Origin of the sequence: Nocardioides szechwanensis (assembly GCF_900103935.1) — a bacterium.
In the GTDB taxonomy this organism is placed as follows: domain Bacteria; phylum Actinomycetota; class Actinomycetes; order Propionibacteriales; family Nocardioidaceae; genus Nocardioides; species Nocardioides szechwanensis.
On the sequence record NZ_FNIC01000012.1, the window covers coordinates 1 to 55,988 of the forward strand.

A 55,988-nucleotide genomic window follows, 5' to 3' on the forward strand; every position below is an offset into this window, starting at 1 on the left:
GCCAGCAGCGTCGGCTTCAGCGACCAGACGAGCGTGGATCTTGTCCCAGGTTCCGTCCGTGCTGAACCGCTTGTGACGCTTCCAGATCGTCTGCCACGGCCCGAAGGACTCCGGCAGGTCCCGCCACGCCACCCCGGTCCGGAGCCGGTAGACGATGCCTTCGATCACCTGCCGGTGATCGCGGAACGGCCGTCCCCGCTGCCCGTCAGAGGAGGGCATCAGAGGCTCGACCCGAGCCCATTGAGCGTCAGTCAGCACAGCAGAACGCGACATGAGTCAACAATCCCGGACCGACCCCGCTGTCTTTAGGAGACACGCCCTAGTCGGGGCTGATGCACGGATAGGTGACATCTGATCTGTGGTGCCGAGAGGTGCCGCTGGAAGGATGTACACCGTGCCGAAGCCTACCCCAGAGAGTTCCGCGACGACGTCGTCCGTGTCACGAGAAACCGTGAGCCTGGCGTCCACCTGAAGCAGATCGCGGCCGACTTCGGCATCAGCGAGTCGTGCCTGAACGGGTGGCTTAAGTCCGCCGACGTCGAGGACGGCGCCAAGCCCGGCGCCACCGCCGAGCAGAACGCCGAGAACTGCGAACTTCGCAAGCGAGTGCGCCTCTTGGAGCAAGAGAACGAAGTCCTGCGCCGGGCAGCCGCCTATCTATCTCAGGCCAACCTGCCGGGAAAATGATGTACCCGCTCGTCCGCGAACTGGCCGCCAAGGATGCCCCACTGCGGGTGCCCGTGACGGTGACGTGCCGGGTCCTCAAGATCGCCCGCCAGCCCTACTACCGCTGGCTTGAGCTGCCGGTCACCGACGCCGACTATGAGGAGGCGTATCGCGCGCACGCGCTGTTCCTCGCGCACCAGGAGGATCCCGGGTTCGGCTACCGGCTTCTGGCCGACGAGGCCGCGCGCGAGCACGGGGAGCAGATGGCGGACCGGACCGCGTGGCGGATCTGTGCGGACAACGGCTGGTGGTGCGCCTTCGGCAAGCCCAGGCGCCGCAACGGGAAGCGGCCCGGCCCGGCGGTCCACGACGACCTCGTCGAGCGGATCGTCACCGCAGACGCCCCGAACCGGCTGTGGCTCACCGATATCTCGGAGCACTGGACGCGGGAGGGCAAGCTGTACATCTGCGCGGTCAAGGACGTGTACTCCAACCGGATCGTCGGCTACTCCATCGACTCCCGGATGAAGTCCCGCCTTGCCGTCACCGCGGTGAACAACGCCGTCGCAATGCGTCATGCCGCAGGCGACACCGTGGCCGGCTGCATCGTGCATTCGGACCGAGGATCGCAATTTGTCTCGCGGAAGCTCCGGCGCGCATTGGCCACTCACGGCCTGGTCGGATCGATGGGCCGCGTTGCCGCGGCCGGGGACAACGCCGCCATGGAGAGCTTCTTCAGCCTGCTTCAGAACAACGTCCTCGACCGCCAGACCTGGGCCACCCGCGAGGACCTCCGAATCGCAATGGTGACCTGGATCGAGCGGACCTATCACCGCCGCCGCAGGCAAGCCCGCCTCGGCCGATTGACCCCCATCGAGTTCGAGACCATCATGACCACGCCAGCGGCTCAGGCTGCGTGACCCAACCTGTCACCTGAGCGTGCATCAGCCCCATGAGTTACGCGGTGTGTGCCCTGCACATTTTGCCGCTGCAAGGCACCATCGAACGGCTACACACTGACCCGGATCCATTGTGACTTCGCCCGCTTCGTGTCAGGGTGATCCCTCACAGACAGCACCGATTCATTCCGGGACGGATCGACATCTGATGAAGTTCGCCACTAGGCACCCCTTGCGAGACCTCCACGACTCGCCCGCGTCGGGCGCCCCCTCAGGTATGCCGAAGACGGAGTCCCGGCCGGGACTCGGCGAAGGCGCATGAGTTGAACGGCAATGATGAGGCGCGGGACACGAGACTTCTACTCTTCGTTGTTGGCCTCGTTCTAGGCGTGCCGGCATTAGGCATGTCCTATTGGACCAGAAACGATTTCAACGAGCAGTTGGAGCATAGCGCGCTGTTCTGGACGTGTGTCCTTGTGGCGTCTGGTTCATTCCTCCTTGTTCTCGTGTCCGCCATTTCGTTCGCTGTGGCCCTAGGTAAACAGGATCGACCCGAGTCACGAGCAAAACCTCATTAGAACCTTCCACCAATTCAAGGGAACCAATATGCAACGGCGCATGTTACTCGGGGGACTGGCAAAGGTATTGATTTCTGGGGTGGCGTTCGCGTCGCTTGCCGTACTCGGCCAGCCGCCAGGTGGAGAGACTCTGAGAGAGTCGGCCGAGTCCGTGCCGGAAGAGCCAGCACCCGATCAGAGTGAGGCGGAGTCTGGACCACTGACGGAGGCCGAGCAGGTACTCGCAGAGGAGAAGCGGGCCGTGCTGGCGCAAGCACTCGTAGAGGATCGCTCAGATGAATGGCTGGAGGAGCAGGACCTCTATCTCGTGTCCGAGACCCCGCAATATGACCTCGTGGCAACGAACTCATCCAATATTGCGATCTATCGTCCCGACGTCTTCTATGACAGTGATTTACGGCGCTATTTCGTAATTGCTGAATACAGGTGGGACAGCATGGTCGGCGAAGACCTGTACAACTACTTCGATTCCAGTAGCAGCTGCGATGTGGACACGCCGTGCAACGTCGGAGGCAAGGACGGGTTCGCTTTGCGGTTCAGCCGCAACCTCGTGAATCGCCAAGCAGATGTCAATTTCTGTGGGCGTTCCGACATCACGCGGGACTGGGCGAACTTTGCTGGGTGCGCATCCCCTCCCCCAGACGCAAACAGTTCGGCGGGGGCCTCGTTCCTCCAGCAGGACAAGGTCTACAAGACTGTGGTAAAGCCGGACTATAACGTCTATAACGGGCAGATCATCATCGTCGTGGACCCGATCGCCTGCAATTCGACCGTGCAGATGTTCTCGAGGTATGGGCACACCTGGTCGTCGACGGGCATCAGCGCTATTGAAGTTGGCACCGCAGCCATCAACATCGTTTTCACAAAGACAGAGGACCGCTGGTCCGTGGCAAGTCAGAGTGGGACTTGGACGCGGAGCTGCTAGGGCGGCGTACACGCGTGGTCGTTCTTCGAGACAGTGCCAATGGGGAGCAGCAAGAGCAACGGCCGCTCAGCGAGACCCTCGGGCTCGCCTCCGCTTTGCGAGCAGTCGGGCACGTGTGGACGGCGCGGCGGAAAACGCTGCGCTTGTCTTCAGGATCTCGTTAGCTCGTCGAAGCTCACGGACCTCCCGCTCGAGCTCAGCCAGCCGCGTTGCGTCGTGAGTCGTGGTGCCCGGCCGGACGCCGCCATCGACCTCGGCTTGTCGGACCCAGTTGCGCAGGGTCTCTGGATGCATGCCGAGCTGGCCCGCCACTCGCGGGATCGCCCCGGACCTCGTTGCCGGGTCCTGTCTCAACTCGACCGCCATCCGGGTCGCGCGCTCACGCAACTCGTCGCCGTACTTCCTGGGTGCTGCCATGACTCGCATCCTCCATGGATTGAGAGCCTCCATCAGACCCGGGGCGATTCAGAGCCTGCCCGACTGGCTGCTTGATCGCGTTCAGCGTCGGGCGGTGGACGGGCGCATCGGGTTTGTCTTCGCGTCGCCCGCACACCTGGATGGTTCGCAAAAGTGGGATCAGTCCAACTCGTCCGCGGCAGTTCGGGGGGTGCTCGATGGTGTTGGAGTCGGATGGGCCATACCGCACACCTTCCGGCGTACGGTCGCGACGCTTCTGCACGAGGCTGGCGCACCTCTGGTCCGCATCGCTGACCAGCTCGGGCACGCAGACCCCGCCATGACCGCGAGGGTCTACCTCGGTCGTGACTTCTCGGGAGACAAGTCGGACCTCGCCCAACACCTCTGATCCATGGTGGGGACGTACGTGGGGAGTGGTAGAAGTATGCCGCTCCCGCAATGTTCGTTATTGCAGGTCAGGCTAGGTGTCACGCGCCCCCGGCAGGATTCGAACCTGCGACCGGCGGATTAGAAGGCCGCTGCTCTGTCCAGCTGAGCTACGGGGGCGGGACCGGAGCGCTGAACGCCGATCGCGGCAAGTATGCCCGAGGTGCCGCCCGGTCGAGGCGCTGGCTGACCAAGTCAGGATCCCTGACCTGGACCAGTCACAACGCCTCGACCTGGCCCGACGCGTCCGCTGAGCGCGTCGGGCGTCTTGATGCGCGCGTCAGTGGCGCGAAGCCACGCGCGCGCCGGTCGATCGCCTGCCGGTGACCGCGGACGCGACCATCACGAGGACCGCGGCGCAGGCGATCGAGACGAGCCACAGAGTCCAGTCGATCCCCGGGCTGCCGTCACCGCCGGCGGCGTTGTAGATGCCCAGGCCGATGAGTACGCCGCCGATGCCGCACAGGACCGTCAGCCAGATCGGGATGTTGTCCTTGTCGCCGGGGGCGACGAGCTTGCCGAGCAGGCCGATGATGATGCCCGCGATGACGATGCCGATGATCTCCATGGCGTCCTACCTCTTCTGCCCCAGTGACACTGTCGTGTGTCAGCGGCGAGCCGGTACCCGCTACCTCTGGTAACAAACCAGCGGCGGCCGGACTGTGTGGCGCAGTCAGCCGATCGCGTCGTTGAGCCGCTCGATGGCGGTCCCGGTGAGCGCGCCGATGACCGCCTCGCCCGGGGCGCCGAGGTCGATGACTCCGACCACGCTGAGGTTGTTGTCGATCCGGGACGCGACGAAGGCGAGGTCGTAGGAGTAGGTCTCGGTCGGGCCGGTCGAGACCTGGCCGGTGCCGGTGAGGCGCACCTGGTCGTCGACGTCGCCGATCTCGTCGCCGTCGTCGACGGTGACGGTGAGCGCCAGGTTGAAGCCGGTGGGGTCGGTGACGTTCACCTCGTCGCAGCTCTCGACGGCCGTACGGAACGCCTTCAGCGCGTCGGTGACCGTCGCGGTGTCGTCGAAGGACTTCACCCCGCTGAGGACGCTGCGCAGGACCCCGCCGGTCTCGGCGTTCCCCTCGGCGTCGAAGCTCACCTCTGCCTTGGTCCCGGCGTCGAGGTCGTCGATGCCGGACAGGCAGCCGAGGTCGGAGTCCTCGTCGTCCTCGGGCTGCGTGCTGTCCACGAAACCCTCGCCGACGTCGTCGAGCGTCAGCAGTGCGCCGTCGGCGAGCTCCTGGGTGAGCACCTGGGACGCAGGGTCCGGCTCGTTCTCGTCGTCCTCACTGTTTCCGCCACAGGCGGTCAGCGCGAGGCCGAGGGTCAAGGCGGCGGTCAGCAGGCGGGTACGACGGGTCAGGTACGGCGACATGGGAGGCAGTGTGGCAGTCACCGGAGGGGTCCGGGCTCAGCGGCCCTTGCCCTTGCCTTTGCCCTTTCCCTTCCCCTTGTCGGGCTTGCCGGTGTCGGTCGGGGCGACGTCCTCGTCGGTCGGTTCGTCGGAGGGTGACGCGGCCTCCTCGGCGGGGAGCGCGGCCAGCAGCGTCTCGGCGGCGGTGACGATCCGTTCGGCCAGGTCGGTCTCGATCGTCCCGGCCTCCTCGGCCGAGGTGGTGCTGGAGATGACGTTGTCGAGCGCGGTCCGCGCGGCGGGGTAGCGCTGCGCGGCGAGGGTCGAGTCGACCACGTCGAGGGCGCCGTCCGGTGCGTCCTCGACCGCGTCGACGGCGTCGTGCAGCTCCTGCAGCGGGGCCTGAAGGTCGGCCGCGACGCCCGCGGGGATGGTGGAGGTGGTGTCGGCGCCCTCGGTGCGGTCGCCGCTGTCGCCACCCGACGACACGATCGCCGCCACGATCAGCAGCACCAGGATCGCCCCGATGGCCGCTGCCGCGGCCCGCACGTGGGGCGGGACCTGCCGGACCCGGTCGACCAGCGAGTCGATCACCGACGGCCCACCGGTGGGTGTCACCGGCAGCCGTGGGGAGGTGAGGGAGTCGAGGTCGAGCACGGCCGTCGTACCGCCGCCGTCCAAGGTCCGCAGCTCACGGGCCACCGCCTCCGCGGTCGGACGCGCGGCGGGGTCGCGGGCGGTCATCGCGCCGACCAGCCGGCGCCAGGGCTCGGGCAGCGACTCGGGCAGGTCGGGGTCGCGGTTGAGGCGCGCCAGCGCCGACTCGGTGGGGCTGCCGGGGAAGGCGCGTTCGCCGCTGAGGATCTCGAGCAGTACCAGGCCGAGGGAGTAGACGTCGGCTGCCGGGGTGACCTCGTCGCCGCGGACCTGCTCGGGCGAGAGGTACGCCGCCGTGCCGATCGCGGTCCCGGTCCTGGTGTGGCGCACGGTGTCGCCGATGAGTCGCGCGATCCCGAAGTCGGCGAGCTTGACCCGACCGTTGTGGCCCAGCAGCACGTTGCCCGGCTTGACGTCGCGGTGAACGATGCCCTGGCCGTGGGCGTAGGCGAGCGCGTCGGCGAGCTGTGCCGCGATCTCGGCGACCTCGTCCGGGGCGAGCGGGCCGGCCTGGACGCGCTCGGAGAGCGTGGTTCCCTCCACCAGCTCCATCACGAGGAACGGCTGGTCGGTGGTCATGCCGGCGTCGAGCACCATCACCAGGTTGACGTGGCTCAGCCGGGCGAGGGTGCGCGCCTCGGAGGTGAAGCGGGCGCGGTCGGTCTCGGTGTCCGCGGTCTCGCGCAGCACCTTCACGGCGACCTCGCGATGCAGGACGCGGTCGGTGGCGCGGTAGACGTCGGCCATCCCACCGGTTCCGAGCCGGTCTCCGAGGTCGTAGCGGTCGGCGAGCACCCCAGACGATCTCACGTCAGGATCGCAGCGACCCCATCCACTCCTCGATATCGGTCGCCGAGCGGGGGAGTGACGCGGACAGGTTCCGCGAACCGTCGCTGGTGACCAGGATGTCGTCCTCGATCCGGATCCCGATACCGCGCAGCTCCTCGGGCACGAGCAGGTCGTCCTCCTGGAAGTAGAGGCCCGGCTCGACGGTCAGCACCATCCCGGCGGCGAGCGTGCCCTTCGCGTAGGACTCGGGGGAGGCCTGGCCGCAGTCGTGGACGTCCATGCCGAGCATGTGGCTGGTGCCGTGGAGCGTCCAGCGGGAGTAGACCTTCGACTCGGGGTCGAGCGCCTCCGCGGCCGACACGGGCAGGAGTCCCAGGCCCTCGAGCCCGTGGGCGAGGACCGTCATCGACGTGAGGTGGATGTCGGCGAACTCCACCCCGGGACGTACGGCGTCGATCCCGGCCTGCTGGGAGGCGTGCACGAGGTCGTAGAGGTCACGCTGGAGCGTGGTGAACGTGCCGTCAACGGGCAGCGTGCGGGTGACGTCGGCGGTGTAGAGGTTGTGGCCCTCGACCCCCATGTCGAGCAGCACCAGCTCGCCGGGCGTGATCGGCCCGGAGTTCTCGATCCAGTGCAACGTGGTGGCGTGCTTGCCGCCGCCGACGATGGAGTCGTAGCCGATGTCGTTGCCCATCGTGCGCGCCCGGCGGAAGAACGTGCCCTCGAGCCACCGCTCGCCGTACTTCAGTACGTTGTCCCACTCGCGCACAGAGTCTTCGAAGCCGAGCGTGGTGATGTCACACGCCTCCTGGAGCTCACCGACCTCCCACTCGTCCTTGACCAGCCGCATCTCGGAGATGACGCGGGCGAAGTCGGCGTCGAGGGAGGTGTCGGGGGCCACGAGGCCGTCGACGTGCGCGGAGACACCGCGGTGGACGCGGGTCTTCTGAGAGACCGACAGGGCGTCGGCGAGGGAGTCGATGTGGCGTACGTCGATGCCCAGCGACGTGGAGATCTCGCGCGCCGAGGGGCGCCGGCCGGCCCAGAGCTCGCCGTAGACCCGGTCGCGGAAGAACTCGTCGGTCTCGCGCGAGGAACGTGGCCGGGCGTAGAGCACGGCCTCGCCGTCCTGGAGCACGAGAACGGCGTCGCTGGTCTGGTTGCCGCAGAAGTAGGTGTGGGCGGTGTCGGACCGGAAGCGGTAGTCGGTGTCGTTGGCGCGCACCTTGTAGGTGCCCGACGGGAGCACCAGGCGCTCGCCCGGGAAGACCTCGGCCAGGCGCGCGCGGCGGGCGGCCGCGACCTGGGTGATCGGGTGCGGCGGGAGGTCGAGCTCCCGGTCGCCCCAGCCCTGACGCATGAAGGCTGAGTAGGCGGCGGGCACTGCCGGGTCGTGGGACTCGGTCTTGGGCTCGACGGATTCCGGGGTCGTCTGCTCGCTCACCCGGTTACTGTACGCCGCGAAGTCGGTCCGCCCGAGCCCTGACGTTAGGCTTCCACCTATGCCCGGTCCACGTCGCGACAGCGTTGCCTTCACAGTCGTGGTGACCGTGTTGGTGGGCCTTGGCGCGCTGTTGATGCTGGCGATTCTGACGCTGTCCGGGGCGCCCGCGATCACGCTCCTGGCCGCCGTCCTGGCGGCCGTCCCGGTCGGCCCGCTGGTGGCGTCTTACCTCTGGCTCGACCGTTACGAACCCGAGCCCAAGCGCCTGCTCGCCTTCGCCCTGCTGTGGGGTGCCTTCGTGGCTACCATCGCGGCGATCGTGGTGGGCGGCCTGGGCGGACTCGTCGTCGGCTTCACCGACAACCAGTCGCTGGCGATCGTCGCGCCCGTCACCGAGGAGGCGAGCAAGGGTGTCTTCCTCCTACTCCTGCTGTGGTGGCGCCGGGCCGAGCTCGACGGGATCCTCGACGGCATCGTCTACGCCGGGATGGTCGGCATCGGGTTCGCCTTCACCGAGAACATCCTCTACCTCGCCGCGGCCTACAACGGCACCGACGGCACCGGCCCCGGCGGCATCGCCGGGGTCACGACTCTGTTCGTCATCCGCTGCCTGCTCAGCCCCTTCGCGCACCCCCTCTTCACGACGTTCACCGGCATCGGGATCGGGATCGCGGTGACCACCCGCGTCCCCGCGTTGCGCTGGCTGGCGCCGATCGGCGGCTACTGCCTCGCCGTGATCGCCCATGGGCTGTGGAACGGCTCCACCATCTTCGGGCTGGGCAGCTTCGCCGCCGTCTACCTCGTCCTGATGCTCCCGGCCCTGATCGGCCTGGTGTGGCTGGGGGTCTGGACCCGCAGCTCCGAGCGCCGGATGCTCGCGGCCGCCCTCGACGACGCATCCCGCCGTGGGCTCATCCCGGCGACCGACATCGGCTGGGTGGTCGACCTGCGCGCTCGCCGCGCGGCCCGCGCCCACGCCAAGCTGTACGGCGGTCCCGCCGCCCACGAGGCGATGAAGGACTACCAGCAGGCGGCCGTCGAGCTGGGCTTCCTGCACCACCGCCTGCTGCGCGGGACGGCTCCCGCTGACTACCAGGCCCGCGGACAGGACTACCTTGCCCGAATCAACGCCGTGCGCCCGAGCATCGCGTTCCCCGGACAGGTGGTGCCGACGCGATGAGCGACACCAACAGCTCGATGCTGACCGCGCTGGTGCGCCTGCGCGGAGCGTTGCAGGACGCCGAGCTGCCACTGGACGCCCCCGGCATCGCCGAGCTGCGCATCGCCCGCAACGAGATGGTCGACCAGCTCGAGGACTACGTCATCCCGCGCCTGATGACCATCGACGCCCCGCTCCTCGCGGTCGTGGGCGGCTCGACCGGCGCCGGCAAGTCGACGCTGGTCAACTCCCTGGTCGGGCGCCGGGTGACCACTCCCGGCGTACTCCGCCCGACCACGCGCTCACCCGTCCTGGTGCACCACCCGGACGACGCCGAGTGGTTCGGCCAGGACCGGCTGCTGCCCGACCTCGAGCGGGTCAACCACTCCACCAACGACCCCGACGCCCTCCAGCTCGTCGCCGCGGAGTCGATCCCGGCCGGCCTGGCCATCCTCGACGCGCCCGACGTCGACTCGGTCGAGATCCGCAACCGGCAGCTCGCCGCCCAGCTGCTGGCCGCCGGTGACCTCTGGCTCTTCGTCACATCCGCCGCGCGCTACGCCGACCAGGTGCCGTGGGACTTCCTCAAGCGCGCCGCCGAGCGCTCGACCTCGGTCGCGATCGTGCTCGACCGCACCCCCGACGAGGCGGTCGAGACGGTGTCGACCCACCTCGCCCGGATGCTCGCCGCCCGCGGGCTCAAGGACTCACCCCTCTTCACCGTCACCGAGGGCAAGGTCGACGACGAGGGCCTGCTCCCGCCCGACCACGTGGCCGAGATCCGGGCCTGGCTCCACTCGCTGGCCGCCGACTCGGGCGCCCGCGGCGCGGTCGTGAAGCAGACCCTCGACGGCGCGATCCGCACCATCGCCCGCGGCACCCACGCCGTGGCCGACGCCGTGGCCGAGCAGGTCACCACCGCCGACCGGCTGCGCACCGACGCCGACCGCGCCTACGACGAGTCGATCGCCGCGATCATGGCGGCCTCCGCCGACGGGACGCTGCTCCGCGGTGAGGTGCTCGCCCGCTGGCAGGAGTTCGTCGGCACCGGCGAGCTCCTCAAGTCGCTGGAGACCAAGGTCGGCTGGCTGCGCGACCGCGTCGTCAACGCGGTCAAGGGCAAGCCGCAGCAGGCCGAGCGCGTGACCGTCGCCGTCGAGTCCGGTCTGGAGACGCTGATCCTCGAGCACGCGGAGGCCGCCGCCGAGCGCGCCGAGGCCTCGTGGCAGCAGCTCGCCGCCGGCCAGGGCCTGCTGGCCTCCGCCGACCAGGACCTCGGCCGCGCCTCGCGAGAGCTGCGCCGCAAGGCCGAGCGCGCCGTACGCGACTGGCAGGCCGACGTGCTCGAGATGGTCCGCACCGAGGGCGCCGACAAGCGCACCACCGCGCGCTTCCTGGCGTTCGGCGTCAACGGGCTGTCGGTGGCGCTCATGGTCGTCGTCTTCGCCCACACCGCCGGGGTCACCGGGGCCGAGGCCGGCATCGCCGGCGGCTCCGCCGTACTCGGCCAGAAGCTGCTCGAGGCCGTCTTCGGCGACCAGGCCGTGCGCGACCTGGCCGAGCGCGCCCGCCGCTCCCTGGAGAAGCGGCTCACGACGCTGTTCCAGGACGAGCGCCTCCGGTACGTCTCGCTGGTCGACGCGCTGCAGCTCAAGCCCGCCGTGCCCGACCAGCTGCGCGACGCGTCGCGTCGCATCGATGACCTCAGGTATGCCGAGTCGAAGCGAGAAGCCGAGTGACCTCCCTGCTCGAAGGAGCCAAGAAGCTGGTCACGAAGGGCACGGACATCGGTGCCCGGATCAGCGCCATGGAAGCCGCTGCCGCCGCCGCGCGCGGCCGGCTCGACGACGCCCTGGTCGACGAGGCTGCGGCCGTCTCCGACCGTGCCGCCAGCCGGCTGAGGCTGTCGGCCCAGCACACCGTGGTCGGCATCGCCGGCGCCACCGGGTCCGGCAAGTCCTCGACGTTCAACGCGCTGACCGGTCTCGAGCTCTCCGCCGTCGGTGTACGCCGTCCCACGACGTCGTGGGCCAGTGCCTGCGTCTGGGGGACCGACGGGGCCGACGAGCTGCTCCAGTGGCTCGGCATCCCGCCGCGGCACCAGACCACCCGCGACTCGATGCTCGACACCCGGCGCGAGGACACCGCCCTCAACGGCGTCGTCCTGCTCGACCTGCCCGACCACGACTCCACCGAGCTCAGCCACCACCTCGAGGTCGACCGGCTGGTGCAGCTGGTCGACATGCTGGTGTGGGTGCTCGACCCGCAGAAGTACGCCGACGCGGCGATCCACGACCGCTACCTCGCACCGCTCAAGACCCACGACGAGGTCATGGTGGTGGTGCTCAACCACATCGACACCGTGGCGGAGGACCGGCGCGATGCGATGGTGGCCGACGTACGCCGGCTCCTCGACCAGGACGGCCTGCACAAGGTCCCGATCATCCCGATCAGCGCCCGGCACGGCATCGGCCTGCCCGAGCTGCGTGAGGAGATCGTGCGGCGGGTGCGCGCCAAGCAGGCCACCCGGCAGCGGCTCGAGGCCGACCTGCGCGGCGTGGCCGACCGGATGCAGGAGGCCTCCGGGTCCGGCAAGACTCGTGCGCTCTCCGACGCCCGGGTCTCCGACCTCGAGGACGCCTTCGCCGAGGCGGCGGGCGTCCCCACGGTCGTCGACGCTGTCGAGCGCTCGACCCGGCTGCGCGCGGGGCGCGCCACCGGCTGGCCGGTCGTCGCCTGGTTCTCACGGCTCAAGCCCGACCCGTTGAAGCGCCTCCACCTCGACCTCGGCGACGCTGCCGAGAAGTTCTCCGGCCGATCGCGCACCTCGCTGCCCGAGACGACGCCGATCCAGCGGGCCCGGGTCGACACCGAGGTGCGCGCGCTCGCCGACGACGCCTCGGCCGGCCTCGGTCGGCCCTGGGCGGACGCCGTACGTCGGGCGTCGACATCGCGGATCACCGATCTCAGTGACCGGCTCGACAGTGCTGTCGGCGGCACCGACCTGGGCGTCGCCAAGATGCCCTGGTGGGCCGGCGCCGTGCGCGCGATCCAGTGGGTGCTGATCATCACCGCGCTGCTGGGCGGTGCGTGGCTGGCCGCGCTCGCGGTCATGGGCTACCTCAAGGTGCCCGAGCCGGCCACGCCCGACATCGGACCCCTGCCGCTGCCGACGCTGCTGCTGCTCGGGGGCGTCGCCCTGGGAGTGCTGCTGGCCCTGGTCTGCCGCTGGCTGGTCTCGGCTACGGCGCACCGCAAGGCCGCCGCCGCCGACCGGCGGCTGCGCGCTGCCGTCCACGAGGTGGCCGACGAGCTGGTCGTGCAGCCGGTGGCGGCTGAGCTGGCCGCCTACTCCGCCGTACGCACCCACCTCGCCACGACGCTCAAGTAGCCACGAGTCGTCCCCAGGGCGGCCGCTGGCGCGCCCGTCCACAGGGCACACCCCGATCGTCCGGGGTTGTCGGCGCCCCCGCGAAGCCTCGGTCGCGACAACACCCGCGACCGAAGGAGATCGACATGCCCAACGAGACGATGGTGACCCTGCAGGGGTGGCTCGGCGGCGACGTCCAGGTGCGCCAGGCCGGCGACTCGGTGGTCGCCAGCTTCCGGCTGGCGTGCACCCCGCGCCGGTTCCGGCGCAGCACCCAGGAGTGGGCCGACGGCCCCACCCAGTGGTACACCGTCAACGCCTGGCGCGCGCTCGGCGACCACTGCGCCCGCTCCCTGCGGCGCGCCGACCCCGTGGTCGTGCACGGCCGGCTCAACGCCCACACCTACGTCAACAAGGCCGGCCACGAGGTGACGGTCTTCGAGGTCGAGGCCGACGTCGTCGGCCACGACCTGACCCGGGGCGTCAGCCAGTTCACCAAGGCCGCTCGGCCGGCCGCCGAGTCCGCGCCGGAGCCGGCGCCGGAGGCCAGCAACGCGGCCTGACCGGACGCCCGAGGGGCAGGGGCGACGAGCCCCCGATCAGGGCCCGGCGGCGTTCTCCATCTAGGCTCGGGGACATGGCTGAGTATGTGTTCACCCTGCGCAACGTGCGTAAGGCCCATGGCGACAAGGTCGTCCTCGACAACGTGACGCTGTCGTTCCTGCACGGAGCGAAGATCGGAGTCGTCGGCCCCAACGGCACCGGCAAGTCGACCCTGCTCAAGATCATGGCCGGGCTCGAGCACGCCAACAACGGCGACGCGATCCTCGACCCTGGCGCCACGGTCGGCATGCTCCAGCAGGAGCCGCCCCTCACCGAGGGCAAGACTGTCCTCGAGAACGTCGAGGAGGCGGTCAGCGAGATCAAGGGCAAGATGGCCCGCCTCGACGAGCTCTACATGATGATGGGCGACCCCGACGCCGACCAGGACAAGGTCGCCACCGAGGCCGGCGACCTCCAGACCGAGCTCGACGCCGCCAACGTGTGGGACCTCGACAGCCGCCTCGACCAGGCCATGGACGCGCTGCGCTGCCCGCCGCCCGACGCGATCGTGGACCACCTCTCCGGTGGTGAGCGACGCCGGGTCGCGCTGTGCAAGCTGCTGCTCCAGCAGCCGTCCCTGCTGCTGCTCGACGAGCCCACCAACCACCTCGACGCCGAGTCCGTGCAGTGGCTCGAGGGCCACCTCAAGACCTACCCCGGTGCCGTCCTGGCGATCACACACGACCGCTACTTCCTCGACAACGTGGCCGAGTGGATCCTCGAGCTCGACCGTGGCTCGACCCACCCATACGAGGGCAACTACTCGACCTACCTCGAGACCAAGAAGGACCGGCTCAAGATCGAGGGCCAGAAGGACGCCAAGCGGGCCAAGATGCTCGAGCGCGAGCTCGAGTGGGTGCGCTCCAACGCCAAGGCCCGTCAGACCAAGAGCAGGTCGCGCCTCGCGCGCTACGAGGAGATGGCCGCCGAGGCTGACCGGATGCGCAAGATCGACACCTCCGAGATCAACATCCCGGCCGGTCCGCGACTGGGCGACATCGTGCTCGAGGCGAAGAAGCTCACCAAGGGCTTCGACGACCGGATCCTGATCGACGACCTGTCGTTCTCGCTGCCCCGGGCCGGCATCGTCGGCGTCATCGGCCCCAACGGCGTCGGCAAGACGACCCTGTTCCGGATGATCACCGACCAGGAGGAGCCTGACGGGGGCGACCTCACCGTCGGCCAGACCGTCAAGCTCTCCTACGTCGACCAGAGCCGTGGCGGCCTCGACCCCCAGAAGAACGTCTGGGAGGTCGTCTCCGACGGGCTGGACTTCATCAAGGTCGCCAACTTCGAGATGAACTCCCGCGCCTACGTCGCGTCGTTCGGCTTCAAGGGCCCCGACCAGCAGAAGAAGGCGGGGGTGCTCTCCGGTGGTGAGCGCAACCGCCTCAACCTCGCGCTCACGCTCAAGATGGGCGGCAACCTGCTGCTCCTCGACGAGCCCACCAACGACCTGGACGTGGAGACGCTCTCATCCCTCGAGGACGCCCTGCTCGACTACCCCGGCTGCGCCGTGGTCACCTCGCACGACCGGTGGTTCCTCGACCGGGTGGCGACCCACATCCTGGCGTGGGAGGGCGACGACGAGAACCCCGCCAAGTGGTTCTGGTTCGAGGGCAACTTCGACGCCTACGAGGAGAACAAGGTCGAGCGTCTCGGCGTGGAGGCGGCCCGCCCGCACCGCGTCACGCACCGCCGCCTCACCCGCGACTGACCCGTCAGCGCATTTCCATTTCCGGGTGGCCGGCGATCAGGTGGTCGGCCACCGCGTTCATGACCCGGCCGAGGGCCTCGAAGTCCTCTGGGGTCGCGAGGTCGACGATGTAGTCGCGTACGCCGTTGACGTGCGTGGGCGCGACGTTCTCCAGGAGCAGCCGGCCGCGCTCGGTCATGATCGCGACCACCCCTCGTCCGTCGTCGGGGGAGTCGGCGCGCTCCACCAGCTCGGCCTTCTCCATGCGCCGGATGGTGTGGGTGACCCGGCTCCGGCTGTGCGCCAGGGAGTCGGCGAGCTGGGCCATCCGCAGGTGACCGCCGCGCTCGGAGAGCCGCACCAGGATCTCGAACTCGACCAGGGAGAGGCCGTGGTGCCGGCGGAGGTCGTCGTCGAGACGGTCGAAGAGCAGCTGCGAGCCGAGGACCAGGCCTCGCCAGGACCGCTGCTGGCCCTCGTCGAGCCAATGCGTCTCGCGTGCCTCGCCGCCGATGTCTCCCATACTCAGAGTCTAGGAGTCTCGGCGGCGAGGGCCCGCGAACCGCGGCGGGTGTGACGAAGCAGTCTCTCCTAGAGCCGCTCGAGGATGAGCGCCATGCCCTGGCCGCCACCGACGCACATGGTGATCAGGCCGGTGGACTTGTCGTGCCAGTCCAGCGAGTTGAGCATGGTGTTCTGGAGGCGCGCACCGGTCATGCCGAACGGGTGGCCCACGGCGATCGCGCCGCCGTTGACGTTGAGCCGGTCGAGGTCGATGCCGAGGTCCTGGTAGGACGGGACGACCTGCGCCGCGAACGCCTCGTTGATCTCGACCAGGTCGATGTCGCCGATGCTCATGCCGGCGTACTTAAGGGCGTTCTTGGTCGCCTCGACCGGGCCCAGGCCCATGATCTCGGGGGACAGACCGCTGACACCGGTCGAGACGATCCGGGCCAGGGGGGTGAGACCGAGCTCGGCCGCCTTGGTGTCGGACATGATCACCACGGCGGCGGCGCCGTCGTTGAGGGCGCAACAGTTGCCGGCAGTGACGACGCCGTCGGGGCGGAAGACCGGCTTGAGGTCCTTGATGCCGTCGTAGGTGACACCGGCGCGGGGGCCGTCGTCAGCGCTGACGACCGTGCCGTCGGGGGTCGTCACCGGCGTGATCTCGCGGGCCCAGAAGCCGTCGTTGATCGCCTTCTCGGCGAGGTTCTGCGAACGTACGCCGAACTCGTCGAGCTCCTGGCGGGAGAGGCCGCGCAGCTTGGCGACGTTCTCCGCGGTCTGGCCCATGGCGATGTAGACGTCGGGCAGGAGGCCGTCCGCGCGCGGGTCGTTCCAGCCGACACCGCCCTCGGCGGTCTTCTCGGTGCGCGCCTTGGCGTCGTCGAACGCGTGGTTGTGGGTGTCGGGCCAGTGGTCGGAGGTGCCCTTGGCGAAGCGCGACACGGTCTCGACGCCCGCGGAGATGAAGATGTCGCCCTCGCCTGCCTTGATCGCGTGGAAGGCCATCCGGGTGGTCTGCACGGACGAGGCGCAGTAGCGCGTGGTCGTGGCGCCGGGGACGTTGTCCATGCCGTTGAGGACGTTGACCACGCGCGCCATGTTGTTGCCCGACTCTCCGCCGGGGAGGCCGCAGCCGAGGTAGAGGTCGTCGACGATGTTGGGGTCGAGGGCGGGGATCTTCTCCAGCGCCGTCTTGATGATCGTCGCCGCCAGGTCGTCGGGACGCAGGTCCTTGAGTGAGCCCTTGTTGGCGCGGCCGATGGGTGAACGCGCTACGGAAACGATGACTGCCTCGGGCATGGATGGTTCTCCGATCTCGGTGGGTGATGCGTGGGCCAGACTAGAACACGTCGCAGTAGCGGCTACTCGACGCCCAAGGGATGCATCGCCTGGTCGAGGGAGCGGGCGAGGTAGTCCTGCCGCTCGCCGTCGGGCTTGAGTAGCGCGGAGAGCAGGATCCCGTCGAAGGAGGCCATCAGTGCCTCGGCCCGGGCGTCGGCCTGGGCCATGCCGTGGCCCGCGAGGACGTCGGCGACCACCCGCAGCAGCCGGTCGCGGTTCTGGCGCAGCATCGCGGCCAGCTCGGGGTCGCGGGCGGCCTCCAGGGTGAGCTCGACCTTGGCCAGCACCAGGGTCCGGGCGTCGAGCCACCGGCCCAGCAGGGCGATGACGAGCTCGACCGCGCGAGGGTCCTCGGGTGTGCAGTCGGCCAGCTGCTCGATCAGTGCGTCGACGTCCTCGGCCATCTGCGAGGCGACGTACTCGGTGAGCGCGAGCTGCAGGGCGCGCCGGGTGCGGAAGTAGGCGGACGTGGTGCCCTCGGGGAGCCCGGCCGCGCGGTCGACGCTGCGGTGGGTCAGCCCGCGCAGCCCCTGGTCGTCGAGGACCTGGGTGGCCGCGTCGAGGATCGCGCGCCGGCGGGGGGTCAGCGAGGAGGGGGTCATCGGTCCTTCGGTCTCGACGGGGCTGAGGAGGAGGTGTCCCAGGACACGTTGCCACACCTTGTGTGCGGTTTTCTACGCATGTAGATTCTACATAGGTAGAACTACAGATGTAGAAAAGGATCTGACACCATGACTTTCGAACTCCTCTCCGCCCTCACCCCCTGGCTGGTCGGCTTCGCCGCCGTCGTCGTGATCGGCCTCGCTCTGGCGGTCGTTGGCGTCACCGACTTCGTCGCGAGCAACCGCAAGGTCCGGGTCGCGCGCCACGAGTCGATCCGTACCTACTACGGCCGCCTGACGCTCAGCCACTGATCCGACCTCCCGGAGCGCCCTACCGGGGCACTCTGGGAGCATCGAGGGGTGCGCCACGTATACGAGTGCCCCCTCCGGTGGGCAGACCTGGACCTCCAGGGACACGTCAACAACGTGGTCTACGTCGACTACCTCCAAGAGGCTCGGGTCGACCTGCTCCGCATCCACGCCCCGGCGGCTCGTCCCGACGACCTCGCCGAGGGCGTGGTGGTGGTGCGCCACGAGGTGACGTACCGCGCGTCGTTGCAGTTCCGGTTCCGGCCGGTGCGGATCGAGTGCTGGGTGACGGAGGTCCGGGCCGCGTCCTTCACCATGGCCTACGAGGTCTTCCACGACGACCCCGATGAGCCTGGCCAGCGCCGGGTCTACCTCCGGGCGACGACGGTGCTGACGCCGTACGTCTTCGCCGAGGAGCGCCCCCGCCGGATCGCCCCCGAGGAGCGCGCGATGCTCGCGCAGTTCCTCGAACCGGTGGACGACCCCGTCGACAGGGTCCGGCTCGCTGCGGTGCCGCAGGAGCACGCGGTCCACTACCCCGTGCACGTGCGGTTCTCCGACGTCGACGTCTACGGCCACGTCAACAACGTGAAGTACTTCGAGTACTTCCAGGAGGCGCGCATCCGGCTGCACGCGGGACTCTTCCGGGGCCTCGAGGGGATCGAGGACCTGCACCTGGTGGTCGCCCAGACCGACGTGGACTACCGGGTGCCGATCCTGTTCCGGCCCGAGCCGTACGACTGCTGGTCCCGGGTCGCGCGGGTGGGGGAGCGTTCGATGACCCTCGAGTCCGAGATCTGCGACGGTGACGTCGTCCTCTCGCGGGCCCGGGTGGTGATGGTGTTCGTCGACGTGCACACCGGCAGGGCGGTCGCGCCGGGACCTGCCTACCGCGAACGGTTGTTGACGGCGGCGGCGGCCGGCTCCGGCTGACCCGACCCCGCGGCGGCGCGCAGCCGGCGCAGCCCCCGGTGGTGGGCGACCCGGACCGCGACCGCGCTGATGTCGAGGGCCACGGCGGTGCTCGCCACGTCCAGGCCCACTCCGTCGATGCAGCCGACCACGTCGCGTTCGCGAGGTGGCAGCGCGGCCAGCGCCCGGCGTACCCAGTCGCGGCCGTCGACCTCGGGTGCGGGGCCGTCTGTCGGCAGCTCCGCCAGCTGGGTGATCCCGGGCTCGGTGCGGCGACGCCGGCTACGGCGACCCGTCGTGGTCGCCAGGTTGCGCGCGATCCCGAAGAGCCAGCCCGCGAACTGCTCGGAGCTGCCCTCGAAGTCGGCAACCCGCTGCGCGGCGACCAGCCAGGCCTCGCCGGCGATGTCCTCGGGGGAGACCGCGGCGTCGCCGGTGGGGCGGGTGCGTAGCCACACGACAAGACGCCCGGCGTGTGCTCGGTAGAGCTCACGCCAGGCTTCGGGGTCCCCACCCTTGGCCCGGGCGATCAGTTCGTCGTCGCGATCCACTCTGGTCCTAGTCGCTCCTGCCTTCCGACGGCCCCGTGCCCTTGTCCTGTCCCGAGTTCTGTCCTGAGCCTTGGCCCTGGCCTTGGCCCTGTCCTTGCCCCTGGCCTTGTCCTTGACCGTGACCCTGGCCCGGGTGCTCCGTGGGCCGGTTTCCCTGACCGGGGTGCTCCGTGGGCGGCTGTCCCTGCCCGTGTTCCTGGCCGTTCCCCTGACCCGGTCCGGCGGTTCCGAGTGCCTTGTCGTCCGGGGAAACGGAGGCATTGTCCGCCGGACCGGGGGTCTGGGGGGTCGGCGCGGGCGCCGGGGTGAAGGAGCCATCGGTGGAACCGGAGGAGCCCGACCTGGGGGTGCCGGGCTCCTCCGGGGTCGGAGGGGCGGAGGGGGTTGGCTTGTCGTGCGGCGCGGAGTCGCGCTCGGGGAGGCCCGGGACCGAGATGGTGCCGGTGGCCCAGGCGCCGCCGACGCTGACGCCGACCAGGCCCGCTGTAGCTAGAGCCACCCGCCACGGGGGGACACCAAGAGGACTAGGCGCAGCCTGTGAGGCGGCAGCGAGCGCGGCGAGCTGGTCGACCAGGTGGTCGTCCGGCTCGAGCGTCGGAGCATCCAGCCCTAGGTTGGCGTGGCGGGTGGCGGTCATGGGGGTTACCTGGTGAGGTGCGTCGGTGGGCAGGGGGCAGGTGGTCACCCCATACTTGTCGCGGGGACCCTCGGGCGTTACATCGCAGGCAGAACTTTTTTCTGCCCTCTCCCAAGGCCCGTGCCGGCCTACTCGAGGGCGTTGACCATGAACTGGGCGGCGTGGGTGACGTAGTCCCAGAACTTCGCGTCCTGCTCCGGGGTCAGCCCCACCGAGTCCAGCCCCTCGCGGAAGTGCGCGAGCCACCGGTCCTTGGCCTCCGGGGTGACCGCGAACGGCGCGTGACGCATCCGCAGCCGCGGGTGCCCACGCTGGTCGGAGTAGGTCGTGGGGCCGCCCCAGTACTGCACCAGGAAGAGCAGGAAGCGTTCCTCGGCCGGTCCGAGGTCCTCCTCCGGGTAGAGGGGTCGCAGCACCTCGTCGGTCGCCACGCCTTCGTAGAACTTCGCAACGATCCGCCGGAAGGTCTCGAAGCCACCGATCTCGTCGTAGAACGTCGTCACCGGTCCATTGTGCTGGGCACGACCCGGAGGCTCCGCATCGGCGTGCGAGACTCGGCTCGACCGCTTGGCATGACAGTGACAACGACAGGGGAGTGACCCGCAGATGGCAACGACTCGCTCGGCAACCACGCACTGGGAAGGCAGCCTCTTCGAGGGTGCCGGCAAGGTGACGCTGGAGTCCTCCGGCCTCGGCACCTACGACGTCTCGTGGCCCTCGCGCGCCGAGGAGGCCAACGGCAAGACCAGCCCCGAGGAGCTGATCGCGGCCGCCCACTCGTCCTGCTTCTCGATGGCGCTCTCCAACGGCCTCGCCAAGGCCGGCACCCCGCCGACCGCGCTGGACACCTCCGCGGAGGTCGAGTTCACGCCCGGCACCGGCATCACCGGCATCAAGCTCACGGTCCGCGGTGTCGTCGAGGGCATGAGCAGCGACGACTTCGTGGCCGCGGCCGAGGCGGCCAAGACCGGCTGCCCCGTCAGCCAGGCCCTCGCCGGTACGACGATCACGCTCGACGCCGCGCTGGCCTGACGCCCTGCTCCACCGGCTAGGACTGCTGGCCGGCTGGGGCTACTGCCGGTCGCCCTCCACCGCGTCGTCGGCGGGGGCGGCCGGCTCGGCGCGGTTCCAGATGACCCGCTGGGGGAGCGGGATCTCGATCCCCTCGTGGTCGAACCTTGCCTTGATCCGCTGCCGCATCTCGCGAGCGACCGCCCACTGCTCCAGCGGGGCGGTCTTGAGGGTGACCCGCACGAGGACGCCCTCGGGGCCGAGCTGCTCCACGCCCCAGACCTCGGGCTCCTCGATCACCAGCTGCTTGTAGTCCTCGTCCTCCCACAGGTCGTGGGCGACCTCCTGGAGCACGCGGCGCACGCGAGCGAGGTCCTCGCCGTAGCCGACGCTGATGTCGAGCACGGTGCGCGCCCAGTTCTGGCTCATGTTGCCCACCCGGACGATCTCGCCGTTGGGGACGTACCACACCGTTCCGTTGACGTCGCGCAGCCGGGTGACCCGCAGGCTCACCGCCTCGACGGTGCCGTCGGCCTCGCCGATGTCGATGACGTCACCGACGCCGTACTGGTCCTCGAGGATCATGAAGATCCCGGACAGGAAGTCCTTGACCAGCGATTGGGCGCCGAAGCCGAGCGCCAGTCCGAGGATCCCGGCGCTGGCGATGATCGGGGCGATGTTGACCCCCAGCTCGCTGAGGATCATCGTCCCGAACATCGCGACCAGGACGCCGGTGATGATGCTCTTGAGCAGGCTGCCGATCGTCTTGGCCCGCTGCACCCGCCGAGTCGAGGTCACCGGGTCCGAGGCTGCGGCGTGGCTGGCGCCGCGCCGCACCATGGAGAAGCGTCCGACCTTGTCGGGCAGCACGCCGGCCTCGGCCCGCCGTACGACGCGGTCGACCAGCCGGTGCAGGACCCACCTCAGGACGAGTCCCAACAGGAGCAGCCCGATGATCGCGAGAGGGGTCCCGATCAGCACGTCGGCGATGTCAGCGGCGGTGGTGCTGCCGGTCAGTCCGAAGGCGGCGTCACAGATCTGCTCTCCGGCCGCACAGGGGTCAGTGGTCTCGAGAGCGAACATGCGCTCATGCATAGCATCTCGGCGCGGAGTGATCGAACCGAGCCGATAGGCTAGGCACCGTGATCTCGAAGCTCCCGCCTGCCGCCCGCCGAAGTGTCGTAGTCCTCGTGACCGGCCTCACGCTGACCGGCCTGTCCCTGGTCCTCGCGACGCCGGCCGTGGCCGAGCCGTCCGAGGGCTGGCCCGACAACAACCCCGTCGACATGCTCCAGGCGCTCCTGGTCCTCGCCGGGATCCCGCTGCTGCTCTTCGTCGTGATCACCGTCGCGGTCTACGTGCCGGCCCTGGTCCGCGGCGAGCGGATCGCGCCGGGTGCTCCCGCCGTCGACAACCAGTGGCTGGGTGGGCCGCGCAAGAGCGCCGGCGAGCTGGCCGCCCCCGACACCGAGTCGTCCGAGGCCGGTGGTGCAAGTGGCCGCTGGTGATCCCTTCAGCAGCGCCGAGCGCTTCACGCTCGACGAGGCCATCCGCAAGGCCGAGCAGCTGTGCCGGGCGGAGATCTCGGTGTTCGTCGGCAAGGCGACCGGCGAGCCCCGCCGGTTCGCGACCAGCCTGCACAACTCCCTGGTCGCCCCTGCTCGCAGCGTCTTGATCATGGTCGACCCCGAGGCCCGTGCGCTCGAGGTCGTCACCGGTGGCTACGTGCGCCGCACCCTGACCGACGGGGAGGTCGAGCTCGCAGTCATCACCATGCAGAGCGCCTTCGCCGAGGGTGACCTGGTCGGCGGGCTGATCCGCGGCATCCACTTCATCGCCGACCACGCCCGGTCGCCGGAGACCCTGCACGCCGGGGAGTGACTTCGTTACTCGCTTTGGGAGTGACTTCGTCACTCCCTTGGGAGTACTCGCGGTCAGTCGACCGCGTCGCGGGCCTGGGCCGCCAGGGCGCGGGCGACGTCGGCGCGTCCCTCGCGGACGTAGCGCTTCGCCGCCGGGTTGGCCGGCGAGGACTCCAGCCACGCGTCGACCCGCTCGAGCAGCTCCGGGCTCGCGAGCTGGCGCGGGAAGATGAACTCCAGCGCCGTCGAGGCGCGCTGGGTGCCCAGTCGCTCCCAGATGTCGTCGGCCGCGGTGAGGTAGTGCTCGACGTACGGCGCGAGGACGTCGTCCTGCCCGGGTCGCTGGAACGACAGGATGATCGAGCGCTGCGTCTCGTTGGGGGTGTCGGTCTTGGTGATCGCCGCCTCCCAGGCCGTGGCCTTGGCCTCGGCGTCGGGACGGGCTGCCCGAGCGGCCGCGGCGTGCTCCTGACCGGAGATCGTGTGGTCGCGGCCGAGCTCCTCGTCGATGCGGTCGTCGCCGGCCACACCGGCCGCGGCCAGTGAGGTGAGCAGCACCCAGCGCAGGTCCTGGTCGACGGCGAGACCGTCGAAGGTCAGCGACCCGTCGAGGAGTGCCTCGAGGTCGGCGATCGCGGCGTCGCTGTGGGCGATGCCGGCGTAGGAGCGCGCGAAGGTGAGCTGGTGGTCGCTGCCCGGCTCGGCCGCGGCGAGCAGGTCGCGCAGGCCGCGCTCCCACTCGGCCCGCAGCTGCGGCCGGTTGGCCTTGGCCGAGAAGTGGTTGACCGCCTGGGCGGCGTACGTCGGGATCCGGCTGACGCCCCACGAGTCGGTCTCGGCGCCGATGTTGCGCAGCACGAGCGCCACGAAGTCGGAGGCGCGCATCTCGGCATCGCGGGTCATGTCCCACGCGGCGCCCCAGACCAGGGCCCGGGCGAGGGAGTCGTCGAGCTTGGACAAGCCGTTGACCACCGTGGCGAGCGAGCGCTGGTCGAGACGGATCTTGGCGTAGGTGAGGTCGCTGTCGTTGAGCAGCAGCAGGTCGGGCTGCTGCGCGCCGACCAGCTCGGGGATCTCGGTGAGCTCGCCCTCGACGTCGATCTCGACGTACTGGCGGCGCACGAGGCGGTCCTCCCCCTGAGAGTTGGGCACAGCGTCGTAGAGGCCGACGCCGATGCGGTGACGGCGCAGCGTCGGCCAGTCGGGGTGGGCGCACTGGCGTACGGCGAGCGAGGAGTAGCGGCCGTCGGCGTCGGTCTCGAACTCGGCTGTGAGGGTGTTGACGCCCGCGGTCTGGAGCCACTCCTGGGCCCAGCCCCCGAGCTCGCGGCCCGACGACTTCTCCAGCGCCGCCAGCAGGTCGGAGAACTCGGAGTTGCCGTAGGCGAAGTCCTTGAAGTACTGCTGCAGCCCGGCCTGGAAGTCCTCCAGGCCGACCCAGGCCACCAGCTGCTTGAGCACCGAGGCGCCCTTGGCGTAGGTGATCATGTCGAAGTTGACCTCGACCGCCTGGAGGTCGTGGTTGTCGGCCGCGATCGGGTGCGTGCTCGGCAGCTGGTCCTGGCGGTAGCCGGTCTGCTTACGGGCGTTGGCGAAGCCGGTCCAGGAGTCGGTGAACTCCGTGGCCTCGACCTCGGCGTGGTAGCAGGCCCACTCGGCGAAGGACTCGTTGAGCCACAGGTCGTCCCACCACTTCATGGTGACGAGGTCGCCGAACCACATGTGAGCCATCTCGTGCAGGATCACGCTGCACCGGAACTCGTAGAACGAGCGCGGCTGGCGGCTGCGGGGGAGGTACTCGTCGCGCAGCGTGATGCAGCCGGCGTTCTCCATCGCGCCCATGTTGTACTCCGGCACGTAGAGCTGGTCGTACTTGCCGAAGGGGTAGGGGAAGTCGAAGGCCTCCTCGAAGAACGCGAAGCCCTGCTCGGTGATCTTCACGAGCTCGTCGACGTCGAGGAACTCCACCAGTGACTGGCGGCAGTAGTGGCCGAGGGGGATCTCGCCGTGCTTGCCGACGTAGGTGTGCTGGACCTCGTGGTACTCGCCGGCGACCAGGGCGGTGATGTAGGTCGACATCCGCTTGGTCGGCTCGAAGCGCCAGATCGCCTTGCCCTCGTCGAGGGCCTCGGGGGCGGGGGAGGGCGAGTTGGAGACGACCTTCCAGCCCTCGGGAGCGGTGACGTTGAACGTGAACGTCGACTTGAGGTCGGGCTGCTCGAAGGTGGTGTAAACGCGGCGGGCGTCGGGGACCTCGAACTGGGAGTAGAGGTAGACCCGGCCGTCGGCGGGGTCGACGAAGCGGTGCAGGCCCTCGCCGGTGTGGCTGTAGGGAAGCTCGCAGAAGACCCGGAGCTCGTTGTCGGCCTCGAGGCCGTCGAGCGTGATCCGGGAGTCGCGGTAGACCTCGGACGGGTCGAGGGCGCGACCGTTGAGGGTGACCTCGTGGATCGTGGCGTCGACCAGGTCGGCGAACGTGGAGGCTCCGGGCTCCGAGCACGAGAACCGGATCACGGTCGTGCTCTCGAAGACCTTGTCGGACACGGTGAGGTCGAGGTCGATGGTGTAGGACTCGACGGCCAGGATCGCGGCGCGGGTGGCGGCCTCGTCCCGGGTCAGGTTGGTTCCAGGCATGCGACGCATCATGTCACTGGCAAATCCGCCGAGGCGAACCCACGGGGACTGGCGCACGCCCAGCATGTGGGACTGATGGGGTCGGTGAGACGCTTGGGACGAGAGTTACACGTGTGAAATTCTCGGCGACACGCTGACACGGTGCTTGACACCTGCGTAATCTCACGTCGTGACTCGGACCGGAAGGCTGCGCTGCGCTCTCGTGCTGAGCGGTCTGCTGGCGTCCCTGATGCCTCTCGCGGGCCCGGCCACGGCCGACGACGGCCGGGTCGACGCACCGTCGCTGAGCAAGTACGACGCGGTCGAGCAGCGCTCCACCGCCTACCTGTGCACCGGGTACGTCGCCTGCGCCGAGGCGGGCTACTCCCACGCGGGCTACCGCACCGCCGCGGACACGATGTGGTGGCGGATGTACACCGGCCACAACTGCACCAACTACGTGGCGTACCGCATGGTGAAGAGCGGGCTGCCCAACGACCGACCGTGGTCCGGAGGCGGCAACGCCAGCGAGTGGGGCCTGAAGATGGCCGGGATCACCGACGACGTCCCGATCGTCGGTGCCGTCGCCTGGTGGCGGGCGAACGCCCCCGGCACCGGCTCCAGCGGTCACGTGGCCTACGTCGAGGAGGTCATCTCCAGCACGGTGATCGTGATCTCCGAGGACAGCTGGAGCGGTGACTTCCACTGGCGCAAGATCCGCAAGGCCGACGGCCGGTGGCCCTCGGGTTTCGTCCACTTCAACGACCAGGTCATCACCAACGTCGCGGCCCCGGTCATCGAGGGCACACCCAAGGTCGGCGCGCCGCTGACGGCCGCACCCGGCACCTGGACCCCCGCCGGCAGCTACGCCTTCCAGTGGCTCGTGGACGGCGCCGTGATCCCCGGCGCCACGGCGGCTCAGTACGTCCCGACCGCGGCCCAGCGCGGCAAGCGCTTGACGCTGCAGGTCACCGCGACGAAGAAGGGCTACGCACCCGGCACCGCGCGCAAGGCCGCCCCCAGCGACGTCGTGGTCGGCGACTTCCGCAGCGCGGAGGCCCCCACGGTCAGCGGCGTCGCCGAGGTCGACCAGGTCCTCACCGCGACCCCCGGCTCCTGGGCGCCGACGCCCGAGAGCGCCAGCGTCCAGTGGTACGCCGACGGCGTGGCCATCCCCGGAGCCACCTCCTGGCAGCTGCGCCTCGGTCAGCCCCAGATCGACAAGCGGGTCACCGCTGCCGTCACCGTGCGGGCGACCGGCTACAAGCCCCGCAAGGTGAGCTCGCCGGAGACCGCTCCGGTCATCGCCGGCACCATCGCGATCACCTCGCCGTTCTCGGTCGACGGCCGCGTCCGCACGGGGGACACGCTCACCGTCACCCCGGGCTCGTTCGAGCCCGCTGACGCGACGGTCACCTACACCTGGCTACGGGACGGCGAGCCGATCCGCGGCGCCGCAGGCACGACGTACGTGCTGCGGCCGTGGGACGTGGGCTCGCGGATCACCGTGCGGGTCGACCTCGCACGCACCAGCTACCGCAGCACCTCCCAGGTCGCGAAGGCCCAGGGCCGAGTCCAGACCAAGCCCACGCTGAGGATCTCGTCGGCCAGCGCGTCGCGTCGCGCCGTGGTCATCGTGAGGGTGGGCGCCCCCGGCGTCTCGTCCCCGCGCGGGCTGGTCACCGTGTCGATCGGCGCGAAGAAGGTCACGGGCAAGGTCGTCGACGGCAGGTTCCGCGCCGTGGTCGAGGGGCTCAAGCCCGGCTGGCACAAGGTGCGGGTCCGCTACACGGGCACCAAGCTCGTGCTGCCCGCCGCCGGCTCCGACCGCGTATACGTCAAGCGCTAGCTCGCCTCACGGGTTCGAGGCCGTCGTGCCCGGACTTCTCCACCGACGCGGAGTCCAACTCCGGCAGCAGCCGATCCAGCCACTCTGGCAGCCACCAGTTCGCGTCGCCCAGAAGCTTCATGGTGGCCGGGACGAGCACCAGGCGTACGACGGTCGCGTCGAGGAGGATCGCCGTGGCCAGTCCCACTCCCATCATCTTCACCACCGGGTCACTGCCCAGGACGAAGCCCGAGAAGACCGCCACCATGATCAGCGCGGCCGCGGTGATGGTCCGCCCGGTGCCGGCGATCCCCGCGATGACCGCGCGGGTGTTGTCGCCGTGGCGGCGGTACTCCTCGCGTACCCGCGAGAGCAGGAACACCTCGTAGTCCATGGAGAGACCGAACAGGATCGCGAACATGAACAGCGGGATGAATGACACGATCGGCACCGTCGACTCCACGCCGATGAGGTCGGCCGCCCAGCCCCACTGGAAGACCATGACGAGCACGCCGTACGCTGCGCCGACGCTCAGCAGGTTGAGCACGACCGCCTTCAGCGGCACCAGTACCGACCGGAACAGCACCGTGAGCAAGAGGAACGACAGCAGCAGCACGGCCACCACGAAGCGCAGCATCCGCTCCTGCACCCGGTCACCGAGGTCGGCGAAGGTGGCGGTCTGGCCGCCGACATGGCCGGTCGCTGCGGTGCCGTCGAGCACCGTCGGGAAAACCTCGCTGCGCAGCCTCGCGACGGTCTCCTGGGTGGCAACGTCCTGGGGCGACGTGGTCGGCTGCGCCACCAGAGTCGCCACGCCTGCGGTGAGATCGATGGTCGGGTCGCCGACCGAGGTGATGCCCGGGTCGGCTGCCACCGCCGCGGCCAGCGGCGCCACGACGGACCCGTCCTGGGAGATGTCGACCGCGATCACCAGCGGCCCGTTGGCGCCAGGGCCGAACCCGTCGGCGATCAGGTCGTAGGCCCGGCGTTCGGTCCTCGACTCGGGCTTGGTCCCGTCGTCCGGGAACCCCAGGTTGAGCGAGAGAACGGGTGCGGCCAGGGCGATCATGAGGACGCCTCCTCCGACGAGGTACGCCGTCGCGTGGCGGGTCACGTGAGCGCCCCACCGGTACCAGCCGGTGCTCGGCCGATGCGGCGTGCGCCGGCGTCCGTTGATCCGGTGCCCCGCCAGTCCGAGAAGTGCCGGCAGCAACGTGACCGAAGCCAGCACCATCACGAGCACCATCGCGGAGATGGCGACCCCACCACCGGTCACGAACGGGATCCCCGCGACGAGCAAACCGAGGATCGCCACGACGACCGTGCCGCCGGCGAAGATCACCGCCTGTCCTGCTGTTGCCAGGGCCCGGCCGGCCGCTTCGGCGACCGGCATCCCCAGCGCCAGGTGCTCGCGGTGCCGGGTGACCAGGAAGAGCGCGTAGTCGATACCGACGCCGAGTCCGACCATGGCCGCAAGCTGCGGTGCCCACGCCGGGATGTCGATCAGGTTCGTCACCAGCTTCATCGAGGTGACGCCGATGACCAGACCGAACAGCGCCATCCCGATCGGCAGTCCCATCGCGACGAAGGAGCCGAAGGCGATCAGCAGGACGATCATCGCGACGACGATCCCCGCGACCTCGCCGAGCCCGGTGGGTGCTTCCTCGAACGCGAAGAACAGATGGCCTCCGGTCTCCAGAGTCAATGACGACTCGTCACGCAGGTCGGCGACGGCGTCCTTGAGGTTGTCCAGGTCGGAGGCATCGAGGTGCTCGATCGCGGGGTACTGCACGCGCACGAGTGCGATGGCGCCGTCCGGCGAGACGCTGCTCGTCGTGGTCAGGACGTGCGGGAGCTCCGTGAGAGCGGCCTCCACCGGTGCGAGGTGCGCCGCGGCGTCCTGGGCTTCGAGGACGACGTGGGCGGTGACCCCGCCCTCGTCAGCCTGGGCCTCGGCGAGCAGCTCCGCAGCTTGGTAGGAGTCGAGGCCGGGTGCCTCGAAGCTCTCCTCGAGATCGCGCCCGAAGGCAACGGAGGAGGCGATGACGACCAGCGCGAGAACGATCCAGGCGCCGATGGCGACCCAGGGCCGGGTGGCAGCAGACCGGCCGAGCCGGTAGAGGAGATTCGACATGCCTCCACGGTGGCCCGGCGGAGAGCGACGTACATCGGGCCAAGGAGTGGGGGACTCCTCAGCCGAAAGAACGAGAAGCGGCTCATGCTTCTGCCCCGTACGACGAGCGTCGCCGCTCTCTAGGCTGGCAAGGTGTTCGCCGCCTTCATCCGCTCGATCCTCGCCGAGCCCCGTGCCCCGGACCCGCCGGCGCGGGTGTGGTGGGACTGGGCCTTGGTCGGCGCTCTGCTGGTCACGGCCGTGGCCGAGGCGATCTTCCGCCCGGACATGGCGTGGCGTCCCCTGGCCACCGTGGTCGCGCTCCTGGTGATCCCGGTCCTGCTCTGGCGGCGTACCCATCCGTTGCTGGCGACCGCGGTCGGCTGGGGCGGCGCGCTGGTGCTGCACATCCCGACCGTCGTCAGTGACGTCGTCGACGTGGGGCTGTACTCCATGGCCGGCATCGTGTTGCTGCCCTACGCGTTGTACCGCTGGGCTTCGGGACGCGAGGCGCTGGTCGGGACCGCGATCGTCGCCGTGCCCGCGGGCCTGGGTCTCGCGACCAGCGCGACCCTCGGGGACGTGATCGGCGGCACCACCCTGCTGGTCGCGGTGTTCGCACTCGGGGCCGCGATGCGCTACCGCGCGGTTGCGCGCCAGCGCGAGGTGCAGCAGGTCCGGACGCTCGAGCGCGGTGAGCTCGCCCGCGAGCTGCACGACACCGTCGCGCACCACGTGTCGGCCATCGCGATCCAGGCCCAGGCGGGGCGGGCGGTGGCAGCCACCGACCCGGCTTCGGCGGTCGAGGCGCTGGCAGTGATCGAGGCGGAGGCGTCGCGGACCTTGTACGAGATGCGCACGATGGTCCGGGTATTACGCGACGGCGAGGCGGCCGACTACGCGCCGCAGCGGGGCATCAGCGACCTGGACGAGCTGACCCGGACGAGCCCGCTGGTGCAGGTGCACCACGGCGGCGACCTCGCGGGCCTGCCGCAACCGGTGGAGGTGGCGGTCTACCGGATCTGTCAGGAGTCGGTCACCAACGCGATCCGGCATTCGCTGAACGCCACGGCGGTCACCGTGGGAGTCACCGGCGACGTCGGCGTCGTACGGTTGCGTGTGCACGACGACGGAGAAGCAGCCCGCCCTTCGACCACCGTGGGCTACGGCCTGCTCGGTATGGCGGAACGAGCCAAGCTGCTCGGCGGCACCTGTCAGGCCGGGCCGGACCCGGCCGGCGGCTGGACCGTCGAAGCGACCCTGCCGCGCGAAGTGCCGCGATGACGATCAGGGTGGTGGTCGCCGACGACCAGCTCCTGGTCCGCACCGGCCTGACGATGATTCTCAACGCGCAGCCTGGGATCGAGGTCGTCGGCGAGGCAACGGACGGTCACGAGGCGGTGGCCGTGGCACGCGAGCTGCGTCCCGACGTCTGCCTCTTCGACATCCGGATGCCCGGCATCGACGGCGTCGAGGCCACCCGCCAGCTCGCTGGCCCAGGCGTCGAGAACCCCCTGGCCATCGTGATCATCACGACCTTCGATCTCGACGAGTACATCCATGGCGCCCTCAAGGCCGGCGCCCGAGGCTTCCTCCTCAAGGACGCCGGGCCGGAGCTGCTGGTCCAGGCGATCCACGCGGCCGCGAAGGGCGACGCGCTCATCTCGCCCGACATCACCCGCCGCCTGCTCACCACCCTGGCCGGCCTGGAGCGAGCCTCCCCGCCGACCCAGCCGATCGAGCCGCTCACCGAACGCGAGGAAGAAGTGCTCCTCACCGTCGCCCGCGGCTGCACCAACGCCGAGATCGCCGACGAGCTGCACATCACCCTGAGCACGGTGAAGACCCACGTCGGCGCGCTGATGAACAAGCTCGGCGCCCGCAACCGCGTCGAGGTCGCGATGTGGGCGTACGAGACCAGGCGGGTCAAGGGATAGGGCCGGCCGACCGCCGATCGCGTCTACGCAGTTCGCACGCGCCCAGTCGCGGCGCTGTGCAGCGGGATGGCACCCGGTCGGACTTGATGGTGGGTGCGGTCGCGCTCAGGCGATGAGCTCGTAGTCGAGGGTCGTGCGGCTGTTGTAGTCGAGGTGGCCCAGTGGTGCGGGCGCGCGGGATCGGTAGGTGTGTCCGGTCGGGGTGGTGGTGATGACGGTGTGGCGTTCGGTGCCGGCCAGGGTCTCGGGCGAAGGACGCGCGCGCCAGCCGGGGGCTTGTTTGGCGAGGTTGCAGCGTTCGCACAGGCCTTGGAGGTTGGGCTTGGAGGTGTCGCCGCCGACTTGGGACTCGCGCACGTGGTCGGTGGTTCGGATCGGGGCGCCACACCAGGGGGTGCGGCAAAGGTCCTGGTCGCGGTGGCGGACGAGGTCGGCGAGCCCGGCGGGGGCGTGGCGGGCGCGGGAGTCCAAGCCGACCAGCTGCCCGGTCCCGGGGTGGGTGTAGAGGCGGCGTACCCAGACCTGGACCGCGTCGAGGGCGTCGGCGAGGAGGTCGTGGGCCCGCTCGGCGGGCACGGGGCGGTAGCCGGGCACGTGTGCTGACTCCTCGCTGGTGCCGAAGAACGTGCGGTCGGTCATGACGAGGTCCAGGTTGACCCGGACCGGGTCGGCGACGGACCTGCCGGTGACGCGTTCGACGAGGGTGTCGGCCATGACCTGGCCGCGGGAGCGGGGGTCGCCGGTGGCGCGGGCGGTGTCGGCGGCGGCCCTGAGGGCGGCGTAGACCGCGACGCCGTCCTTGACCGGGAGCAGGGCGCTGAGCCAGGTCATGGTGTCGGGGGCCGGGCGCAGGGTGACGTGGCGGTCGGCCTCGGCCTTGCGGGCTCGCGCGGCGACGGCGGCGTTGTCGAGGTCGGCGGCAAGCTTGCGTGCCGCGTTGCCCAAGGCGTGGTCCGGCAGGTCCGGGCCGGTGCCGCCCGGTCCGCACAGGCGCCGGTCGACCTCACGGCGGTCGTCAAGGGACAGGCACGCGGTCTCGCGGGCCAGGATCGTGGCCCGCCACTCACTCAGCTGGCCGGTGCGCATCCGGTGAAGGGTGTGGGGCATCTCGCGGTGCAGGACCTTCGCCAGGCCCAGCAGCCTGGCGCCCTTGGTGGCTGACTCGCGCCGGGCAAGCCCGACCTGGGATGCGACGCCTTCGCCGAGCCGGGCTGCCGGCCAACCCCGCTGCTCCTGGGCCGCGCGTTGGGAGGTGTCGAGGTCGACCGCGACAGTGGCCTGGGCCGCGGCCGCGACGTTCTTGAGGTCCTCGAGGGCGCGGATCAGGTCGACGCGCTCGGTGTCGGTGAGATCGCGCGACATGTCGGCCAGGTGGGTGACCCACTGGCTGACCGTTGCTCCCGAGACCTCGAACATGTGTTCAAGGCTAGGACCGGCCACCGACAGTGCGTCGGGGCTCGGGAAGGATCTTGGGCGGTCCGTGCTTAGGTCAGGTATGACCCAAGCCGACTTCTGGTTCGACCCGCTCTGCCCGTTCGCCTGGATCACCTCGCGGTGGATCCTCGAGGTCGAGCAGGTGCGCGACATCGACGTGACCTGGCACGTCATGAGCCTCGCCTACCTCAACCAGGACCGGGACATCCCCGACGAGTACCGCGAGATGCTCAAGCCGGCCTGGGGCCCCGTGCGCGTCTGCATCGCCGCCGAGCAGAAGCACGGTCGTGAGGTCCTGCTGCCGCTCTACACCGCGATGGGCAACCGCATCCACCTCGGCGGTGAGCCGATCACGCGTGAGCTGATCGCCGCCGCGCTGGCCGACGCGGGCCTGGAGCCTGAGCTGGTCGAGGCGATGGACGACTCGTCGTACGACGAGGCCGTCGCCAAGTCCCACCACGAGGGCATGGACCAGGTGGGCGACGACGTCGGCACCCCGACCATCGCCATCGAGGGCGCTGCCTTCTTCGGCCCGGTGCTCTCCAAGATCCCGCGCGGCGAGCAGGCCGGTGAGCTGTGGGACGGCGCGGTCGCGGTCGCGAAGTTCCCCTACTTCTACGAGCTCAAGCGCTCCCGGACCGGCGAGCTCGACTTCAGCTAGTAGCCCGCGGCGGTGGCGGCGGTGGCCGCCGTGACCGCGGTGGTCACCGCGGCGACAGTGGCGGCGACGGCGTCGCGGACCGCCTTGGCGGCCCAGTCGCCGGTGGCGATGTCCTTCGCGCGCCTCTTCACCTCGCGGGACGACATCCCCTCGTGGTCGACCACCCGGTGTGCCTGGTCGACGGCCGCGAGGAGCGCGACCAGGGCACCCGTGCGCGGGTCCGGCTGAGCACCCTCGACGAGGGCAGCGCGCACCTGACGGCGTACGTCGTGCTCGTGCGTCGCGTCGGCGGCCGGCCACCTCGTGCGAGGGAAGACGCCCAGGACCTTCTCCTCCCGGCGCTCCAGCAGGCCGCGCTCGACGAGCCGGTCGGTGAGCGTCTCCTTGAGACCCTTGCCCAGCCGGTTGACCAGGTCCTGCGGTGAACGGTCCTTCTCGGTGATGGTGGCGAGACCAGCGGTGAGTACCGGGTCGTGAGGCGCCGCGTCGTGAGGCGCCGCGTCCTGAGGCGCCGCGCCCGTCGGACGCACCTTGGCCGAGCGCCAGGCGCTGGTCTTCTCCTCGAGCTCGACGGCCTCGGCGAGGGCGAGCTCGACGAGTACCGCGCCTCCGAGGGCGCTGGCGAGATAGGAGCTGGCCCGGACAGTGCCTTTGGTGTCATCGAGCAGCAGGAGCAGCAGATCCTCGGCGATGAGCGTGTCCACTACTCGACTGTAGTCCCGCTGGAGTCGGGGCCAGAGGCGTCTCCGAGGTCGACTTTGGTGCGAATCGCGGTAACAATTGATCCCCATGCGCTTCTCGGGAACTGCATCACTGGCCACTGCAGTCACATTGACCACAGGTCTGCTGGCCCTGTCGGCGGACGTCATGGACCCCGGACAAGGGGTCGTCTCGCACGCCGCGGCCCCTGTTGGGTCCGCGGAAGAGCCCGGGTCACCGGTGCGCGTGACCGAGGTGCCGGTGACCGACGCCGGGCCGCAGGGGACCTCGTCGTACTCCATGGTCGGCGTGACCTGGCGCGGCGCCGACCCGGAGCTGCGGGTCCGGGCGCGCGGGGCCGAGGGCTGGGGCGAGTGGTTGTCTCCGGAGGTCCTCGACGACGGACCGGACGGTGGTGAGACCAGCAGCCTGCGCGCCACCCAGCCGCTCTGGGTCGGGCCGTCGGACGGGGTGCAGATCGACGCGAGCGGCGAGGGCTACCGCGACCTCGAGCTGGTCCTGATCGACCCCGGAGTGCTCACGTCGGACCGGACGGCGGGGCGTACCGACGTGTCGGCCCGGGGGGTCGCCCCGGAGTCGGACCGCGCGCTGCGTCCCTGGCTGCTGAGCCGCACGAAGTGGGGCGCCGACCCGTCGTTGCGCAACGGCAGCCCGCGCTACAACGCCGGCCTGCGGCAGGTGCACATCCACCACACCGCCACTGGCAACACCTACTCACGCGCGGACGTGCCGGGGATCCTGCGGGGGATGTACAGTTACCACACCCAGACTCTCGGCTGGTCCGACATTGGCTACAACTTCCTCGTCGACAAGTTCGGCCGGGCGTGGGTGGGCCGCGCCGGCGGCGTATCCCGGCTGGTGCGCGGGGCCCACACCCTGGGCTTCAACCACAGCTCCGTCGGGATCGCCGTGATCGGCAACTTCGAGCGCGGCCGGCCGTCGCAGAAGGCGCTGACCAAGGTGGTCCGGCTCGCCGCATGGAAGCTCGACCGGCACCGGCGCGACGCCCAGGGCCGGGTCGTGGTGACCTCGGAGGGCAGCGACCGGTACGCCGCCGGGCGCAGCGTGCGCCTGTTCGTCATCACCGGCCACCGTGCTACCAACGAGACCGCCTGCCCCGGCGAGCGCCTGTACCAGGCGCTCCCTGCCATCCGTCGCCGCGCGCAGCAGCGCATCGACCGCTACTGAGTCCGGCCGGAGCCGGTCGGCCCGCCCGGAAAGAAGTAGCGGTGGGCTCCTAGACTCCGGCACATGACTCATGTCCTGTCCGCCGTCGCCTGGCCGTACGCCAACGGCCCGCGCCACATCGGCCACGTGGCCGGTTTCGGTGTGCCCTCCGACGTCTTCAGCCGCTACATGCGGATGGACGGGCACGACGTACTCATGGTCTCGGGCACCGACGAGCACGGCACCCCGATCCTGGTGGCCGCCGACCAGCAGGGCGTCACCGCCCGCGACCTCGCCGACAAGAACAACGCGGTCATCGTCCAGGACCTCGTCGACCTCGGCCTGTCCTACGACCTGTTCACCCGCACCACCACCGGCAACCACTACCTCGTGGTGCAGGAGATGTTCGAGACCGTGCACCGCAACGGCTACATGGTCGAGCAGACGACGTTTGGCGCCATCAGCCCGTCGACCGGGCGCACGCTGCCGGACCGCTACATCGAGGGCACCTGCCCTATCTGCGGGTACGCCGACGCGCGCGGCGACCAGTGCGACAACTGCGGCAACCAGCTCGACCCCACCGACCTGAAGAACCCGCGCTCCAAGATCAACGGCGAGACGCCGGAGTTCGTGGAGACCCAGCACTTCTTCCTCGACCTGCCCGCGCTCGCCGACGCGTTGACGGAGTGGCTCGACGGACGGGAGGCCACCGGCCTCTGGCGGCCCAACGTCATCAAGTTCTCCCAGAACATCCTCAAGGAGATCCGCCCGCGCGCGATGACCCGCGACATCGACTGGGGCATCCCGATCCCGCTCGACGGCTGGCGCGAGCAGCCGACCAAGCGCCTCTACGTGTGGTTCGACGCGGTCATCGGCTACCTGTCGGCGTCGATCGAGTGGGCCCGCCGCTCGGGCGACCCCGACGCGTGGCGCCGCTGGTGGAACGACCCGGAGTCGCTGTCCTACTACTTCATGGGCAAGGACAACATCGTCTTCCACAGCCAGATCTGGCCCGCCGAGCTCCTCGCGTACGACGGTCGCGGCGCCCTGGGCGGCGAGCCCGGCGCCTACGGCGACCTCCAGCTGCCCACCGAGGTGGTGTCGTCGGAGTTCATGACCATGGAGTCCAAGCAGTTCTCCACCAGCCGCGGCCACGTGATCCTGGTCGGCGACATGCTGGCGCGCTACCAGCCCGACGCGCTGCGCTACTTCATCTGCGCCGCCGGCCCCGAGACCTCCGACTCCGACTTCACCTGGGCGGAGTTCGTGCAGCGCACCAACTCCGAGCTGGTGGCCGGCTGGGGCAACCTGGTCAACCGCACGGCCACCATGATCGCCAAGAGCTTCGGCGAGATCCCGGCCGCCGCCACCCTCGAGCCGGTCGACGAGGCCGTGCTGACCGTCGTACGCGACGGCTTCGGGTCGGTCGGCGACCTGATCGGCCGCCACCGGCAGCGCGGCGCCATCGCCGAGGCGATGCGCGTGGTCGGCGAGGTCAACCGCTACCTCACCGTCACCGAGCCCTACAAGATGAAGGACGAGTCGCAGCGCGAGCGCCTCGCGACCGTGCTCCACGTCGCCGCGCAGTGCGTGCTCGACTGCAACACGCTGCTCGCGCCCTTCCTGCCGCACTCCTCCAACCAGGTGTGGGCGGCCTACGGCGGCGAGGGCGAGTTCATGCCGATGCCACGCATCGAGCAGGTCGAGGACCTCGACCCCGGCCACGGCGCCGGTCTCGACTTCTACCCGGTCATCACCGGCGACTACTCCGGCACGCCGCGCTGGGAGTCGCGCCCGGTCACCGTCGGCGCCAAGGTCGACAAGCCCACGCCGATCTTCACCAAGCTCGACCCGTCCGTGGTCGACGAGGAGCTCGAGAGGTTCAACGCCGGGTCCCTCTAGGCTCTGCGCATGACCGACTCGATGTACCTGCCCACGTTCTTCGTCAAGCAGAAGTTCGCCATGACGACCAACCGCTACGAGCTGTTCGCCGCCAACCCCGACGGCAGCTTCGGGCAGTCGATGGGGCTCGCCGAGCAGAAGCGCCTCGCCTTCAAGGAGGAGGTGACGTTCTACGCGGACGACACCAAGACCCGCCCGGTCTTCAGCTTCAAGGCCCGCAAGAAGATCGACCTCAACGCCGGCTACGACATCTTCGACGAGGCCCGCAACCAGATCGGCTTCTTCCGCAAGGACTTCGGCGCCAGCCTGATGCGCTCGACGTTCCACATCGAGGGCCCGGGCTACGCCGGCACCGGCCAGGAGCGCAGCCAGGCGGTGGCGATCATCCGCCGCTTCACCGACATCCCGTTCCTGCCGATCCACTTCGACTTCGTGACCCCGGAGGGCCAGCCGCTCCTGGGCGTCGAGCGTCAGGGATCCGTGCGCGACAAGTACACCGTGCACGTGCCCGACCAGCGCATCGACTTCCGGGTCGCGGCGGCGGTCGCGGTCGGGCTCGACGCCCTCATGCAGCGTTGACGATGCTCCACCCGGAGGCGCGCAAGGCACTCGAGGAAGAGGCCGGCGAGACCAAGGTGTTCGAGGACGGCTTCGACATCGAGACCTCGCGCGCCGAGGCCCGCGCGGCGGCCGCGGCTGAGCCGCGCGAGGGCGTCGCGGAGGTCCGCGACGTCGACGCGAACGGCGTACCGTGCCGGCTCTACCGCCCCGCCGACGCGCTGCCCGGCGTCGTCGTGCACCTGCACGGCGGCGGCTTCGTCTTCCACGACGTCGACGTGCACGACGCGGCGTCGCGACGGCTCGCCAACCGCACCCGGACCACCGTGCTCAGCGTCGACTACCGGCGACCGCCGGAGCACCGCTTCCCGGCAGCGCCCGAGGACGTCGACGCGGTGCTGGCCTGGTGGCGGGAGGACGGGCCGGTGTTCCTCCACGGAGACAGCGCGGGCGGCAACCTCGCCCTCGTCGCCGCCCTCAGGAACCCAGGCCTGGCGGCCGGTCTTGTGCTGATCTACCCGTTCCTCGACCCGAGCGCCGGCTTCGACTCCTACGACACCGCCGCCGACGGCTTCGACCGCCGCGAGGCCGAGTGGTACTGGCAGCAGTACGCCGCCGGCCCGGCCGACCTCACCGACCGCGGCCTCGCGCCGCTGCTCTCGGACCGGCTCGGCGACCTGCCGCCGACCCTGGTGGTGACCGCCGAGCACGACCCGCTGCGCGACGAGGGCGAGCACCTCGTCACGCTCCTGGCCGAGGCGGGTGTACCCGTGGTGGGCACCCGCTACCTCGGGCAGGTCCACGGCTTCTGGCGCCACGACCAGGTCTTCACCGCCGCCGAGCCCTTGATGTTGCAGGTGGCGTCGTTCCTCACCTGGGTCAGGACCCGTGTGTCACCAGCGTGATCGTCGAGGCGACCCGCGAGGCCCGCTCGCACCGACCGCCGATCGTGCACCGCACCAGCATCTCGCGGCGCTTGCCGTCGATCCGCAGCTCCATGACGACCAGGAACGCCCGGTTGCCCTCGAGCACCAGCTGTTCGCTGGAGTTGTACGCCGAGTGGTAGCCGCCGTCGTAGCTGCGCAGGATCCGACCGGTCCGCGCCTCGCGCAGCTGCGGCGAGTAGGTCTCGTACTCGGTCGTGAGCAGGACCGACCCGTCTCCGGAGAGGTCGGTGGGGAGCATCTCGTTCTCGTAGCCCTGTTTCCAGACGACCGTGCCGGGCGCGGAGATCCGCCGCAGCTCGGTGCCGTCGCTGGTGCGGTGCGCGAACCAGTCGTGCCGGAGGCTGGCGAAGCTGACGTCGCCGTAGCGCCTCCCCGACTGCACGAAGACGCGCTCGAAGCGGCCGTCGCCCCGCCAGACCTTGAGGCGGCTCCCGTTGCCGATCGCGGCGCGGTGGGGGGTCACGTCGAGCAGCGACCAGATCTCGCTCCTGGCCGAGATCCAGGTCCGCCGGACGGCTCCGTCGACCAGGCTCACCTTCGACAGCCGGGTGCGGGAGCGGGCGTCGTACGACGCGACGTAGAGCAGGTTGCCGGCGATCTGCCAGCCGTTGTCGCCGTAGCGGTCCACCCACGGCTCTCCGAGCATCGAGACGCGGCCGGAGGGACGCACCTTGAAGACCGCGCTGCGGTCCTCGCCGTACGGCGCCCACACGACGGCGTCGGAGCGGAACCGCCCGATCAGCCGGGCCTGGCCGGTGACGCCCGCCGGCCGCTCGAAGGTGACCGTCCGGCCGTCGGCGAAGCGGATCTGGTTGCCGACCATCGACAGCACACGTGGCGCGGGGCCTCGCTCGAGCTGGAGCGGGTGCTGAAGTTGCGCGCGAGGCTCGTCGGCGACCGCGGGAACCGCGGGCACGAGGGTCGTCGCGAGCGCGGACAGGGCGACCGCCAGGGTCAGGCGCAGATGCATGGGGCTCTCCCGGATGTTCAGCAGGTCGTGCAGTGGGGGTATCAACGAGTCTGACGCACGGGCGGCCGGGAAGGTTGTCAGCAGGGTCTGGGAGGATTCCCGCATGCGCGTCCACGTCGGATCCGACCATGCCGGCCTCGAGCTCAAGGACCACCTGGTCGGCTGGCTGACCCAGCACGGCTACGAGCCGGTCGACCACGGCCCCTTCGTCTACGACGCCCAGGACGACTACCCCGTCTTCTGCCTGCGCGCCGCTGAAGGCGTGGTCGCCGACCGCGAGGCCGGCCAGGACAGCCTCGGCGTCGTGATCGGCGGCTCCGGCAACGGCGAGCAGATGGCGGCCAATAAGGTGCGCGGCGTGCGGTCGGCGCTCGCGTGGTCCGAGGAGACCGCGGCGCTGGCCCGCGAGCACAACGACGCCAACGTCGTCTCCGTCGGGGGCCGGATGCACTCCCTGGAGGACATGACCCGCTTCGTCGAGGTCTTCCTCACGACCGACTTCTCCGGTGACGAGCGGCACGTACGCCGGATCGGCCAGCTGGCGTCCTACGAGACCTCTGGCGAGCTCCCGTCGCTGCCGGAGTCCGCCCGCCGCGATGCCTGAGGGGCACACCCTCCACCGGCTCGCGCGCGACCTGGAGGCGGCCTTCGCCGGGCGCCTGGTCCGGGTGGGGAGCCCGCAGGGCCGCTTCGCCGACTCCGCCGCCCTGCTCGACGGTCAGGTGGTCGAGGGTGCCGAGTCGTGGGGCAAGCACCTGTTCATCGCGTTCCCCGACGAGCGGCTGGTCCACGTCCACCTCGGCCTCTACGGCGGCTTCGACGTGCGCACCGGGGTCGACGAGGTCCCGCTGCCGGTCGGCCAGGTGCGGCTGCGGCTGGTCACCGCCGACGCCGGCCCCACGTCGTACGCCGACCTGCGCGGCGCCACGGCCTGCGAGCTGCTCACCGCCCAGCAGCGCGACGCGATCCTCGCGCGCACCGGCCCCGACCCGATCCGTGAGGATCAGGACCCGACCCTCGCGTGGGAGCGGGTCCGCCGCAGCAAGGCGCCCATCGGCGGGCTGCTGATGGACCAGTCGGTCCTGGCCGGCGTCGGCAACGTCTACCGCGCCGAGGTGCTGTTCCGCCAACGTGTCCACCCGCTGCGACCGGGCAACACCCTCCGGGTGGGGCAGTGGCGGGCCATGTGGGACGACCTCGTCGAGCTGATGGCCGAGGGCGTCCGCACCGGACGGATCAACACCGTCCGCCCCGAGCACACCCCGGAGGCGATGGGCCGGCCGCCGCGCGTCGACGACCACGGCGGGGAGGTCTACGTCTACCGGCGCACGGGCCGGCCGTGCCACGTCTGCGGGTCGATGGTCCGCACCGGCGTGCTCCAGACGAGGAACATCTTCTGGTGTCCCCGATGCCAGCCCGCGTTCCGCTCCAGGGCCCTAGGCTGAAGCTCCCTCCCACGACCGGCCCAGACTGGACCCCCCATGACCGCGACGTACGACGCAGCTCCGCCTGCCCGGACGCCCAGGTGGCGGCGGTCGTGGCGGCTGTTCCTCCGCCGCGGGCTGAGCACGGAGTCGCAGATCGCGCTCGTGCTGGCCGTCGTCGTCATCGGGATCACCGTCGCCGTGGCGATCTGGCCGACACAGATGCCGTTCACGGCGTTGATGCTTCCGCTGCTCGTGGCCAGCGTGCTGCTCGGTCCGCGCACCCTGCCATGGTTCGTCATCTTCCTGATGGTGATGCTCGCCGTGACCCTGACGCAGCAGGTCGAGGTCACGGCGCGCATCCTCTCGGCCACCCTGGTGCAGGTTGCGATGGGGCTGGTGGTCCTCGCGACGAGCGTGCGCCGCACGGCTCTCGGCGTGGCTGGGCTGCGCGGCGAGTCCATGTTCATCGACCTGCGCGACCGGATCCTCACCCAGGGCGGCATCCCCGACCTGCCGCCCGGCTGGCAGGTCCAGTCGGCGCTGAAGTCCGCCGGCGGCACGCCGTTCGCCGGCGACTTCGTGGTCGCGGCGCGGCGCGGTGACAACCTCGAGGTGGTCGTGGTCGACGTGTCCGGCAAGGGCGCCGAGGCCGGCACCCGCGCGTTGCTGCTGTCCGGCGCGTTCGGCGGCCTGCTCGGGGCCATGCCCCCGACCCGGTTCCTCCCCGCCGCCAACGACTACCTGCTGCGCCAGGAGTGGGAGGAGGGCTTCGCGACTGCGATCCACCTCTCCCTCGACCTCAACAGCGGCGACTACGAGATCCGTACGGCGGGCCACCCGCCCGCCGCCCACCGCACCGCCGGGTCGGGCCGGTGGCAGGTGCTGCGCACCGAGGGCCCCGTCCTGGGGCTGATCCCGGACGCCACGTTCACCTGTGCCCACGGGCATCTCGGCAAGGGCGACGCCGTGATCCTCTACACCGACGGCATGGTCGAGGAGCCGCGGCGCGACATCGACCTCGGCATCGACCGGATGCTCGGCCAGGCCGAGTCGCTGCTGCGCGGGTCCTTCGACGGTGCCGCGACCCGCCTCACCGAGGCGCTCGGGTCACCCGACGACGACCGCGCGATGCTCGTCGTACACCGCCCGTAGCGGCTGCCACAGCGCTCGTCCGAGCGCTCGGGCCGTTTGGGGGAGTTCGCCGTGCGTGTGGCACCATGACAGCCGCACATTTCACGCCTACGACGGCGTGCGATGACGCACGCGGATGTAGCTCAATGGTAGAGCCTCAGTCTTCCAAACTGATTACGCGGGTTCGATTCCCGTCATCCGCTCCAAGGAGCCCCGAGCGCACGCGTTCACGGCGTCTTGACCACCAGATCACCCATGCATCAACGGGGCGTAGCGTAGTGGCTAGCGCGCCTGCTTTGGGAGCAGGAGACCGCAGGTTCGAGTCCTGTCGCCCCGACGCACGAACCACCATCAGAGATCAGAGGAGACCACCTGTGAAGAGCGCCGTCGAGACCTTGAGCCCGACCAGGGCCAAGCTGACCGTCGAGGTGCCCTTCGAGGAGCTCAAGCCGAGCCTCGACGCGGCCTACAAGAAGATCGCCCAGCAGATCAACATCCCGGGCTTCCGCAAGGGCAAGGTCCCGCCGATGGTCATCGACCGTCAGGTCGGCCGTGGCGCCGTGCTGGACGAGGCGATCAACGAGGTGCTGCCGCAGAAGTACATCGAGGCGCTCCAGGCCAACGACCTCACGCCCCTCGCGCAGCCCGACATCGAGGTGACCAAGTTCGAGGACAACGAGACCCTCGAGTTCACCGCCGAGGTCGACATCCGGCCCGAGATCACGCTGCCGTCGTACGAAGGCATCGAGGCGCAGGTCGAGGACGTCGAGGTCGCCGACAGTGACGTCGCCGAGCAGGTCGACGCCCTCCGTGAGCGCTTCGCGACCCTGAGCGACGTCGAGCGCCCCGCCGCCGACGGCGACTTCGTCGTGCTGGACCTCCAGGCCACCCGCGACGGTGAGGTCATCGAGGGCGCCGAGGTGACCGGCATGTCCTACCGCGTCGGCCGCGGCGGCATGATCGACGGCCTCGACGAGGCCCTCGCCGGCATGTCCTCCGGCGACGAGAAGACGTTCTCCTCCGAGCTCGTGGGCGGCGACCAGGTCGGCGAGCCCGTCGACGTGAAGGTCTCCGTCAGCCAGGTCCAGGAGCAGGAGCTGCCCGACCTCGACGACGACTTCGCCCAGCTGGCGTCGGAGTTCGACACCATCGAGGAGCTCCACGACGACGTGCGGGAGCGGCTCGGCCGGGGCAAGCGCCTCGAGCAGGCCGCCGCCGCGCGCGACGCCGTGCTCGAGGTCCTGCTCGAGCGCGTCGAGGTGCCGCTGCCCGAGACGATGGTCACCGACGAGCTCAACGCCCGCCGCCAGAACATTGAGCAGCAGCTCGGCCACGCCGGCATCCCGATGGACAAGTACCTCGAGGACGAGGGACAGACCATCGAGGAGTTCGAGGCCGACCTCGACCGCCGCGTCCGCGACGCCGTGGCCGCGCAGTTCATCCTCGACGAGGTGGCGAAGAAGGAGGAGATCGGAGTTGCTCAGGAGGAGCTCTCCGGTCACCTGGTGCGCCGGGCCCAGCAGTCGGGCCAGGACCCGCAGGAGTTCGCCAACCACATGTTCGAGCACAACCACATCCCCGAGATGGTGCAGGAGATCCTGCGCGGCAAGGCGCTCGCGACGATCGTCGAGACCGCCATCGTCAAGGACGCCTCCGGCAACGTGGTGGAGCTGAAGAACCTCCGGCCCGACGGCACGATCGGCGAGCCCGAGCCCGAGCCCGAGGCCGAGGTCGACTCCGAGACCGAGGAGCCCACGGAGGGCTGAGTTGCTCCCGTGACCTCAGGGGACTGACGACGCGGACCCTGTGCACCGATGCGCCAAGGCGTGTCGGTGCACAACTGTTCACTGGACCGATATGCTCCCCCGATGAACGCGCCCCTGTCCCCGCCCGCGAGCGCTGCGTCCGGCCCCGGCGTGATCGACGCCCTCTCCCTGCTCTCCGAGGTGGCCTCCGAGCTCGTCGTCAAGGGCGCCCGCGACACCCACTTCGCCGTGGCCGACCGGGTCGGCGGCGTCACCCGCCGCGCGACCGGCGGCACCTCCACGGTGCCCGGCCTGGTGCACCGCGGTGTCGCCGGCGCTGTCTACGGCGGGCTCTCGGCCGGCCTGCGGGCCGCGTCGGTCGGTCTCGACCGGCTCGGCGCCACCGGCGTCGGCCCCCGGCTGGAGGACAGCCCGCGCGGGCGGTTCGTGAGCTCGGCCGTCAACGGCCTGATCGGGGACCGGCTGGTCCACGAGCGGCCGCACCTCGCCATCTCGATGGGCGTCCGCGCCGAGGGTCGCGACGTCCACCTCTCGGAGGAGGGGCTTGCGAAGGCGTTCCCCGCCGCGACCGGTCGGCTCGTGGTCTTCCTGCACGGGCTCTGCGAGAACGAGTCCTACTGGAACTTCCACCGCGACCGCACCGGCACGACGTACGGCGAGGCGGTCGCCGCTCGCGGCTGGACCCCGGTGTTCCTGCGTGCCAACACCGGGCTGTCGCTGCGTGAGAACGGCGTGGCCCTGTCCGCGCTGATGCAGTGGGTCGTCGACGCGTGGCCGGTGCCGGTCGAGCGGGTCGCGATGGTCGGCCACTCGCTCGGTGGGCTGGTCATCCGCGCGTCCGGCGCGGTCGCGGCCGAGCCGCCGGAGTCCGGCCAGGCCTGGTCGCAGCACATCTCCGACGTGGTCACGCTCGGCACCCCGCACCTCGGCGCCCCCATCGCGTGGGGCATCGGCCACGGCGCGCGGGGGCTGTCCCGGCTGCCCGAGACCGCCGCTTTCGGGCGGTTCCTCGACTGGCGCTCGGTGGGAGTCCACGATCTGGTGGCCGGGCTCGCCGAGGACGTGCCGCCACTGCCGCACGCCAGCTACCGGTTGGTGATGGCGACCCTGACCGAGTCGCACCGCCACCCCGTGGGGCACTTCATCGGCGACTGGCTGGTGCGTCCCCACTCCGCCCAGGGCCACGACAAGCGCGGCGGCCGGCTGTTCCCGGGCGCCGAGACCCTCCACGTCGGCCGCTCCGACCACTTCGGCCTGCTCAACCACCCCAAGATCCACGCCGCCATGGAGCGTTGGTTCGCCTGACGCCGTCTGCGATCATCGCCTCGTGACTTCCCAGGCCGCGCGCGAGCTGCGCGCAGAGACGACCGTCGCCGCACCCCCCGAGAAGGTCTGGGCGCTGCTCACCGACTTCAGCCGGATGCCCGAGTGGAGCCCCGAGCTGGTGCGGATGGTCCCGCTCAAGCCGGGCGGGCTCCGCGTGGGGCAGGCCTACCTCGGCGTCAACAGGCGCAAGGCCGTGGTCTGGCCGACCCGGTCCGTGGTCGCCGTGCTCGAGCCGGGCCGTGCCCTCGCGTGGGACACGCGGTCGAGCGGGGCGCGCTGGATCTGGGAGATCTCTCCTGAGGGCGACGGCTCCACCCGGGTCGTGCACCGGCGGCCCGTGCCGGAGTCGCTCACCCTGATGAGCCGGTTGTTCGCGCCGGTGTTCCTGGGCGGCAACGACGGCCACGCCGGCGAGCTCGAGCACGGGATGGCGGAGACCGTGGCCCGGCTCAAGGCTGCGGCCGAGTCCGCCTGAGCCGACTCGGGGCACGGCGTAAATCTGCTGTCGGCGAACAGGGGCGGAATGCCCGTGGAACTGTCCCTGCTTCGGGCTAGTGTCGGCGACGTGAACCTGAACCCCAGCCTCTCCTCCGAGCCCGCCGGACCCCTGATGGGCGGCGGCGGCGGGCTCAACGTCCTGGACGACCACATCTACCAGCGGTTGCTGCGTGAGCGGATCGTGTTCCTCGGCTCCGAGGTCCGCGACCAGAACGCCAACGCGATCTGCGCCCAGCTGCTGCTGCTCTCGGCGGAGGACCCGGAGACGGACATCTTCCTCCACATCAACAGCCCCGGTGGCTCGGTCGACGCCGGCATGGCGATCTACGACACCATGAACTACATCCCCAACGACGTCGCGACGGTGGGCATGGGCCTGGCCGCCTCGATGGGGCAGTTCCTGCTCTGCGCCGGCGCCAAGGGCAAGCGCTACGCGCTGCCGCACGCGCGGATCATGATGCACCAACCCTCCTCGGGCATGGGTGGCTCCGCCTCCGACATCAAGATCCAGGCGCAGCAGTCGCTGCACATCAAGAAGGTGCTGCTCGAGCTCATCGCCGAGCACACCGGCCAGACGGTCGAGCAGATCGAGAACGACGCCGATCGCGACCGCTGGTTCACCGCCGAGCAGGCACTCGAGTACGGCCTGGTCGACCAGGTCATCAAGAGCGCTCGTGAAGCCGCCGACGATGGCCGCCCGGCGCGGCAGAAGGACTGATCACATGAACTACTACATCCCCCAGTGGGAAGAGCGCACGTCCTACGGCTTCCGGCGGATCGACCCCTACGCCAAGCTGTTCGAGGAGCGGATCATCTTCCTCGGCACGCCGATCTCCGACGACATCGCCAACGCCGTCATGGCGCAGCTGATGTGCCTGGAGTCGATGAACCCCGACCAGGACATCCAGATCTACATCAACAGCCCCGGTGGCTCGTTCACCGCGCTGACGGCGATCTACGACACGATGCGCTTCATCACCCCCGACGTGCAGACCGTGTGCCTGGGCCAGGCCGCCTCGGCGGCCGCGATCCTGCTCGCGGCCGGCGCCCCCGGCAAGCGGATGGCGCTGCCCAACAGCCGGATCCTGATCCACCAGCCCTACACCGAGGGCACGTTCGGCCAGACCTCCGACATCGAGATCCAGGCCAACGAGATCCTCCGGATGCGCGAGCTCCTCGAGAAGATGATCGCCGAGCACTCCGGCCGGTCGATCGAGGAGGTCAGCCGCGACATCGAGCGCGACAAGATCCTCACCGCCGAGCAGGCGATCGAGTACGGCCTGATCGACACCGTGCTCGACTCCCGCAAGGCCTCCACCCTCGCTCTGACCTCGCAACACTGACCTGACCAGGCGGTCAGACTTGTCCCTAGGAACTCGTGTCCGTCCCCCCGCTGGGGGCGTCAAGATGTACCTTCGGGTGAGTTTGCATCGTGGCACTCGCTCAACAGCGTCGAAGGAGATGACCCCGTGGCACGCATCGGTGACGGAGGTGACCTGCTGAAGTGTTCTTTCTGCGGAAAGAGCCAGAAGCAGGTGAAGAAGCTGATCGCCGGTCCGGGCGTCTACATCTGTGACGAGTGCATCGACCTGTGCAACGAGATCATCGAGGAGGAGCTCAGCGAGGGCACCGAGGTCAGCCTCGACGAGCTGCCCAAGCCGAAGGAGATCTTCGACTTCCTCAACTCCTACGTCATCGGCCAGGAGCAGGCGAAGAAGTCGCTGGCCGTGGCGGTCTACAACCACTACAAGCGGGTCCAGGCCGGCCTCCAGCCGGTGGCGGGCAAGCACACCAAGGACGAGGTCGTCGAGGTCGCCAAGAGCAACATCCTGGTGATCGGCCCGACCGGCTGCGGCAAGACCTACCTCGCGCAGACGCTCGCGCGGATGCTCAACGTGCCGTTCGCGATCGCCGACGCCACCGCCCTCACCGAGGCGGGCTACGTCGGCGAGGACGTCGAGAACATCCTGCTCAAGCTGATCCAGGCCGCCGACTACGACGTCAAGAAGGCCGAGACGGGCATCATCTATATCGACGAGATCGACAAGGTGGCCCGCAAGGCGGAGAACCCCTCGATCACCCGCGACGTCTCCGGTGAGGGCGTCCAGCAGGCGCTGCTCAAGATCATCGAGGGCACCACCGCCTCGGTGCCGCCGCAGGGTGGGCGCAAGCACCCGCACCAGGAGTTCATCCAGATCGACACCACCAACATCCTGTTCGTGGTGGGCGGCGCGTTCTCCGGCCTCGAGCACATCGTCGAGCAGCGCGTCGGCAAGAAGAACCTCGGCTTCACCGCCGAGGTCCGCACCGCGGCCGAGCGTGACGCCGAGGACCTCTTGTCCCAGGTCCGTCCCGAGGACCTCACCAAGTTCGGTCTGATCCCCGAGTTCATCGGCCGGCTGCCGCTGATCGCCAGCGTGACCAAGCTCGACCAGGCCGCGCTCGTCCAGATCCTCACCGAGCCGCGCAACGCCCTGGTCAAGCAGTACCAGAAGCTCTTCGAGCTCGACGGCGTCGAGCTGGAGTTCACCAAGGACGCCATCGAGGCCATCGCCGACCACGCCATGGAGCGTGGCACCGGTGCCCGCGGTCTGCGCGCGATCATCGAAGAGGTGCTGCTCCACGTCATGTTCGACGTGCCCTCGCGCGCCGACATCGCCAAGGTCATCGTGACCGGCGAGGTCGTCAACGACGACGTCGCGCCCACCCTCGTCCCCCGCGAGACCGAGAAGAAGAAGAAGTCGGCCTAGCGACTACTCCGTCGGGGCGAGCTCCGCGCTGACGCTCAGCTCGGTGGCGTCGGTCGCGGTGAACACGAGCTCGCCGGTGATCTTGCCCGACGAGCGCAGGTCGGCCTGGGCCAGCTCGGCCGCGCGGACGAGAACCTCGGGGCCGGAGATCTCCACGCGCGAGAGCTCCGCGCGCATCGACACCTTCGCCTGGGACTTGGCGCCCCGGATCCCGATCAGTGCCGCCGCCACGGCGTCGACCGCCACGGGGTCGAAGGCAGCGGCGGAGCCGAGCTCCGAGACCGCGGGCCAGGTGCTGCGGTGGATCGAGCCCGGCTGCCACCACGACCAGACCTCTTCGGTGACGTAGGGCAGGAAGGGCGCGAACAGGCGCAGCTGGACCTGGACGGCCAGCGCCAGGGTGGCGCGGGCCGACTCGGTCGCGGCCCCACCCTCCTCGCGGTAGGCGCGCTCCTTGACCAGCTCGACGTAGTCGTCGCAGAACTCCCAGAAGAACTTCTCGGTGACCTCGAGCGCGGTGGTGTAGTCGTAGGCCTCGAACGCGTCGGTGGCCTTGGTGACCACGGCGGCCAGCCGCCCGAGGAGGGCGCAGTCGATGGGCTCGGTGACCTCGACCGGGTTGACCGAGCTCGCGCCGACGCTCCCGAGCACGAACTTCGAGACGTTGAGGACCTTCATCGCCAGTCGGCGGCCGACCTTCATCTGGGTCTCGTCGAAGGGCGAGTCGAGGCCGGGGCGGGCGATCGCGGCGCGCCAGCGGACCGCGTCGGCGCCGTACTTGTCGAGGATCTCGGTCGGGACGACCACGTTGCCCTTGGACTTGGACATCTTCTTGCGGTCGGGGTCGACGATGAAGCCCGAGACGAGGGCGTGGCTCCACGGCGCGACGTGGTTCTCGAAGTGGGCGCGCACGACCCGCGAGAAGAGCCAGGTGCGGATGATGTCGTGGGCGTGGGTGCAGAGGTCCATCGGGAAGACCCGCTGCCACAGGTCGTCGTCGGACTCCCAGCCGCCGGCGATGTGGGGCGTGAGCGAGGAGGTGGCCCACGTGTCCATCACGTCGGGGTCGCCGAGGAACCCGCCGGGCTTGCCGCGCTGATCCTCGGTGTAGCCGCGCGGGGCCTGGGTCGAGGGGTCGACCGGCAGCTCGGCCTCGGTCGGGGTCAGCGGGTGGGCGTAGTCGGGCTCGCCCTCGTCGTTGAGGGGGTACCAGACAGGGAACGGGACGCCGAAGAACCGCTGGCGGGAGATCAGCCAGTCGCCGTTGAGCCCGCCGACCCAGTTGTCGTAGCGGTGGCGCATGTGGGTCGGCAGCCAGGTGATCTCGGCGCCGCGGTCGAGCATCTCGGTGCGCAGCGCGGTGTCGCGGCCGCCGTTGCGGATGTACCACTGGCGGGTCGCCACGATCTCGAGCGGCTTGTCGCCCTTCTCGTAGAAGTTGGCCATCCGCTGTGTCGGCACGGGCTCGCCGACCAGGTCGCCGCTCTCGCGCAGCGCCGCGACCATCGCCTCACGGGCGGAGAAGACGGTCTTGCCGGCGAGCTCGTCGTACGCCGCCGCGGCCTGCTCGCTCGACAGCCACTCCGGCGTCTCGCGGGTGAACCGACCGTCACGGCCGATGACGGTGCGCACGGGCAGGTCGAGCTCTCGCCACCAGGTGACGTCGGTGAGGTCGCCGAACGTGCAGCACATGGCGATGCCGGCGCCCTTGTCCATCTCGGCGGCGGGGTGGGCCACGACCGGGATCGGGACGCCGAAGACCGGCGAGGTGACCGTCGTACCGAAGAGGGGCTGGTAGCGCTCGTCGTCGGGGTGCGCGATCAGCGCGACCACGCTCGGGATCAGCTCGGGGCGGGTCGTCTCGATCGCGACCGGCTCGCCGTCAGCGCGGTGGAAGGTCACTCGGTGGTAGGCGCCGGCGTAGTCACGGGCCTCGAGCTCGGCCTGGGCGACGGCCGTCTGGAACGTGACGTCCCAGAGGGTCGGGGCGTCCTGGAGGTAGGCCTCGCCACGGGCGAAGTTGCGCAGGAAGGCGGTCTGGCTGACCTTCTGGGCGCGTGGGCCGATGGTCGTGTAGGTCTGCTCCCAGTCGACGGACAGGCCGAGCGTGCGCCACAGGGCCTCGAAGACCTGCTCGTCCTGCTCGACCAGCTGCTCGCACAGCTCGACGAAGTTGGGCCGTGAGATCGGGACCTGCTTCTTGGGGTCCGGCTTCTCCGGCGGGGTGAAGTCGGCGTCGTACGGCAGCGACGGGTCGCACCGGACGCCGTAGTAGTTCTGGACCCGGCGCTCGGTCGGGAGGCCGTTGTCGTCCCAGCCCATCGGGTAGAAGACCGACTTGCCGCGCATCCGCTGGAAGCGAGCGATCAGGTCGGTGTGGCTGTAGGAGAACACGTGACCGACGTGCAGGCTGCCGCTCACGGTGGGCGGCGGGGTGTCGATCGAGAAGACGTTGCTGCGCGGCTGGGTGCGGTCGAACGCGTAGGTCCGGTCGGCCTTCCACTGCGCCGACCACTTGTCCTCGAGACCCTCGAGCGCCGGCTTCTCCGGTACGACGACGGCACCGGTGTCGGTGCTCGTCGTGTCCGGGGCTGGGTTCTCGATAATCTCGGTCATGGACAAATCCTAGTGGGGGTGGTCACCCGATTAAGTCGGTGGCCTCGACTGTGCCGGGCTCGTAGGTTGCGGGTGTGACCGACCTGCAGTTCTACCACGACCCGGCGGCGTTCCTGCGCGACGTCGGGGACGTCCTCGCCCAGGACCCCGTCGTGACCACCGTGGTGTCCACCGTGACCCAGCGGGTGGCCGCCGCGGACGAGCGTGGCGAGCCCCGCGGGGACCACCCGCAGTGGTGGGTCGCGGTCCGCGAGGACGGTGACGTCGTCGGCGTCGCGATGCGCACCGCGCCGTTCGGGCCCTACCCGCTCTACGTGCTGCCGATGCCGGAGCAGGGTGCCCGCGCGCTCGCCCGGGCGCTGCACGAGCGCGAGGAGGAGGTGGCCGCGGTCAACGGTGCGCTGCCGGCCACCGAGCACTTCGCCCACGAGGTGGCGAGACTCTCCGGGGGCACCGCCCGGGTGCACGAGCACATGCGCCTGTGGGAGGCCTCCGAGGTGGCGGTGCCCGACCTGCCGCCCGGACTGCTGCGCGCCGCGCGGGCCGAGGACGTCGACCTGGCGGTCACCTGGTGGAACGCGTTCGGCGCCGACGCCGCCGAGCAGGCAGGTCGTCCCGGCGAGGTGCACGGTGGCGAGGGGATCGACGCCGACGAGATGGTCCGGCGCATCGAGGACGGCCTGGTCTGGCTGTGGGAGGACGAGGCCGGCCAGGTGGTCCACCTGACCGCGCACAACCCGCCGGCGTACGGCGTGGCCCGGGTCGGCCCGGTCTACACGCCGCGTGACGCGCGCGGCCACGGATACGCGAGCGCCACGGTGGCGGCGGTGACGCAGCGGATCCTCGACCAGGGCGTGCGCGCCTGCCTGTTCACCGACCAGGCCAACCCCACGTCCAACAAGATCTACGAGGCGGTCGGCTACCGGCCCGTGGTCGACATGGCCAACCTGCAGATCACCTAGGCGAGACGCGGCCGCCGAGCGCTTCTCGGATGGCGGCCTCGGCCGCGTCGCTCGGCTGCCAGTAGCCCTGTGCCCCGGTGAAGCCTCCGGAGCAGCGGTCGTCGACGTACGCCGCGCGGTCGCCCTCGTCGTTGGTCAGCACCAGCAGCCGCTGGGGGCCGGTGTCGGTACACATGGACGGCTCGGGCTCGGGTCCGACCCTGGCGTCGAGGTCGTCTCGGATGGTCGCCAGGGTCTGCTCGTGGAGCTTGCCCTCGGTGGCGCGGTACTCGACGCCGCCCAACGGGTCGGCGACGTAGCAGACCATCCCGTCCGTGGCGGAGGCGATGTCGAAGGACGCGTTCCAGGTGTCGGCGCCCTCGGCGAGCCGATCGCCGTCGGGGCAGCTCGGGCCGTCAGCGCCGGGCGTGAGGTCGGCGGCCTGCTGGCGCTCGAGGTTGCCGACAAGGGCCGCGATCACCTGGTCGACGCCCTTCGGCGTGGTCGCGATGTCGACGGAGCTGCACATCCGCATGGTGCTACCCACGACGGTCGGGCCGCCGTCCGCGGACTCGATGAGGAGCGCCCACGGGCTGGGGCCGAGATTGATAGTGGCGCAAAAGAACGGCATCTCGTAGGGCGGCAGGGCCGCTACGTCTTCGGCGAAGGCGGCCGCGGCGTCGCCGGTGAGGGGCTGTGTCGGCAGGGGCTCGGGGTCGACGGGGAGCGCCCCTCCCTGTTCCCAGGTAGCCGGGCAGCTGCGCACGGACACGACGTCGCCCAGGTCGCCGATCGGCGCCGCCGCAGTCACGTCGATGGGCTCCGCGGGGCACGGGGCGGCGGTGATCACCGGTGGGGGAGAGGCGACCTCGACCGGGCCGTCGTCGCCGCCGAGGGCGAGCGGTACGCCGACCGCGAGGGCCAGCACGGCCGCCGCGGCGCCGGCGACCAGGCCCCGGTCGCGGCGGCGCGCCGCCCGTCCACGCCGTACGACGGCAGCGGTGCGGGAGGCGGCGTCGACGTCGGGCGAGCCGGGCGCGGCCCGGTCCAGGAGTTCGCGCAGGCGGGCGTCGGGGTCGGTCATGACGGGTCTCCTTCGGCGAACAGGGGAGAGGTACGCAGGGCGGCGAGCGCCCGGGAGGTCTGGCTCTTGACCGTGCCAACGCTGATGCCCAGCGCCTCGGCGGTCTGCTGCTCGGTCAGGTCGTCGAAGTAGCGCAGGACGACCACGGCGCGCTGCCCCCGCGGGAGCAGGTCGAGCGCGGCGAGCACGTCGCGACGTACCTCCACGCCGGCGGCCTCGCCGACGCCGGCGGGTGCGGTGTCGGGCAGGTCGCCCGTGGAGACCTCGCCGTTCCAGCGGCGCCGCCACCAGTCGGTGTAGGTCGTGGCCATCGCGGCGCGCACGTAGGACTCGACGGCCTCGCGGCGGGCGATGGATTCCCAGCGACGCCAGGTCTTCACGAGCGCGGTCTGCAGCAGGTCCTCCGCGCGCTGGCGATCACCGGTCAGCAGGTAGGCGCTGCGCCACAGCGCCGCGGACCGCGCGGCGACGAACTCCTCGAAGTCAGTCACTGCGGTCGGTCTGCTCATCGTCCGAGCCTCGCTCATGGGCCACCCCTTCACCCGTCACGACGAGGTGGGGTCACCCGATGGTTGTCACCAGACCAGGACCGGCTTGACGACCTTCCCGGTGGAGACGTCGCTGACGGCGGTGTTGATCTGCGCGAACGGGTAGCTGACCATCAGGTCGTCCACGTCGAACTTCCCGGCCTGGTGCAGCGCGATCAGCCGCGGCACCATCTCGAGCGGGTCGGAGTCGCCCTCGACGCTGCCCCGGATGACCTTGCCGTTCTGCATGATGTCGATCGCGTCGACCGGGAACTCCGGTGCACCGAGGCCCAGGATCACCAGCTCGCCGCGGACGCCGAGCGCCTGGGCGGCCTGCTTGATCACCTCGGGTACGGCGGTCGTGTCGATCGCGCCGGTCGTCCCGCCGCCGGTCAGCTCCTTGATCCGGTCGACCACGGGGCTGCCCAGCCCGGTGTCCTCGAGCTCGCTGGGGTTGACGCCGATCGCGCCGTACCGCGCCGCGACGTCGAGCCGGCTCTGCATGAGGTCGACCGCGATGATGGTGCCGACGCCTTGGGACTTCGCGGCCGCGATCGCCGCGAGGCCGACCGCGCCGCAGCCGTAGACCGCCAGGCTGTCCTCGGGCCCCGACTGCAGGACGTTGAGCACCGCGCCGGCGCCGGTCTGGAACCCGCAGCCGTAGGGGGCGATCTTGGTCAGGTCGAGCGACTTGTCGACCACGACCACGTTGTCGGCGTACGCGACGGCGTGCTGGGAGAAGCTGGACTGGCCGAAGAACGAGCCGAAGACCGTGGCGCCGTCCTTGGTGTAGGTCGTGGACCCGTCCATCCGCATGCCCATGTAGTTGATCATCAGGCTGGACTCGCAGTAGCCGATCTGCCCGGCCTGGCACCGCCCGCAGGCACGGCACGAGCGCAGGCTCAGTACGACGTGGTCGCCGACCGCGATGCCCTTCACATCGGCACCGACCTCCTCGACGACGCCGGCCCCCTCGTGGCCGAAGACGTTGGGGAACATCTCCGGCGGCAGCATCGTGCGCATCGTGATGTCGGTGTGGCACAGGCCGGTCGCCACGATCCGGACGAGGACCTCGTCGGCGCGCGGACCGTCGAGGTCGACCTCCTCGAACGTGAAGTCCTGTCCCTGCTCGTTGATGATCGCCACCGTGGTCTTCACACGTCACGCTCCAGCCAGAAGTAGTAGAGGTCCGAGATCCCGAAGGCCGAGTCCAGCTTGCCGTTCATGATGCCCATGAGGGTCGCGTCGTCGACCTTCTTGAAGTGGTCCAGGACGGGCATCTTGTCGTAGACCATCGTGGCCGTGGTCTCGCCGCGGAAGGCGACCTCCCACAGCGACGCCTCGCCCCCACCGCCGGCCTCGAGGTTGGAGTAGAGCTCCCCGTCGGCGTTGCGGCAGACCAGCGGCTGGGCGTCGAGCGGGCCGTTGAAGGCCTTCCCGTGCCAGCGCACCTTCGTCAGCACGGTGCTCGCGACGTGGCCGGTCGCGAAGTCGCCACCGCGCCAGGGGCCGAGGACCTCGTCGACCGTCACGGTGGACAGGTCCGACCACAGGTCGTCGAGCTCCTCGGGCGTGGCGGCCTCGGCCGACCGCAGGTCGTCGAAGCGCTGTTTCACGTCAGTCACGCCCGTCACCCTAGAGTGGTGGAGCCATGAGTGAGACCCCGTCCGAACCTCGACTAGCCCAGACCTTCGACGAGGTCGAGGACGCCCTGCTGTCCCGCTGGCCGGAGACCAGGCTGGAGCCGTCGCTCGACCGGATCCGCGCCTTCGCCGAGCTGCTCGGTGACCCCCAGGCGTCCTACCCGGTCATCCACCTCACCGGGACCAACGGCAAGACCAGCACCGCGCGGATGATCGACACCCTGCTGCGCGCGCTCGACCTGCGCACCGGCCGGTTCACCTCGCCGCACGTCGAGCGGATGACCGAGCGGATCAGCATCGACGGCCAGGCTCTCGACGACGAGGGCTTCGTCCGCGCGTTCAACGACGTCGCCCCGTTCACCCACCTCGTGGACGAGTCCGAGGCGCACCCGCTGTCGTTCTTCGAGGCAGTGGTCGGCATGGCGTTCGCCGCCTTCGCCGACGCCCCGGTCGACGTGGCCGTCATCGAGGTGGGCATGGGCGGCTCGTGGGACGCCACCAACGTCGCCGACGCCACCGTCGCGGTGATCCTGCCGATCGCGGTCGACCACTCGCAGTACCTCGGCGACGCGCCCGTCGACATCGCCGCCGAGAAGGCCGGCATCATCAAGCCCGGCTCGCTCGCGGTACTCGCCCAGCAGACCCCCGAGGCGGCGCAGGTCCTGCTCGCCCGGGCCGCCGAGGTCGGCGCGACCGTCGTACGCGAGGGCATGGAGT

Annotated in this window: 54 protein-coding genes and 3 tRNA genes (1 of these 57 running past the window's edge); 34 read left to right on the top strand and 23 right to left on the bottom strand. The window is 70.1% G+C overall.

What is annotated here, in order from left to right:
* On the bottom strand, window positions 1-273 hold a 273-nt coding region (locus BLR90_RS20780; protein ID WP_143016281.1), incomplete at its 3' end, for a transposase.
* Window positions 274-354: 81 nt separating this feature from the next.
* Here BLR90_RS20780 and BLR90_RS19670 point away from each other — a divergent pair.
* Window positions 355-1,586, top strand: a protein-coding gene (locus BLR90_RS19670) for an IS3 family transposase (protein ID WP_091026941.1) whose coding sequence is annotated in 2 segments (ribosomal slippage) — window positions 355-678 and window positions 681-1,586 — 1,230 coding nt in all. Because the reading frame shifts where the segments join, the coding sequence is not laid out codon by codon here.
* A gap of 585 nt (window positions 1,587-2,171) precedes the next feature.
* Window positions 2,172-3,068 (top strand): hypothetical protein, encoded by an 897-nt coding sequence (locus tag BLR90_RS19675; RefSeq protein ID WP_143016282.1) that lies wholly within the window; start codon window positions 2,172-2,174, stop codon window positions 3,066-3,068.
* 66 nt (window positions 3,069-3,134) lie between these two features.
* On the opposite strand, the gene BLR90_RS21805 is transcribed toward BLR90_RS19675, so the two are convergent.
* Window positions 3,135-3,518 carry a transposase gene (locus BLR90_RS21805; RefSeq protein WP_091026943.1) on the bottom strand — a complete coding sequence of 128 codons (384 nt, stop codon included), beginning with the start codon at window positions 3,516-3,518 and terminating at the stop codon, window positions 3,135-3,137.
* Between BLR90_RS21805 and BLR90_RS21810 the strand changes: the two genes are divergently transcribed.
* A complete protein-coding gene (locus BLR90_RS21810) occupies window positions 3,484-3,873 on the top strand; it encodes a tyrosine-type recombinase/integrase (RefSeq protein WP_091027002.1) in 390 nt (129 codons plus the stop codon). The two genes, BLR90_RS21805 and BLR90_RS21810, sit on opposite strands and share 35 nt — an antisense overlap.
* 84 nt (window positions 3,874-3,957) lie before the next feature.
* Here the strand turns inward: BLR90_RS21810 and BLR90_RS19690 are convergent.
* The 5 genes from BLR90_RS19690 to BLR90_RS19710 all read right to left on the bottom strand — a co-directional run bounded on the left by BLR90_RS19690 (window position 3,958) and on the right by BLR90_RS19710 (window position 8,152).
* A tRNA-Arg gene (locus tag BLR90_RS19690) sits at window positions 3,958-4,031 on the bottom strand.
* 160 nt (window positions 4,032-4,191) lie between these two features.
* A complete protein-coding gene (locus BLR90_RS19695) occupies window positions 4,192-4,479 on the bottom strand; it encodes a GlsB/YeaQ/YmgE family stress response membrane protein (protein ID WP_091026944.1) in 288 nt (95 codons plus the stop codon).
* Between the two features lie 105 nt (window positions 4,480-4,584).
* Window positions 4,585-5,283, bottom strand: coding sequence for a hypothetical protein (locus BLR90_RS19700; RefSeq protein ID WP_091026945.1), 699 nt, complete (start codon window positions 5,281-5,283; stop codon window positions 4,585-4,587).
* 36 nt (window positions 5,284-5,319) lie between these two features.
* Complete coding sequence (locus BLR90_RS21340) at window positions 5,320-6,729, bottom strand: serine/threonine-protein kinase (RefSeq protein WP_218029500.1); 1,410 nt, start codon at window positions 6,727-6,729, stop codon at window positions 5,320-5,322.
* Between the two features lies 1 nt (window position 6,730).
* Window positions 6,731-8,152, bottom strand: coding sequence for an aminopeptidase P family protein (locus BLR90_RS19710; RefSeq protein WP_245715425.1), 1,422 nt, complete (start codon window positions 8,150-8,152; stop codon window positions 6,731-6,733).
* A 58-nt stretch (window positions 8,153-8,210) separates the two neighbouring features.
* On the opposite strand from BLR90_RS19710, the gene BLR90_RS19715 reads away from it, so the two are divergent.
* The 5 genes from BLR90_RS19715 to ettA all read left to right on the top strand — a co-directional run bounded on the left by BLR90_RS19715 (window position 8,211) and on the right by ettA (window position 15,001).
* Entirely contained in the window at window positions 8,211-9,332 is a 1,122-nt protein-coding gene (locus BLR90_RS19715) for a PrsW family intramembrane metalloprotease (RefSeq protein ID WP_091026946.1), read from the top strand.
* A 17-nt stretch (window positions 9,333-9,349) separates the two neighbouring features.
* Entirely contained in the window at window positions 9,350-11,050 is a 1,701-nt protein-coding gene (locus tag BLR90_RS19720; RefSeq protein ID WP_091027004.1) for a dynamin family protein, read from the top strand.
* The gene (locus tag BLR90_RS19725; RefSeq protein WP_091026947.1) at window positions 11,047-12,702 is read left to right on the top strand and encodes a YfjP family GTPase; all 1,656 of its coding nucleotides are present in this window, start codon (window positions 11,047-11,049) and stop codon (window positions 12,700-12,702) included. The genes BLR90_RS19720 and BLR90_RS19725 overlap by 4 nt, the downstream gene beginning before the upstream one ends.
* 125 nt (window positions 12,703-12,827) lie before the next feature.
* The gene (locus BLR90_RS19730) at window positions 12,828-13,244 is read left to right on the top strand and encodes a single-stranded DNA-binding protein (RefSeq protein ID WP_091026948.1); all 417 of its coding nucleotides are present in this window, start codon (window positions 12,828-12,830) and stop codon (window positions 13,242-13,244) included.
* 74 nt (window positions 13,245-13,318) lie between these two features.
* Window positions 13,319-15,001: an energy-dependent translational throttle protein EttA gene (ettA, locus tag BLR90_RS19735; RefSeq protein ID WP_091026949.1), complete on the top strand. Its 1,683-nt coding sequence runs from the start codon at window positions 13,319-13,321 to the stop codon at window positions 14,999-15,001.
* Between the two features lie 4 nt (window positions 15,002-15,005).
* On the opposite strand, the gene BLR90_RS19740 is transcribed toward ettA, so the two are convergent.
* From BLR90_RS19740 to BLR90_RS19750, 3 genes are all read right to left on the bottom strand, one after another.
* Window positions 15,006-15,503: a MarR family winged helix-turn-helix transcriptional regulator gene (locus tag BLR90_RS19740; protein ID WP_091026950.1), complete on the bottom strand. Its 498-nt coding sequence runs from the start codon at window positions 15,501-15,503 to the stop codon at window positions 15,006-15,008.
* 68 nt (window positions 15,504-15,571) lie between these two features.
* A complete protein-coding gene (locus BLR90_RS19745; RefSeq protein ID WP_091026951.1) occupies window positions 15,572-16,786 on the bottom strand; it encodes an acetyl-CoA C-acetyltransferase in 1,215 nt (404 codons plus the stop codon).
* Between the two features lie 62 nt (window positions 16,787-16,848).
* Window positions 16,849-17,430: a TetR/AcrR family transcriptional regulator gene (locus tag BLR90_RS19750; protein ID WP_091026952.1), complete on the bottom strand. Its 582-nt coding sequence runs from the start codon at window positions 17,428-17,430 to the stop codon at window positions 16,849-16,851.
* A gap of 129 nt (window positions 17,431-17,559) precedes the next feature.
* Between BLR90_RS19750 and BLR90_RS19755 the strand changes: the two genes are divergently transcribed.
* Both BLR90_RS19755 and BLR90_RS19760 read left to right on the top strand, forming a co-directional pair.
* Window positions 17,560-17,742, top strand: coding sequence for a hypothetical protein (locus BLR90_RS19755; protein ID WP_091026953.1), 183 nt, complete (start codon window positions 17,560-17,562; stop codon window positions 17,740-17,742).
* Window positions 17,743-17,790: 48 nt separating this feature from the next.
* Entirely contained in the window at window positions 17,791-18,672 is an 882-nt protein-coding gene (locus BLR90_RS19760; protein ID WP_091026954.1) for an acyl-CoA thioesterase, read from the top strand.
* Here the strand turns inward: BLR90_RS19760 and BLR90_RS20785 are convergent.
* Both BLR90_RS20785 and BLR90_RS19770 read right to left on the bottom strand, forming a co-directional pair.
* Window positions 18,627-19,202, bottom strand: coding sequence for an RNA polymerase sigma factor (locus BLR90_RS20785; protein WP_143016283.1), 576 nt, complete (start codon window positions 19,200-19,202; stop codon window positions 18,627-18,629). The genes BLR90_RS19760 and BLR90_RS20785 overlap by 46 nt on opposite strands.
* A gap of 765 nt (window positions 19,203-19,967) precedes the next feature.
* A complete protein-coding gene (locus BLR90_RS19770; protein WP_091026956.1) occupies window positions 19,968-20,342 on the bottom strand; it encodes a globin in 375 nt (124 codons plus the stop codon).
* A gap of 103 nt (window positions 20,343-20,445) precedes the next feature.
* Between BLR90_RS19770 and BLR90_RS19775 the strand changes: the two genes are divergently transcribed.
* The gene (locus tag BLR90_RS19775; protein WP_091026957.1) at window positions 20,446-20,871 is read left to right on the top strand and encodes an OsmC family peroxiredoxin; all 426 of its coding nucleotides are present in this window, start codon (window positions 20,446-20,448) and stop codon (window positions 20,869-20,871) included.
* A 39-nt stretch (window positions 20,872-20,910) separates the two neighbouring features.
* Here the strand turns inward: BLR90_RS19775 and BLR90_RS19780 are convergent, their stop codons facing one another.
* Window positions 20,911-21,933, bottom strand: coding sequence for a mechanosensitive ion channel family protein (locus BLR90_RS19780; RefSeq protein WP_091026958.1), 1,023 nt, complete (start codon window positions 21,931-21,933; stop codon window positions 20,911-20,913).
* A gap of 59 nt (window positions 21,934-21,992) precedes the next feature.
* Here BLR90_RS19780 and BLR90_RS19785 point away from each other — a divergent pair, with 59 nt between their 5' ends.
* Together BLR90_RS19785 and BLR90_RS19790 are read left to right on the top strand one after the other, a co-directional pair.
* Window positions 21,993-22,358, top strand: a complete 366-nt coding sequence (locus BLR90_RS19785; protein ID WP_143016285.1) for a hypothetical protein — start codon at window positions 21,993-21,995, stop codon at window positions 22,356-22,358.
* Entirely contained in the window at window positions 22,345-22,731 is a 387-nt protein-coding gene (locus BLR90_RS19790) for a DUF5130 family protein (RefSeq protein ID WP_176943985.1), read from the top strand. Before BLR90_RS19785 ends, BLR90_RS19790 begins: the two co-directional genes overlap by 14 nt.
* A gap of 53 nt (window positions 22,732-22,784) precedes the next feature.
* Here BLR90_RS19790 and pepN read toward each other — a convergent pair whose 3' ends face one another.
* Window positions 22,785-25,346 (bottom strand): aminopeptidase N, encoded by a 2,562-nt coding sequence (gene pepN / locus BLR90_RS19795; protein ID WP_091026961.1) that lies wholly within the window; start codon window positions 25,344-25,346, stop codon window positions 22,785-22,787.
* A 169-nt stretch (window positions 25,347-25,515) separates the two neighbouring features.
* On the opposite strand from pepN, the gene BLR90_RS19800 reads away from it, so the two are divergent.
* The gene (locus tag BLR90_RS19800; RefSeq protein WP_143016286.1) at window positions 25,516-27,174 is read left to right on the top strand and encodes a CHAP domain-containing protein; all 1,659 of its coding nucleotides are present in this window, start codon (window positions 25,516-25,518) and stop codon (window positions 27,172-27,174) included.
* Here the strand turns inward: BLR90_RS19800 and BLR90_RS19805 are convergent.
* On the bottom strand, window positions 27,164-29,287 hold the full coding sequence (locus tag BLR90_RS19805) for an MMPL family transporter (RefSeq protein ID WP_091026963.1): 2,124 nt from the start codon (window positions 29,285-29,287) through the stop codon (window positions 27,164-27,166). The genes BLR90_RS19800 and BLR90_RS19805 overlap by 11 nt on opposite strands.
* 132 nt (window positions 29,288-29,419) lie before the next feature.
* Between BLR90_RS19805 and BLR90_RS19810 the strand changes: the two genes are divergently transcribed.
* Together BLR90_RS19810 and BLR90_RS19815 are read left to right on the top strand one after the other, a co-directional pair.
* Window positions 29,420-30,550: a sensor histidine kinase gene (locus BLR90_RS19810; RefSeq protein ID WP_091026964.1), complete on the top strand. Its 1,131-nt coding sequence runs from the start codon at window positions 29,420-29,422 to the stop codon at window positions 30,548-30,550.
* The gene (locus tag BLR90_RS19815; RefSeq protein ID WP_091026965.1) at window positions 30,547-31,203 is read left to right on the top strand and encodes a response regulator; all 657 of its coding nucleotides are present in this window, start codon (window positions 30,547-30,549) and stop codon (window positions 31,201-31,203) included. The genes BLR90_RS19810 and BLR90_RS19815 overlap by 4 nt, the downstream gene beginning before the upstream one ends.
* A 105-nt stretch (window positions 31,204-31,308) precedes the next feature.
* Here the strand turns inward: BLR90_RS19815 and BLR90_RS19820 are convergent, their stop codons facing one another.
* Window positions 31,309-32,619 (bottom strand): HNH endonuclease, encoded by a 1,311-nt coding sequence (locus tag BLR90_RS19820; RefSeq protein ID WP_091026966.1) that lies wholly within the window; start codon window positions 32,617-32,619, stop codon window positions 31,309-31,311.
* A gap of 79 nt (window positions 32,620-32,698) precedes the next feature.
* Between BLR90_RS19820 and BLR90_RS19825 the strand changes: the two genes are divergently transcribed.
* Complete coding sequence (locus tag BLR90_RS19825) at window positions 32,699-33,298, top strand: mycothiol-dependent nitroreductase Rv2466c family protein (protein WP_091026967.1); 600 nt, start codon at window positions 32,699-32,701, stop codon at window positions 33,296-33,298.
* Here the strand turns inward: BLR90_RS19825 and BLR90_RS19830 are convergent.
* Window positions 33,295-34,002 carry a GOLPH3/VPS74 family protein gene (locus BLR90_RS19830; RefSeq protein WP_091026968.1) on the bottom strand — a complete coding sequence of 236 codons (708 nt, stop codon included), beginning with the start codon at window positions 34,000-34,002 and terminating at the stop codon, window positions 33,295-33,297. The genes BLR90_RS19825 and BLR90_RS19830 overlap by 4 nt on opposite strands.
* Window positions 34,003-34,237: 235 nt before the next feature.
* Here BLR90_RS19830 and BLR90_RS19835 point away from each other — a divergent pair, with 235 nt between their 5' ends.
* The 4 genes from BLR90_RS19835 to BLR90_RS19850 all read left to right on the top strand — a co-directional run bounded on the left by BLR90_RS19835 (window position 34,238) and on the right by BLR90_RS19850 (window position 38,550).
* Window positions 34,238-35,206 carry a peptidoglycan recognition protein family protein gene (locus BLR90_RS19835; protein ID WP_218126877.1) on the top strand — a complete coding sequence of 323 codons (969 nt, stop codon included), beginning with the start codon at window positions 34,238-34,240 and terminating at the stop codon, window positions 35,204-35,206.
* Between the two features lie 63 nt (window positions 35,207-35,269).
* Window positions 35,270-37,087, top strand: coding sequence for a methionine--tRNA ligase (gene metG, locus BLR90_RS19840; protein ID WP_091026970.1), 1,818 nt, complete (start codon window positions 35,270-35,272; stop codon window positions 37,085-37,087).
* Between the two features lie 9 nt (window positions 37,088-37,096).
* Window positions 37,097-37,666: an LURP-one-related family protein gene (locus BLR90_RS19845; protein WP_091026971.1), complete on the top strand. Its 570-nt coding sequence runs from the start codon at window positions 37,097-37,099 to the stop codon at window positions 37,664-37,666.
* 2 nt (window positions 37,667-37,668) lie between these two features.
* On the top strand, window positions 37,669-38,550 hold the full coding sequence (locus BLR90_RS19850; protein WP_091026972.1) for an alpha/beta hydrolase: 882 nt from the start codon (window positions 37,669-37,671) through the stop codon (window positions 38,548-38,550).
* Here the strand turns inward: BLR90_RS19850 and BLR90_RS19855 are convergent.
* Complete coding sequence (locus BLR90_RS19855) at window positions 38,525-39,562, bottom strand: hypothetical protein (protein ID WP_091026973.1); 1,038 nt, start codon at window positions 39,560-39,562, stop codon at window positions 38,525-38,527. The two genes, BLR90_RS19850 and BLR90_RS19855, sit on opposite strands and share 26 nt — an antisense overlap.
* 103 nt (window positions 39,563-39,665) lie before the next feature.
* Here BLR90_RS19855 and BLR90_RS19860 point away from each other — a divergent pair, with 103 nt between their 5' ends.
* From BLR90_RS19860 to clpX, 11 genes are all read left to right on the top strand, one after another.
* The gene (locus BLR90_RS19860; RefSeq protein ID WP_091026974.1) at window positions 39,666-40,166 is read left to right on the top strand and encodes a ribose-5-phosphate isomerase; all 501 of its coding nucleotides are present in this window, start codon (window positions 39,666-39,668) and stop codon (window positions 40,164-40,166) included.
* Complete coding sequence (locus BLR90_RS19865) at window positions 40,159-41,007, top strand: Fpg/Nei family DNA glycosylase (RefSeq protein ID WP_091026975.1); 849 nt, start codon at window positions 40,159-40,161, stop codon at window positions 41,005-41,007. The genes BLR90_RS19860 and BLR90_RS19865 overlap by 8 nt, the downstream gene beginning before the upstream one ends.
* A 36-nt stretch (window positions 41,008-41,043) precedes the next feature.
* The gene (locus tag BLR90_RS19870; RefSeq protein ID WP_091026976.1) at window positions 41,044-42,141 is read left to right on the top strand and encodes a PP2C family protein-serine/threonine phosphatase; all 1,098 of its coding nucleotides are present in this window, start codon (window positions 41,044-41,046) and stop codon (window positions 42,139-42,141) included.
* A gap of 111 nt (window positions 42,142-42,252) precedes the next feature.
* A tRNA-Gly gene (locus tag BLR90_RS19875) sits at window positions 42,253-42,326 on the top strand.
* A 58-nt stretch (window positions 42,327-42,384) separates the two neighbouring features.
* Window positions 42,385-42,457 (top strand) — tRNA-Pro (locus tag BLR90_RS19880).
* A 37-nt stretch (window positions 42,458-42,494) separates the two neighbouring features.
* Complete coding sequence (tig, locus tag BLR90_RS19885) at window positions 42,495-43,886, top strand: trigger factor (protein ID WP_091026977.1); 1,392 nt, start codon at window positions 42,495-42,497, stop codon at window positions 43,884-43,886.
* A gap of 102 nt (window positions 43,887-43,988) precedes the next feature.
* Window positions 43,989-45,191, top strand: coding sequence for an esterase/lipase family protein (locus BLR90_RS19890; protein ID WP_170254420.1), 1,203 nt, complete (start codon window positions 43,989-43,991; stop codon window positions 45,189-45,191).
* A gap of 22 nt (window positions 45,192-45,213) precedes the next feature.
* Window positions 45,214-45,687: an SRPBCC family protein gene (locus BLR90_RS19895; protein ID WP_091026979.1), complete on the top strand. Its 474-nt coding sequence runs from the start codon at window positions 45,214-45,216 to the stop codon at window positions 45,685-45,687.
* A 135-nt stretch (window positions 45,688-45,822) separates the two neighbouring features.
* Window positions 45,823-46,428, top strand: coding sequence for an ATP-dependent Clp protease proteolytic subunit (locus tag BLR90_RS19900; RefSeq protein ID WP_091027005.1), 606 nt, complete (start codon window positions 45,823-45,825; stop codon window positions 46,426-46,428).
* 4 nt (window positions 46,429-46,432) lie between these two features.
* Window positions 46,433-47,053, top strand: coding sequence for an ATP-dependent Clp protease proteolytic subunit (locus BLR90_RS19905; RefSeq protein WP_091026980.1), 621 nt, complete (start codon window positions 46,433-46,435; stop codon window positions 47,051-47,053).
* Window positions 47,054-47,179: 126 nt separating this feature from the next.
* Window positions 47,180-48,460: an ATP-dependent Clp protease ATP-binding subunit ClpX gene (clpX, locus tag BLR90_RS19910; RefSeq protein ID WP_091026981.1), complete on the top strand. Its 1,281-nt coding sequence runs from the start codon at window positions 47,180-47,182 to the stop codon at window positions 48,458-48,460.
* Between the two features lie 3 nt (window positions 48,461-48,463).
* Here clpX and valS read toward each other — a convergent pair whose 3' ends face one another.
* Entirely contained in the window at window positions 48,464-51,076 is a 2,613-nt protein-coding gene (gene valS / locus BLR90_RS19915; protein ID WP_091026982.1) for a valine--tRNA ligase, read from the bottom strand.
* Window positions 51,077-51,150: 74 nt separating this feature from the next.
* Between valS and BLR90_RS19920 the strand changes: the two genes are divergently transcribed.
* Window positions 51,151-52,038, top strand: coding sequence for a GNAT family N-acetyltransferase (locus BLR90_RS19920; RefSeq protein ID WP_091026983.1), 888 nt, complete (start codon window positions 51,151-51,153; stop codon window positions 52,036-52,038).
* On the opposite strand, the gene BLR90_RS21190 is transcribed toward BLR90_RS19920, so the two are convergent.
* The 4 genes from BLR90_RS21190 to BLR90_RS19940 all read right to left on the bottom strand — a co-directional run bounded on the left by BLR90_RS21190 (window position 52,031) and on the right by BLR90_RS19940 (window position 55,253).
* Window positions 52,031-53,101 (bottom strand): hypothetical protein, encoded by a 1,071-nt coding sequence (locus BLR90_RS21190; protein ID WP_170254419.1) that lies wholly within the window; start codon window positions 53,099-53,101, stop codon window positions 52,031-52,033. The genes BLR90_RS19920 and BLR90_RS21190 overlap by 8 nt on opposite strands.
* Window positions 53,098-53,610, bottom strand: coding sequence for a SigE family RNA polymerase sigma factor (locus BLR90_RS19930; protein ID WP_091026984.1), 513 nt, complete (start codon window positions 53,608-53,610; stop codon window positions 53,098-53,100). Before BLR90_RS19930 ends, BLR90_RS21190 begins: the two co-directional genes overlap by 4 nt.
* Window positions 53,611-53,676: 66 nt before the next feature.
* The gene (locus tag BLR90_RS19935) at window positions 53,677-54,786 is read right to left on the bottom strand and encodes an NAD(P)-dependent alcohol dehydrogenase (protein ID WP_091026985.1); all 1,110 of its coding nucleotides are present in this window, start codon (window positions 54,784-54,786) and stop codon (window positions 53,677-53,679) included.
* Complete coding sequence (locus BLR90_RS19940; RefSeq protein ID WP_091027006.1) at window positions 54,783-55,253, bottom strand: DUF4334 domain-containing protein; 471 nt, start codon at window positions 55,251-55,253, stop codon at window positions 54,783-54,785. The genes BLR90_RS19935 and BLR90_RS19940 overlap by 4 nt, the downstream gene beginning before the upstream one ends.
* A gap of 26 nt (window positions 55,254-55,279) precedes the next feature.
* Here BLR90_RS19940 and folC point away from each other — a divergent pair, with 26 nt between their 5' ends.
* On the top strand, window positions 55,280-55,988 hold the 5' portion of the coding sequence (gene folC, locus BLR90_RS19945) for a bifunctional tetrahydrofolate synthase/dihydrofolate synthase (protein WP_091026986.1). Its footprint extends 653 nt past the window's final position; 709 of the gene's 1,362 nt are visible here — the first part of the coding sequence; the start codon lies at window positions 55,280-55,282; its stop codon lies beyond the right edge, outside the window.

Excerpts from the sequence above, each read along its gene's own strand:
- BLR90_RS19700 (WP_091026945.1), bottom strand. The coding sequence starts at position 5,283 with ATGTCGCCGTACCTGACCCGTCGTACCCGCCTGCTGACCGCCGCCTTG.
- BLR90_RS21810 (WP_091027002.1), top strand. The coding sequence starts at position 3,484 with ATGACTCGCATCCTCCATGGATTGAGAGCCTCCATCAGACCCGGGGCG.
- BLR90_RS19805 (WP_091026963.1), bottom strand. The coding sequence starts at position 29,287 with ATGTCGAATCTCCTCTACCGGCTCGGCCGGTCTGCTGCCACCCGGCCC.
- BLR90_RS19820 (WP_091026966.1), bottom strand. The coding sequence starts at position 32,619 with ATGTTCGAGGTCTCGGGAGCAACGGTCAGCCAGTGGGTCACCCACCTG.
- BLR90_RS19715 (WP_091026946.1), top strand. The coding sequence starts at position 8,211 with ATGCCCGGTCCACGTCGCGACAGCGTTGCCTTCACAGTCGTGGTGACC.
- BLR90_RS19850 (WP_091026972.1), top strand. The coding sequence starts at position 37,669 with ATGCTCCACCCGGAGGCGCGCAAGGCACTCGAGGAAGAGGCCGGCGAG.
- BLR90_RS19845 (WP_091026971.1), top strand. The coding sequence starts at position 37,097 with ATGACCGACTCGATGTACCTGCCCACGTTCTTCGTCAAGCAGAAGTTC.
- BLR90_RS19930 (WP_091026984.1), bottom strand. The coding sequence starts at position 53,610 with ATGAGCAGACCGACCGCAGTGACTGACTTCGAGGAGTTCGTCGCCGCG.
- BLR90_RS19675 (WP_143016282.1), top strand. The coding sequence starts at position 2,172 with ATGCAACGGCGCATGTTACTCGGGGGACTGGCAAAGGTATTGATTTCT.
- BLR90_RS19755 (WP_091026953.1), top strand. The coding sequence starts at position 17,560 with ATGACTTTCGAACTCCTCTCCGCCCTCACCCCCTGGCTGGTCGGCTTC.
- BLR90_RS19860 (WP_091026974.1), top strand. The coding sequence starts at position 39,666 with ATGCGCGTCCACGTCGGATCCGACCATGCCGGCCTCGAGCTCAAGGAC.
- ettA (WP_091026949.1), top strand. The coding sequence starts at position 13,319 with ATGGCTGAGTATGTGTTCACCCTGCGCAACGTGCGTAAGGCCCATGGC.
- BLR90_RS19780 (WP_091026958.1), bottom strand. The coding sequence starts at position 21,933 with ATGTTCGCTCTCGAGACCACTGACCCCTGTGCGGCCGGAGAGCAGATC.
- metG (WP_091026970.1), top strand. The coding sequence starts at position 35,270 with ATGACTCATGTCCTGTCCGCCGTCGCCTGGCCGTACGCCAACGGCCCG.
- BLR90_RS19750 (WP_091026952.1), bottom strand. The coding sequence starts at position 17,430 with ATGACCCCCTCCTCGCTGACCCCCCGCCGGCGCGCGATCCTCGACGCG.
- BLR90_RS19730 (WP_091026948.1), top strand. The coding sequence starts at position 12,828 with ATGCCCAACGAGACGATGGTGACCCTGCAGGGGTGGCTCGGCGGCGAC.
- pepN (WP_091026961.1), bottom strand. The coding sequence starts at position 25,346 with ATGCCTGGAACCAACCTGACCCGGGACGAGGCCGCCACCCGCGCCGCG.
- BLR90_RS19745 (WP_091026951.1), bottom strand. The coding sequence starts at position 16,786 with ATGCCCGAGGCAGTCATCGTTTCCGTAGCGCGTTCACCCATCGGCCGC.
- BLR90_RS21190 (WP_170254419.1), bottom strand. The coding sequence starts at position 53,101 with ATGACCGACCCCGACGCCCGCCTGCGCGAACTCCTGGACCGGGCCGCG.
- BLR90_RS19815 (WP_091026965.1), top strand. The coding sequence starts at position 30,547 with ATGACGATCAGGGTGGTGGTCGCCGACGACCAGCTCCTGGTCCGCACC.
- BLR90_RS19865 (WP_091026975.1), top strand. The coding sequence starts at position 40,159 with ATGCCTGAGGGGCACACCCTCCACCGGCTCGCGCGCGACCTGGAGGCG.
- valS (WP_091026982.1), bottom strand. The coding sequence starts at position 51,076 with ATGACCGAGATTATCGAGAACCCAGCCCCGGACACGACGAGCACCGAC.
- BLR90_RS19825 (WP_091026967.1), top strand. The coding sequence starts at position 32,699 with ATGACCCAAGCCGACTTCTGGTTCGACCCGCTCTGCCCGTTCGCCTGG.
- BLR90_RS19695 (WP_091026944.1), bottom strand. The coding sequence starts at position 4,479 with ATGGAGATCATCGGCATCGTCATCGCGGGCATCATCATCGGCCTGCTC.
- BLR90_RS19900 (WP_091027005.1), top strand. The coding sequence starts at position 45,823 with ATGGGCGGCGGCGGCGGGCTCAACGTCCTGGACGACCACATCTACCAG.
- BLR90_RS19740 (WP_091026950.1), bottom strand. The coding sequence starts at position 15,503 with ATGGGAGACATCGGCGGCGAGGCACGCGAGACGCATTGGCTCGACGAG.
- BLR90_RS19720 (WP_091027004.1), top strand. The coding sequence starts at position 9,350 with ATGCTGACCGCGCTGGTGCGCCTGCGCGGAGCGTTGCAGGACGCCGAG.
- BLR90_RS19905 (WP_091026980.1), top strand. The coding sequence starts at position 46,433 with ATGAACTACTACATCCCCCAGTGGGAAGAGCGCACGTCCTACGGCTTC.
- BLR90_RS19890 (WP_170254420.1), top strand. The coding sequence starts at position 43,989 with ATGAACGCGCCCCTGTCCCCGCCCGCGAGCGCTGCGTCCGGCCCCGGC.
- BLR90_RS19775 (WP_091026957.1), top strand. The coding sequence starts at position 20,446 with ATGGCAACGACTCGCTCGGCAACCACGCACTGGGAAGGCAGCCTCTTC.
- BLR90_RS21805 (WP_091026943.1), bottom strand. The coding sequence starts at position 3,518 with ATGGAGGCTCTCAATCCATGGAGGATGCGAGTCATGGCAGCACCCAGG.
- BLR90_RS19870 (WP_091026976.1), top strand. The coding sequence starts at position 41,044 with ATGACCGCGACGTACGACGCAGCTCCGCCTGCCCGGACGCCCAGGTGG.
- BLR90_RS19855 (WP_091026973.1), bottom strand. The coding sequence starts at position 39,562 with ATGCATCTGCGCCTGACCCTGGCGGTCGCCCTGTCCGCGCTCGCGACG.